Source organism: Eubacterium limosum (genome assembly GCF_000807675.2).
Classification (GTDB): Bacteria; Bacillota; Clostridia; order Eubacteriales; family Eubacteriaceae; genus Eubacterium; species Eubacterium limosum.
The window spans coordinates 4,201,421-4,259,091 of record NZ_CP019962.1 but is presented as its reverse complement, the minus strand read 5'-3'; the positions used below and the strand labels follow the sequence as shown (position 1 = coordinate 4,259,091).

Below are 57,671 nucleotides of genomic sequence, written 5' to 3'. Positions count from 1 at the left end.
GTTTGTTAGACCAAAAGGGCCTGACTTACAAGGATGTCGACATTTACGGCAATAATGAGATGAAACAGGTACTGGCCGAAAAGACCGGACAGCACACGGTTCCCTTTATTTTTGTCGATGAAAAGTTTATCGGCGGCTATACCGAGCTGGCCGAGCTTGATAATCAGGGAGACTTTGATAAAATGCTCGCATAAGCGGGATAAGATAAATAATTAAAAGGAAGAAGAGGAAATATGGCATTTTCGTTTAAAGTAGTAGAAGAAGTTGGAGTATTATCCGAAGGAGCAAGCGGCTGGCAGAAGGAATTAAACCTGGTCAGCTGGAATGACCGCGAACCCAAATACGATATTCGTGAATGGGACGCAAACCATGAAAAAATGCGTAAGGGCGTAACCCTGACCATCGATGAAGTGGTCGAGCTGCGTAACATTTTGAATGAGTTAGAGCTTTAAATTTATTAGAAAAACGAATAAAAAAGAGAAAAAAACGGACTCGAGAGGGTCCGTTTTTTACGTTGCTTTTAAGTAGAAAAAGTTCGCAGACTGTTGGTAGTCTGCGAACTTTTTTTAATTATTCATTTAAGAAAATGATTTGTTTTTCAACTGCGTGATTTATTATAACATTCCCTCATGAAAAATGCACCCATTTTTTGAATTTTTTAAATAATTTTCTTTAAAATCACTTTTATGTTTTTATTCTAACGATAAATCCTGATTTTCTTTATTTTTCACTTTTTTACAGACTGGTCAAAATCTGGTCAGTTTTCATCTATATATAATAAGGTAAAATCTGCATCACACGAATTTTAATTTACAAAAGTTATTTTTACAATCTGGTCAATGATCTGGTCATAATTCTTTATAACGTACACGCTTGCGATTTTTCCGGTATTGTACTCGCAGACTACCAACAGTCCACGAATAAAAGTGAGGTCAGTTATGAGTGCGGGATACGCCATCACGACGTACAAAATACAGCTGAATTACAAGCATTTAGACTGGTTTAAGCAAACCCAGTCCCTCTTTGACGCTGTCCTGGCATTCTACTACAAGCTGCTCGAGAAGCAGCCCGAAGCCCTCAGCCTCACCAATCAGAATTTACTGCGCCATTTAGAGCTGCAGACCATAAAACAAAGAGATGGCACCCCGCCCGAAACGCCCCTGCCCTTTGAGAAAATCCCCCTGTACTTTAGGCGCGCCGCCATCAACGCGGCCATCAGCATGTATAGAAGCTATGTGGGCAAGCTCAAGGCGTGGCAGGAAGGCACGATAAAAAGCGGAAAGCCCAGCCCGCCAAAGCGTCTGCATATGTCCATGCTCTACTACAAAGGCATGTACAAAGACTTTGACGAGAAAAGTATACTGCTTAAGCTCTACACCGGCAAAACCTGGGCCTGGGTCAAGCACCGTTATACGGGCAGACCCTTCCCCAAAGACGCCGAGCTCATGAGCCCGACCATTGTCATCAAGAAGAAAAAAGTCATGCTCCACATCCCCGTCAAGGAGATCGTAAAGGACAGCCGGACCGCCAAGGAGCGCGTGCGGCAAAACGAAAAGTTTGTCGCCGTGGCCTTAACCGGTTCCGACAGCCTCGCGGTTTGTACCACCATCGAAGCAGACGGTCGCGCCACCGCCCCATATTTCATTAAAGGCGGAAAAGAACTGGCCCACCGTAGGAAGCAGCTTCTAGGGTATACCAAACGCGGCATTGTTGGGAACAAGGCCCCCAGGTTTATGACGCACACTGTAGGGAACGCTGCCCTCAGCGTTCCGCAAGAGCAACGACCAAACAAAAAATACTACGACAAAATTACCCGCCTGACCGATCATTACGCCCATGAGGTAAGCCGAAAGATTGTCGACTACGCCCTCAAACAGGGCGCCAAACTCATCGTCCTGCCCGAGCTCAAAGAAAGCTTCGACCAGGCGAAAAAGCCCTACCTGGGCAAAACCCCTTATGACTTTATCGGAAGGCGCATTGTCCGCTACGTCCAGTACAAAGCCTGGCAGAAAGGCCTGGTCGCCATGACCAGCAAGCCCTACTACGTCAGCACCCGATGCTACCACTGCGATGCCCCCATCGCTAGGCATAACACCGAGTACCAGAACCCCAGCGTCAACTTCTACGGCGGAAAGAACTTCATTTGTAAAGAAGGCCACCGGGGGAGTACGGCGCTGAACAGTGCGAGGAATCTGGGAAAAGGGTTTTATGAGCGGTTTTATGCGGGCGCTGCATGATAAGAAGAATAATAAATAGATTATAAATTTAATCTTTAAATCCTGTGGAGAAATTCATGGGTGTGCTTTTCGTCTATAGGGCCAAAAGTACAGGCTTAGCACCACCTGTTTTTATTTCGCGTCGCATTGTGTTTTCTTTACATATAAATGAAAGAAAACACAATGCGATGAAAGTAAAGATTAAAGGATCAGCTTATGATCGTGAGTGCTACGAGTTTTAAATAAAAATATAGATTTAACTAAGAAAAAAAATTAGGGAGTTAAAACTATGAATCACATTGATCTGGATCATAAAACAATATTGATCACAGGTGCTGCGGGTTTTATCGGCTCGAATTTAGTGACAGAGCTGCTTCGTACAGTTCCATCTATATCCATTATCGGTATTGACAATATGAATGATTACTATGATGTGAGCATAAAAGCGTGGCGATTGGAGCAGATTGAAGCATTAGGTGGCAGATGGACTTTTGTAAGAGGAAATATTGCAGATAAGGAAATAATTGTTAATCTGTTTGAAAAATACAAACCAGAAATTGTGGTAAACTTTGCCGCCCAAGCGGGCGTACGCTACAGCATTACAAATCCAGACGTGTATATCGAGAGTAACCTGATTGGATTTTACAACATCCTTGAGGCATGCCGTCATTATCCAGTGGAACATCTGGTCTATGCTTCATCTTCATCCGTTTATGGTGTAAACCAAAAAGTTCCTTACAGTACAGAAGATAAAGTGGATAACCCAGTGTCGCTCTATGCTGCAACAAAGAAATCCAATGAGTTGATGGCACATGCGTACTCAAAGCTCTATAACATTCCGTCTACAGGACTTCGATTTTTTACCGTTTACGGCCCCGCCGGCAGACCAGATATGGCTTATTTCAGCTTCACAAATAAACTGAGAGCCGGGGAAAGCATCAAGATATTCAACTATGGAAATTGCCTGAGAGACTTTACTTATGTGGATGATATTGTCGAGGGTGTAAAAAGAGTGATTCAGGGTGCGCCAGATAAAAAAAACGGTGAAGATGGTCTGCCAATTCCGCCGTATGCTGTCTATAATATCGGAAATTCAAAACCTGAAAATCTTTTAGATTTTGTACAAATTTTGTCCGAAGAATTGGTGAAAGCAGAAGTATTACCAGATGATTATAACTTTGAAAATCATAAAGAGCTTGTGGCAATGCAGCCCGGTGATGTGCCAGTTACATACGCGGATACGAGTGAATTAGAGAGCACTTTTGAATTCAAACCGAATACCGATTTGCGTACTGGTCTGAGAAGATTCGCAGAATGGTACAAAGTCTTTTATAAAGTATGACGAACAAACAAAGAAATAAAAGGAACAGATAGAATATGAAAAAGAAAATTGCGGTTGCTGGAACAGGGTATGTGGGGCTCTCAATCGCCACACTGCTGGCACAACATAATGAAGTCACTGCCGTTGATATTATTCCAGAAAAGGTAGATCAGATTAATGCGGGTATAAGCCCAATTCATGATGATTATATTGAAAAATTTTTAAAAGAAGAAAAGCTTAATCTGACAGCGACTCTGGATGGAGAAAACGCCTATAAAAATGCTGAAATTGTGGTTGTTGCGGCTCCAACGAATTATGACAGCAAAAAAAACTTTTTTGATACTTCTGCTGTCGAAGCAGTGATTGAAATGGTCTTGAGCGTGAATCCTGAGGCAATGATGGTCATTAAGTCCACCATTCCCGTTGGTTATACAGAAAGCATCCGAGATAAGTGCAGAACTAAAAATATCATCTTTAGCCCAGAGTTCCTCAGGGAATCAAAGGCACTGTACGATAATCTTTACCCATCACGTATTATTGTAGGCTGCGATGAAGAGAGTAAAGAAAAAGCCGAGTCCTTCGCCCAGCTGCTAGCAGAAGGTGCGATAAAAGATAATATTGATGTATTATTCATGGGATTTACAGAAGCAGAAGCAGTCAAACTCTTTGCCAATACCTATCTGGCTTTACGGGTCTCATATTTCAATGAGCTTGATACCTACGCAGAAATGAAGGGATTAGATACCAAAAAGATTATTGAAGGTATTTGCCTGGATCCGCGAATTGGCACACATTATAACAATCCATCTTTCGGATACGGTGGCTATTGTCTGCCGAAAGACACAAAGCAGCTTCTCGCAAACTATCAGGATGTTCCGCAGAACATGATCTCTGCAATTGTAGAAAGCAATCGAACCCGGAAAGATTTTATTGCAGACCGGGTTTTAGAGATCGCCGGAGCTTATGAAGCGAATGACAATTGGAACAGAGGTAAAGAGAAAGAAGTCATCGTGGGCATTTATCGCCTGACCATGAAAAGCAATTCAGACAATTTCCGCCAGAGTTCTATTCAGGGAATCATGAAACGTATTAAGGCAAAAGGCGCTACTGTAATAATTTATGAACCGGTTCTTAAAGATGGAGAAACTTTCTTTGGTTCAATCGTAATCAATGATTTAGAGGCTTTTAAAACCAAAAGTTCCTGCATCCTTGCGAACCGCTATGATCCTTGTCTGGATGATGTGGTCGAAAAAGTCTATACGAGAGATCAATTCAAAAGAGACTAAATTGTGATTTTGTATGGAACTGCTATCTTTTATTTTGCTATCAAGATAACGGTGTAAAACTTAGAGAAAAAGTGATAGCAATATTTAACAGATACAACCAAGAAAAAATTTGTTTTATACGGGTTTCGAGAGTCTGGGTCAAGTTCCGATCATGAAATTTTCTATGGATTATACATTAGATTCGAGAATCAAAGAGATTAAGATGACTTCTTGAATACGCTGAATTGACACACAATATAGAGTGGAAAAGTGAATGGAGGAAATTAACAAATTGACCAGGCTCGGTGTAAATGCTATCGGTGGGCTAATGGTCATTTTTTGTTCTTCATGAGCGTAAGAAACGATATAAATATCTGTATAAAAGTTAGCACAGATTTCAAATACAAGCAAGAATAAAAATAAGCAAACTAACAGCGAACAAGAGGATTGAATATGTTTAATTCAGGAAGTTATCAGTTTGAAAATTTGAAAATAAAATTTATCGATAATTATATAATAGGGACAACCAAGAGAAAGCTTTGATTTTACAAGGGTTTTGGAAGTCTAGGTCATATCCGATTTTGTTTTTTCTGGATTGTGAAGTGGATTTTGAGAACCTGAGAGGTTAAGATGGCTTCTTGGGTACTCTGGATTGATCTGCGATTAGAGTGATAGAAAAATATTGAACGGAGGAAATGGCCAGATTCACCGCAGGATTGTGGTGGATTATTGGTCGTTTTTTTGACCAAAACAATTATGAATAAAATCTAAAATTTTGAGATAAAGTACATCATAGAATTTTTAATGATAAAGAATAAAAAATAAATTGAGACAAAATAAAAAGCGAGGGAAATTAAAATGTTCAATCCAACGAATCATGAGTTTGAGAAATTTGAAAATAAAGTTTGGTTAAGCAGTCCGACTATGCATGGTTCAGAACTTGAATATATGACGGATGCATATCAGACAAACTGGATGTCCACTGTAGGCGCTAATATTAATGAGATAGAAAGACTTACCTGTGAAAAAATAGGCTGTAAATACGCAGTAGCTTTATCAGCAGGGACAGCTGCTTTACATATGGCAGTTAAGTTAGCAGGTGTAAAACCGTCGCAAAAAATTCTATCGAGTGATATGACGTTCGATGCAACGATTAACCCTGTTGTATATGAAGGTGGAGAACCTGTCTTTATTGATACGGAATATGATACTTGGAATATGGATCCAGTTGCGTTGAAAAAAGCGTTCGAATTATATCCAGATGCTAAAGTTGTTGTAGTAGCACATCTTTACGGTACACCTGGAAAGATTGATGAAATAAAAAAGATTTGTGACTTACATGGAGCAACAATTATCGAAGATGCAGCGGAGTCTTTTGGTGCTACATATAAAGGAAAACAGACAGGAGCTTTTGGAAACTATAATGCTATCAGTTTTAATGGAAATAAGATTATTACTGGAAGTGCAGGAGGTATGTTCTTAACTGATAGCTTAGAGGATGCTAATAAGATTCGTAAGTGGTCTACTCAGTCAAGAGAGAATGCACCATGGTATCAGCATGAAGAGCTAGGATATAACTATAGAATGAGTAATGTGATTGCTGGAGTTGTTAGAGGTCAGTTACCTTATCTTGATGAGCATATTGCACAGAAAAAAGCTATCTATGAAAGATATAAAGAAGGATTAAAAGACTTACCTGTATCCATGAATCCTTTTGATGCTGAGAAGAGCGTACCAAACTACTGGCTGTCTTGTATGATCATCAATCCTGAAGCAATGTGTAAACAGGTAAGGGGAGAGCAAGAAGTTCTTTATACTCCAGAAGCTGGAAAGAGCTGTCCTACAGAAATTCTAGATGCTATCGCAAGTATCAATGCAGAAGGTAGACCAATTTGGAAACCGATGCATATGCAGCCAATCTATCGTATGAATGGATTTGTAACTAGAGAAGGTGACGGCAGAGCAAAAACGAATGCATACATATCAGGTGGTTTAGTTGGTGCGGATGGAAATCCTTTAGATGTCGGAATGGACATCTTCCATAGAGGATTATGTTTACCAAGTGACAATAAGATGACAGCAGAACAGCAGGATAGAATTATAGAAGTGATTAGAGCTTGTTTTGAATAAATGGTATTTAGGAGAGAATACGGTGTCTAAAAAGAAAATAATCGGGATAATTGCTGGAGGAACTGTGGCTGTTACAGCAGTTGCCGCACATATATTAAAAAGGCGAGCAAATAAACTTGTATATAAAGCAAACGCTATGAATTCAATTTCCACCAGAAAAATGGGGTTCTATGAAAAATATGTAAAACGTGCTATGGATGTAGTATGTGCAGGAAGTGCAATCATCGTGTTTAGTCCTTTATATGTAATTGTTGCTTTATTGGTGAAATTTAAGTTAGGGTCCCCAGTATTGTTCACTCAGGATAGGCCAGGACTCATTGAATCAGATGGTAAAGAAACAATTTTCAAGATGTATAAATTTCGCACAATGACTGATGAAAAGGATGAAGATGGCAATCTGCTTCCAGATGCTGTCAGATTAACTAAATTTGGGGCGTGGCTGCGTTCGACATCACTGGATGAGCTGCCAGAAGCTTTTAATATAGTAAATGGAACAATGTCCATCATAGGGCCTAGACCGCAATTAGTACGGGATATGACGTTTATGACAGATGAGCAGAGAATGCGTCATACGGCTAAACCAGGTCTCAGTGGATTGGCTCAAGTAAATGGGAGAAATGCAATTACTTGGGAAGAGAAATTACAATTGGATTTAAAATACTTAGAAAGAATCAGTTTTACTGGTGATGTCAAAATAATTTTGGATACTGTTAAAAAGGCTTTTTTAAAGCAAGAGGGTATTGTTCAAGAGGATATGCCCACAGCTGAAGATTTTGGAGATTATTTATTAAGAACAGAACAAATTGATAACGAATTATATGCCGATAGGCAGCAATCAGCTAAACAATTATTAAATAGAAGCAATGAAATAATAGGAAGTGAAGAAAATCTACAAATGATTAAGGATGAAGCGACATCTAAAAAGTACAGTGTTTTAATGTCTTTATATAAAAAAGAAAATCCAGAGTATTTAAAAATAGCATTAGACAGCATGATAAATCAAACTGTAAAGCCAGATGAGATTATTTTAGTTGAAGATGGACCGCTTACGGATGAACTATATACGGTTTTAAATGAGTACAATCAATATCTCCATAGAATAAAAAATGAAACTAATTTAGGATTAGGCCTTGCATTAAATGTTGGATTAAAAGAATGTAGAAATGAATTAGTAGCTAGAATGGATACGGATGATTGCTCTAAACCTGATCGTTGTGAAAAACAGATGAAAAGATTTGAAGAAAAACCATATTTGTCTATTGTTGGTTCACATGTTGATGAATTTGTTGGCGATATATCAAATATTGTTTCAAAACGGACAGTTCCGACAACCTCAAAAGAAATATATAACTTTGCAAAAAAGAGATCTGCGTTTAATCATCCAGCAGTAATGTATCGCAAGAGCAAGGTTCTTGAACAGGGCGGATATGCAGACTTAAAGAGAAATCAGGATGTTGATTTATTTGGTAGAATGCTATATTCAGGCGATAAAGCAGAAAATATTGACGAATCTCTTTTGTGGTTTAGAAGCTCAGATGAGCTTGCGAAGAGAAGGAAAAGTTGGCAGAATACTTGGAGTTATATTGCAACAATACGTAAATTCTGGAAAATGGGATACTCTTCATTTTTTGATTATGCGTTTGTTGGAATTGCCCAGACAGGAATGTACGTGATGCCAATAAAAGTTCAGAACTTATTGTATAAAAAATATTTGAGGAATTGATAGGATGAATAAAAATTTATTTTTAGTTTTTAGTAAGAAACTTTATTTTTATAGGATCTGTATAGATAAAAATAATAAGTGCGAACAAATTTTTAATAGTAATAGGATATTGTTTTTTGTTGCACACGTATTTAGAAAAATCGGATTAAATGTACCGTTTTTCTTACTAGGATCCTGGAAAAATAATATATCCAATTGTAAATGCATAGTTATAACAGACTATGCATATTTTCCTGGTGTAAAAAAGATTATAGAAAAGAAAAACCCTAATTGTAAAGTCTTGTTTTACTATATGAATCGTATTGACAAATTAAAACAACAGTATTTGTCAATAGATGAAATTATTCATGCGTTTGGGACAAATAATATTTATACATATGACAACAATGATGCACAAAGATATAAAATAAATTATAGAGGTTTAATGTATAAGCCATTTAATATCAACATATCAAATAATGAATACGTTTCGGATTTTATCTATATTGGTAGAAATAAATCTAGAGGAAATGACATTTTTGTATTATACGAACAATTGAAATCCAAATATATTTGTAATTTCAAGATTTTGGATTATGACGGGGAAATTGGAACAAAAAAGTTTATTGATTATAAAGATTATCTAATGGAATTGTATGATTCTAAGGTTATTGTAGATTTTGATCCGGATTTTCATGAATCGATTAATTTACGTGTGTTAGAAGCACTTTTTTATGATAAAAAATTAATAACAAATAACATCGCAATAAAAGCATTAAATATATATGAATTGATTAAGGAGAATATAATGATTGTTGATTTTAATAATGTTGATATGAGGGAAATAGAATTATTTATCAAAAAAAGTATTACAAATATTCCATATTCTGTAAAGGAAAACTATGAATTTGAAAATTGGCTAGGTGAATTATGCAAAATGTGAATGAATCAGTAACAATAATCATCCCATCACATAGCAATTATATGGATGTATGTAAAATCTTTTTAAAACTATTAGAGAAAAACTGGCTAAACTGCAGATTTAATGTAATTATTTCAGTTTTTGGAGAAAAGCCAGAAGATTTTAATAAATCTGACAATGTTAAATTATTGTATTGGGGTAAAAAATCAAATTTGGTGCAATGTATTATATCTGCTGCAAAAACAGTTGAAAATAATTATTATATGAGTATTCTGGCAGATTCTTTGATTTCGGACAAAATAGATGAAGAACAGATTCAATTATTTATAAAAGAATTACATGAAAATGATATTGAATACTGTAATCTATATCCGAGAAAATCCTCCTATACTAATAGAGACTTAATAAGAAATATATATTGTGATGAAAGATACGGAGTAAATTTCGCAGCATTTGCTTTTGATAATAAGTTTATTTCAAATACACTATCTAAATTTACAAGTGATATGCAATTTGAAGAGTATTTTTTAAACCAAAGTCATTACGGAAAACAAGGGCATTGTATTCCTAATTATTACGTTTTACAAAAGAATATTTTTTCGTTTAAGCATGGAGTGTATCAAGGTAAGTGGCTAAGAGATAGTTACAAATTTTTAAAAGAAGAAAAACTTTTGGACTTAACAAATCGCGAATGTATTTCCTTGAAAAGATATTTGTTTTTTCGTGCAGTTGCTATTATAGAATCAGTAATTCCGGCAAGAATGCTTATCAAATTAAAGCTGGTATTGATTAAATTAGGATTTAAGTTTGCAAGTGATAAATAATAAGTGAGGAATTTAAATTATGAAAGGTGTTTTTTTTGCTGAGGGATTAGAGTTAGATAAAGCAAAACAATATGGTATTGAAAAAAAAGTTATAAGTCAAATTAAATATTTAAGAAAAATTGGGAATTTGAGCGTTTTAAGTATTAATCCAGAAAGAAGCTTGTTAGATGATATATTATTCATATGTCCGTTGATTAAAAGCAGAAGAGAAATTGAAAGATATAAACTATTAGATTACATTGACTCAAATACTGATTACATTTATATAAGAAGACCCACTCTTACGAACGCTTTTTATCAATTATTAAGTAAGATTAAAAAAGAATATAAGGATATTGTAATAATACTTGAAATACCAACGTATCCATTTCATAAAGAGTATCAAGGGCTGTCAAAAATTTTAATAGTTAAAAGTATTATTTGTGAAAAGAAAATGAATCGTGTGATAGATAAAATAATGACATATTCAAATGATAAACAAATTTGGGGTATTGATTGCATTAATGCTTCAAATTGCGTTGAATATGATATGATTGAGAGCAGAAGTTTATCATATCAAGTTATTCCTAACTATATAAGGCTAACATTTGTTGCAAATCTTATGTACTGGCACGGCGTTGATAGAATTGTCAAAGGAATTTTGAATTATCATGGCGACTACGTGGTCGTTCTTAATGTTGTTGGAGCTGGACAAGAACTTAAAAATTTAAAAATATTAGCAGATAACGATCGAAGAATTATATTTCATGGACCTAAATCAGGGGATGAACTTACAAAAATCTTTAATGAAACTGATATAGCGGTAGATGCATTAGGAAGACATAGATCAGGAATATTATATAATAGCTCATTAAAAAGTAAAGAATATGTTGCAAGAGGTATACCAGTTGTTTCAGCGGTAAAAACTGAATTAGATAGTCTAACAGATTTTCCTTATTATTTAAAATTACCTGCAGATGATTCGGATATAGAGATAGATGCTATAATTAAATTTTATGAAAAAATTTATTTAAATAAAAACGCTCAGATGATTACTTTGAATATTAGAAATTATACAAAAAAACTATTCGATTATGAATTTGGTTTTGAAAGACCAGTTAAAAAATATTTAAATAAAAAAAGGTGCGTTAAATAATGGAAAATACTAAGAAAAGAAACAGTTATTTGGATATGTTGAAAGGACTTCTGATATTAATTGTTGTTCTTAGACACATTTTCCAAATTGCAGCGCAAAATAGTGATACAGATTATTTGTGTAATCTTATGGCGATTATAGAGATGCCATTGTTTATTGCTATTTCAGGCTATTTTTGTTTGCCTAAATTAAATTGTTATGATACTGAATTTAGTGTTATAAATAAGATGAAAAAAATCTCTAAGGGTTATATTATACCTTTTTTAAGTTTCTATATTATTTTTAGACTGTTTTTTTATCAACAATATGATGGCATAAATTCAATATATGGTGTTTTTTTTAATATATCACAGAGTTTGTGGTATTTATTTGCGATTTGGATGTTAAATTTATTTTCTATAATTGCATATGTGATTTCAAGAAAAATAAGGAACATGATAGTGTTTAGACTTATGCTGTTTTGTGTAATATATTTTGTTTTGGTTGGACTATTACTATTTATAGGGATAGTTGTCAATATTAATTTTTTAGGCTGTAAATTAATAGTATATTATAGTGTTTATTATATAGCAGGGTATTTATTTATGAATTATCAGGATCAAATTTTGTTAATATATAATAAAATTAATAATAGTTTACTATTAATTTCTATGTGTGTTTACTTTTTTGGTGGATATATGTTTAAAATAATGGCTATGCCAGATAATACGTTGTCCATTGCAATTAGGTTTATACTAGCGCTAACTGGAATTATTTTTTTCTTAAATTTCGCACATTATATTCATATAAAAAAAAGATTTAAGTTGTTAGAAAAAATAGGAATATTTACTTTAGAAATATACTATGTACATTCATTTTTAATGAATGCATTTGATATCAATAAAGCATTTGTTTTATTCTCGATGAACGGAATTGTTAATTCTATAATGTTAACATTATGTGTAGGTATATTGTGTCCTTTGATAATAGCAATTGTAAGACAAAGTAAATTAGCTAATTTGATTATTTTTGGCAGAGATACATACAAATTTAGATAGAGCTGGGAGACAGGAGATATGTGTTTTTTTATAATATTTGATTTTTCACTAGTCTTATTTATTGTTATTTCATATCATGTATGGAAAAAAATCGTTAATCCCATATCGATTATCAATGTGATTTTTCTGGTTTGGATGATTGTTGGTAGAATAGGATATCTTGATCAGTACATACCTTCATTTGACTCATCATATTTTATACAAATAAATATTATAATTATAGATGTAGCTATAATTCTGGGATATGGATTAAAGGAAATTAAGATTAGCCGAAAAAATAATAAAAGTATTAAATTTGATTCGTGCAGAATGTTTGTTTGGTTAAGACGTATTTCCTTTCTGATAAGTATCGCAATACTATTTAATATGATTATATGTGTAATAACAGGTAGACTACTATTAACTAATGTTCGGAATATTAGTTATAGTATCGCTTTTGGCGGGACAGACTATACACAGATTTATTTTAACAGTGTTATTTATTATATTTATCAATATTTTGTAAGAGGTTTTGCTTTTTTTGATTTAACATTTAGCTTTGCATTGTTATTAAAGACGCATCAGAGGTTACCAATGTTATCAGTTTTAAATTTTATTTTATATATCATTATTATGCAAAGCAGGATTGAATTTTTAAAAATTGTTGTTTTTATGCTGATATTTTTAGGATATTCAAAAATAAAGCTTTCTAAAACGCAAAAAAAAATTTTAAAAAGAGCTATTGTAATTATTGGAGTAGCCGTATTGATGATATTTAGTTTTAGATCTAGTAATAGTGAGAAAAGTGTAATACAAAATACCATAGATAGTTTTGTTGTCGATTTCTCAGGATCGAATTATATGTTTTCTCAATTCTTTGAACAATACAATGCCGGACAGAGATTAATTGATTCTCCAATAATTTTGAAGTATTTGGGTGGTTTTGGACTTTTAATTGAATACGTACTTTCAGTGTTTGGAATGAAATTTAATCACGATGTTGTAAGTACATATTTAGGGCAAGGTTATAATATAGGTTCTTCAACACACTACAATGCGTTTTACACAATATACTTCGAATTTATGAACTCTGGAGGGTATTTAGGATGTTTTATATTTTCATTAGTTTTTGGTATTCTGATAGGATATTCATTTAAACGAATGAACGAAAAAGACAATACAAAAAGAACGTATACTGCTTCCTTTTTGACATTTATTATTGCTATGGGCACATATAATTACATAATTGCAGGAATAAATGCATTAGTAATTATTTCATGTTTACTTATCGCTGATAATAATAGAAAACAGAATAAGGTTTGAGAAAGATAGGGTATTAAATTGCATAAAAGAGTAGAATGGATAGACATTACAAAAGGAATACTAATTGCATTAATTGTTTTAGGACATGTTATTTCAGATAATGCTAATCACCTACAAACATGGATATATTCCTTTCATGTTTGTGGCTTCTTTATAATTAATGGGTTGCTAAAAGCAAAATATAAATTTGAAGATAATAATTATTCTTTAAAAGATGTCGTAATAAAGCAAAAAAGTATATATATCTTATATCTAGTATTCAGCCTTATTTTTTTTGCTAGAGTATTACTCCAAGCGAGATTAGGAATGTATAATGCTAATGAAATTAAAACCTTTGTTTTACATATTATTTCTTTTAATGGAGAAGGTGTGTTATGGTTTCTTCCTGTATTTTCGATAACTGAAATTGTTTTATATATAGTCGTAAAATATAGGCGTATTGTACTTCCAATCTATATTACTGCATTAGCAGTTGCTATTTACTTTGCTGTTTCAATAGAATGGAATAATATTCTTCAAATTGATAGTTATCCTATATTATTTGGGGTACTGCTAATAAGGTGTTCTATTGCGAGTTCTTTTTCAATAATTGGTTACTATTTTGAAAAAAGCAATTTATTTAATTCAAAAATTATATATATAGGTATTGGCTCGGTACTGGCATTTATCAATGGAAATGTAGATTTAAATAACCTTCGCTTTGGAAACATAGTTTTGTACTATATTTTCTCTATATTAGGCACTTTTTTTATTATTGGCATATCAAAATTTATTGAGAAAAAAGCTCTATACATGAAAAAAATACTAACTCTTTGGGGACGCAATTCTTTGATAATTATGCTCACGCATGCAATACTACTAATCTATCAAACATACAATATTATTTTTGTGAAATTCGTGAATAATGAGTTCTTGAGAATACTTTTTGTTTTTTTTATGACTATGATAACAGAGACCTATTTGATTATAGTATTCAACAAGATAATATTTTATTTGGAAGGAAAATATGTTAAAAATCAAAGGACAATCTATAAAAAGTAATTTTATATACAATACAATTTACCAGGTACTAGCAATAATTGTACCATTGATTACTACACCATATTTGTCGAGAGTATTGGGGGCGGACAAAATAGGTGTGTTCTCTTATGCGTTTTCAATCGTATACTATTTTGGCTTATTTGCAATGTTAGGTGTCAATAATTATGGAAATAGAAGCATAGCTGCAGTCAGAAACGATGAGGAAAAAAGATCCAAAACATTTTGGAGTATATACTTATTCCAATTGTGCTGTGGAAGTTTCATGATAGTTCTATATTCGATATACGTTTTGTTTTTCAGTGATGAAAAATTAGTTAGTTGGATTATGATACTTTACATAATTGCCTCGACGTTTGACATAAATTGGTTCTTTTTTGGAATGGAGCAATTTAAGTTGACAACAATTAGAAATGCGTTTGTAAAGATTTTTACTGTAATAGGAATCTTTACTTTAGTGAAAAAACCATCGGATATTTATTTGTATGCGTTGATATATGTGTTAAGTCAATTACTTTCGCAAATTATTCTTTGGACAGTTATACGAAACTACATAGAAAAATGCAAAGTTTGTTTGCAGGATATCATGCAACATATTAAACCGAACATAGTTTTATTTATACCTGTTTTAGCCGTAAGCTTATATAAGATAATGGATAAAATAATGCTCGGTTCTATGGTTTCAAAAACAGAAGTAGGATACTATGAAAGTAGTGAACGAGTTATTCAGGTTCCGATAGCATTGATTAATTCACTGGGAACGGTTATGCTACCAAGAATATCTTATTTACTTGCCAATAATGAAAAAAGTGAGAGTGAGAAGTACCTAAGAAAATCACTAATTTTTGCTTCGTTTTTATCGGCATCTATGGGATTTGGTATTATGTCAGTTGCTAAAGAGTTTGTACCAATTTTTTATGGAGAGGGATTTGAAAAATGTATTCTAATATTTCAGGTGTTAATTCCGAGTTGTTTTTTTCTTGCTATTGCCAATGTGATTAGAACACAATACTTAATACCCTATAAATTAGATATGGTATACACCATTTCAATTGTAATTGGAGCAGTTGTTAATTTTTTTATTAATCTAATGTTAATATCAAAGTTGCAATCTGTTGGTGCTGGAATAGGTACGCTCTGTGCGGAAGCTTCCGTTTGTGTAATACAATGTTTTTTTGTGAGAAAAAAAATAAATTTAATAAAATATATTTTTGATATCATACCATATTTTAGTGCAGGAATTATTATGTATATAGTAATCTATAATTTTACGTTATACAATAATTCAAGAATATTCGTATTAGTTGTAAAAGTTGTGGTTGGTGTTTTAATATATATGGCTGTATTATGGGTTATTCAGATGATAAAAAAAATAATTAAAAAGAAAGTTGAGTGATAAAGTATCCCATAATGGAATTTGAGGTTTACGGGGAGAAGATGGAGGCTATTCATGTGCTTTCAGGATATACTCATAATATCATTAATCTTTCGGATACCCAGGACTTGGTTACTGTTATGTGGGCCAATGAGCAGTTTGACCCGGAACATTCAGATACATTTTTGAGCCAGTGGATGTACAGGAATGAATACAAAAATAAGAACAGTTTATTCAAATGTTAAATGACAGGAGAATGGAAAATTAAAGATACTCATCATCGTCGGCACTCTCCCGGAAATTATTCATTTCTCATCAACAATTAATAAGTGCAGAAAATATTTTGGTTGTGTTCTTGCTCATACAGGCTAGAATTATGATTATAATCTGAATGGTGTGTGTTTCCATGATCAGAAACTTGCTGATCCGGAAGTTTATATGGATGCAGTGGAAGATGATCTTAGAGCAATAGTTAGCAATATCATCAACTGCTCTTACAAGCTGCTGATTTTGTGAGACACCAATTCCTGTCTGTCAGCTATAGCAGCGAAGCGTCTTCATATTACGATTTTTCATATGAAAGCCGGAAATCGTTGTGAGGATGAGTGCCTGCCGGAAGAAACAAATCGCCGGATCGTGGATATAATTTCTGATGTAAGTCTTGCGTATTCCGAACATGCAAGCCATTATCTAGCAGAATGCGGACTGCCAAAGGAGTGCACTTATGTGACCGGCTCACCCATGGCAGAGGTGCTTCATGAGAACTTGGAGGCAATTGAAAGATCTGGAAGAACTGGTAAGTACGAAAGTGGTGAAAATTATTCAAAGCTATACAAATGTTATTAATAAATTCGTATGGCGTAAAGAGGATTAATATAGTCAAAAAAATAAAGCAATACAAAAAACAAATAGATGGTTTCCGGGACACATCCCCAATCAACCGGCATGCGGGCGCATTCGCGCTCAGCATGCCGGTTTTATCTTTTTGTCAAAAGCATTCAGAAAGGCGGTGATTCCCTTGGTGCCTGCACCAGGATGATGGGGTTGGAAATGTATGGACGGTCATGTTGGAATGAAATAATAATAAAAAGGAGTATTTAAAACAAAAAATGAAATCGATAACAGAATTAAAATACGAATCCCTTCCCATGGGCTTCGACAATGGGCAGGTCAGGCTGACAGATGAGAACATCGGCAAGATTTTGCGGTTTTCGGGCGCGCCGCTGGGGCTTTTGCGGTGCTGTGAGGCAAAGGGAAGCGGCACGGTGGTGCTGTATGGGGATGGACAGGCCTTTATCATCCCGGTGGAGACCAGCTATTTTCTGGACTGTATCGGGGAGTATCTGGATATGAACATGGCAAGACGGCGAAAGACTACCATGGGGCTGGTGGGCAAGAAAAGCAACAACGTCATTTTTCTGGGGGCGGGGCTTGAGTATATTCCTGTCAGGGTGGATGTGCCTTGGGTGAGCGCAAAACAGTTCAGCTATCTTAACTGGCACGCGGTATACAGGGGGCATGACCGCAGGGCCAGAGCGCTGGTCACAGCTCCGGGCCTTGTGATCCCTTATCGGCAGAGGCCTGGCAGAGTGCAGGAAAAGCTGGACGAGGGCTGGCGCGTCCGAGAAATGTTTATCGAGCGGCACTGGCCGGTTTACGGAGAATGGCTGCACTGTAAAAACTGCGGGATTCAAAGTGTATGCCTTGAGTGGCATCATCAAGCAGCGTCTCCCAACGAAGCTTTTTCGGTTTTACCGGAAGCGCATAAAATAAATAATTGTTCCTCAGAAATACAGAGGTTTACAATGGTTTAAAAAAACGATAATTTTTAAACTTTAAAGAGAAAAATATTGCCATAAAAAGGCATAAAACGCGGCGTTTTATGTTTTTTTACTGCTTATCATCCCCTGGAGGCGAGATGCTCTTTCTCAAAAAAACACTATAATTAAACCTAACGTCAGCGCTGGCGAAAGTAACCGAAAGGAAATGGTATGAACGAAGATTTAAAAAGAAATGTGTTTTATGAAGAGCCCTGGTATGATTTAAAGCAGATGTCTGAGGGCTGCAAAGAATGCGCTTACCGGGCAGATGAAACACACTGTGGGTTGTACTGCCGCTTTTTAGACGTGCAGGGGCAATGCCGATGCTTTCACAAGGAGGGAGAGCCCTTTGTGAGCCGCAAAATCGAGCGGGAAATGAGCGATATTGAAAAGCGTCTGCTCAGGGCACAGACGCCAGATTTCAAGGAGGTGCGAATGATCTGGCTGAACAATATTTGGCTCATCGAGGATCCGCTGCTCTACAATGTACACGACATGGGGAATGTTTTTGGCTTTGAGTTCCATGAAACAGAAATGTTTCTGCTTAAACATATCAAAAAGCAGGATTTTCTCCAGATGCTGGTGCCTCGGCGGGATAATGGCCCCCGAGACTTTTACATGACGGCTGACGGCGTGCGGCGGATGGCCCTTGTGGGCTTTGAAAAGGCTGAAGCCGAGGAGCGGATGCGTTTCTTTAGCAATGATTGGAAGTGGATCAGCCGGACTTATTTTAAATGGATGCCGCAGATGGCAAAGCGTTTTTTCGGCGGCCTGTCTTTATTGAATGTATAATAACCGGAGGTAGAACAAGATGAACAACCCCATTTTAGCAACTTTGGAACAGTGTTTTGGAAGTGATTCTCATAAACTGCGAGTATATACCGATCTTTACGAGGAGGGCAGTCAGAGCTATTTTGTCCTGAAAGAAATCGGCAGTTACATGGGCTGTAAAAACTATCACAGATTTTTGAAAAAACTGCCGGCGTCAGCGGTACAGAAACGATTGATTAAGAATAGCGGCGGGCGTATGCACAAAATGCTGCTGATCAGTGAGGAGGGGGTTTGGGCTCTGTTAAAACACCATGATCATAAGGCGGCCACAGGGTTTAGGCGATACCTTGAAACCTGTGTGATCCCCGTGATACGGCGTGAGATTGACACAGCCCGGATCATGCTGCCTGAAAGTGAAAACACCCACAAGGATCAGGAGGAAAAAGAGAATATGGAGGAGGCCATCCGGATGCTCTCAAGCGCTCTGGCTTTCCAGGTCATTAAAAATCAGGAGCTTGAAACGCGGCTCGAAATAGTGGAAGAGCGCCTTTTGCAAACAGCAGCTGCCTGAGGGGCCTCATGAACTTTTTTTCGGAGCTGGAGGCTTTCATCGAATGGCAATCCGATCTGCCTGCAGACCGAAAGCTTTCGGAGGGAGCCGTGGCGCTTTGGATTTACCTGCTTTACCGGTGCAACTGCTGCGCGCTGCCGTCCATTGATGGACGGTGGCTGTGGCGGGTGGAGTTCTTTGTGCGGCCAGAGGGCATCGAGCACTTCTTTGGGCGGAGCGAACGCAATATCCGCCGCTACCGCAAGGAGCTGGTAGACGCCGGGCGGCTGAAATATCAGAAGGCGGTTAAAAACCGGCGCAAGGGACTTTATACCCTGGTTCCCTTTGCCGATAACGTGGCGCCCACACGCCTGAAGAATCTGGCGGATGAAACAGTGTCGGTTTTTGGCCTTGTGGATAAGTACGCCGGATAGGGTAAAGCGGCCAGATATGACCGCAATGTGGACAAAAAGAGCCATATTGCGGCAACATGGCGGACACAGGTGTCCGCCATTAGTAATATTATAAATAATATTATATATTAATCTTTATTAATTCAGGAGGTGCGTTTGTACACAAATCGATACGGAGCAGGAAGACCCTGCACAGGGCGGATAAGACCCTACACAGTGGAAGCGGCCTGCCGGGTGCGCAAGGTGCTGCCGGCCAGGAGCCGCGAGGAGGCTGAGGATTTCTTTTACGAGGAAGCTGGCGCGGTGGAGGATCATTTCCCCGAGGCTGTTTTGGAGATTGTATCCATTTGCGAGGGCGAGTAAAGGAGGGTGTGTTTGAGTAAAAAATACGCAGAGATCGGTGTGTTGGTCACAAGGGCTCAGGCGGGAAGCAAGGCGGCAGCGGAAACGCTGCTGCTGACCTTTAAACCGCTGATTTTAGCCACCATTAGCGAGTATGTTTACGATAAAGCCCAGCTGGAAGATGCCTATCAGGAGGCCTGCGTCCTTTTTATGGAGCGTTTAAAGGATTTTAAATCAGAGCAGCCCGGTTATTTTCCAGCCTATATCAAAAAACAGCTCTTTTACGCCTTTGTCCAGAGCGCCAAAAAACGACCGGGAACCTCGGTTCAGGCGGCGTTTTCGCTGGATGTAGAAACAGCGGAGGGCGCGAGCCTGGCAGAAGCGCTGCCGGCTGAGGAGAGCGCAGAGACCGATGAAAGACGGTGCGCGAGGGAAAAAAGAGAAGACCGCCACCGGGCTTTTTTAAAGCTGCGGGTGGCACAGCTGCCAAAGGCCCAGAAGGAGTGCATTGAAGCCCACTATTACAGGGGGCAGACCTACCGGGCCATCGCAAGGGACCGCGGCGTCAGCGAGCAGTGTGTGGCGAAGACCCTGAATAAAGCCATGAAGGGCCTGCGCAAAGCCTATGGTGTTTAGAAAACTTAAATAAAACTTAAATCCGGGTTGGGTGTTTTGGAAATTTGCCATATTGTAAGGTGTAAGGCAGCGCTGCCGGAATCTAACACAGGAGGAAAACAACATGGCAACCATTCAGAAAAGCGTGGAATCGGTGGGAATGAAGATCACCGTCAATTATGGAGAGAGGGATGGAAAAATCGTCAAAGGAAGCAAAACCTACGGCGATGTCAAGACTAGTGTAACGGACGATGCCTTTTTAGGCACTGCCAAAGCCATTACCGGCATGCAGGAGCCTATCAGGGAAAAGCAGGTAAAGGTGACAGCAGAGGATTTGGTGGAAGTGGCGTAGTGGACTTCCACAATTAAAAATTAATGGGCGAGGAACCATACCCGCTTCGGCTTGACCATAAGGCGTCAAGCCTCGGGGGCAGACCCCGTGGGCGTGGTTCCCTAAAGCCTAAAGGTAGGGCACGACGTCCTCGTCGTGCCGCAAGCAGGCATCAAAATTAAAAATAAGAAGGAGATTAAAAAATGCCAACAACCAGCAAGGATTTATCCATTTATTTTCAGCGTACAGACGGGAAGGAATATAAAATGACCATTCCGGATTACAAAGAGGGGATTACAGACACGGAGATCAGGACAGGGGCACAGGCCATTGTTGATTTGGGCGCTTTTGAGCCTGAGGGCTTCGCTCTGGCCAAGGTAACCGGAGCTGTGCGCGTCGATACCACTAAAACCGATGTGGTCATTGAGGATGCGGAATAAAAAGGGGGCGAAAGCCCCTTTTCAGAGTGTCCAAAAACTTTATCATAAAGAGACAAAGTTTAAAAAGAGGCTTGTCTAGTTGAAAGGTGAAAGTGGATAGTTCAGGTGCAAATCTGCTCCTGGCAGATTTGATTGAATGCGGCCCGTGGCCGCATTTTTAATGGCTTTGGCGGCAGCCAAAGGGGTCATGAACCTTCCAACTTCAACTTTCCACCTTCCACACAGGGAGAGGAGGGGGATTATATGAAAAAATTTTATAAACGTATTTTTATCACACTGGCCGCCGTGCTGGTCGTTGTTACCAGCGCGGTGTTTTTCGCAAATTTTCAGGGCATGCCAAAGTCGGCGCCAGAGGTATCAGCGCCGGCGGAGCCGGTAAATCCAGTACCCCGGCCTGCGGAGGAGATGGGCGCAGATACACCATCTGCGCCGGAAATTCCAGCGCCGCCCGAAGACCTGGAGCCTCGCGCGTCCACACATTTTCTGATGTCGGAATATGCCTGCGATTGCGCGGGCTGCTGCGATGGCTGGCCTGTGGACATGAATCCAGAGCTGCTTGAAAAAATAGAGGCGTTGCGTTGCACTTTCGATTGTCCGGTCATCATTACCTCGGGTGTGCGCTGCGTGGCGCGGAACGAGGAGGTAGGCGGTGTAAGCTGGTCCTTTCATAAACGTGGCTACGCGGCAGACCTGTACTGCCCGGGCGTGGCGGTGGGCGATCTGACGCTGGCGGCCAAAGAGCTGGGCATGAATGTGCTGCCCTACTACAGCCAGGGATACCTGCACGTTGAGGTCAACGGCTAGGCAGCTTTACTTTTCCGGTGCGGCGCAGTCGGCTGATCCTGAGCTCAGCAGCATTTCAAGCCCATGATCCAGCGCGGGCAGGATAGCGGCCAGGTTTTCGCGGACGGCCTTTGGGCTGCCGGGCAGGTTGATGATGAGGGTGCGCCCGCGGATACCGGCGGCGCTCCGGCTCAGCATGGCCTTTGGCGTGATCTTCAGGCTTTCATAGCGCATGGCTTCCGGAATGCCCGGCGTCAGCCGGTCACAGACCGAGATGGTGGCCTCGGGGGTAACATCTCGGGGTGAAAAGCCTGTGCCGCCTGTGGTCAGAATGAGATTGACCGGGTCGATGGCGTCGCACAGAGACTTTAAATTACTTTCAATAATGTGTTTTTCGTCGGGCAGGATGGCGGTGTGCACCACCTCGTACAGGTCTTTGTCCAGCATTCCGGCAATGACCGGGCCGCTTTTATCCTCACGTTCTCCGCGTGAGCCTTTATCGCTGAGGGTTAGAATGGCTACAGTAAACATGGTGTCCTCCTTAAAGTTCAAAGGTTGTGAATTCGTTGTCGAGCAGATCGATGTACAGCAGTTTTTTGCGCAGGATTTCCCCTTTTCCGGTTAGAATTTTCAGGGCCTCACTGACCTCCACCGCGGCGGCCAAAGCGGGCGTAAACGCTGGATTTCCACCGCTCTGGGGCTTGTAGGCTTCGTCGCCCTCCTTTACCTTATAGAGCAGCGAAAGGGTATCGTCTCCCGGGAAAATGGTGGTAACCTGGGCGTTGAAGCCGCCAATGGCGCCGTGTACCAGAGGCTTTTCCAGCTTTTTACAGGCTTTTTGGAGCGCGAGGCGCGCCGGGATGTTGTCCAGAGCGTCGATGACAACGTCGCTGTCGGCAATAAATTCCTCAGCGTTGCTCTCGTTTAGAAAGACATCGTATACGGTGACGGTAACGCCGCTGTTAATGGCATGAACTCTGGCGGCAGCTGCTTCAGCCTTTGGGCAGCCGATGTTTTCCTCGGTGCACAGGAGCTGGCGGTTCAGGTTGGAGACATCGAAAATATCGCCGTCAACCAGAATGAGCCCATCGATGCCAATGCGGGCCAGCGCCTCGATAATATAGCCTCCCAGGCCGCCGCAGCCCACCACGCTGACGGTGCTGCGCTGGATAATGGCAAAATTATCCGGCGAAAAGGCCGGAAAGTTGCGGTCGTATCTTTTGGTAAAAAGGTTCATCAGAAGGCCTCCTCAATGCTTGATATGCCCATTATAGCACGGTTTATAACGAAAAACCAAGATTTCCTGCATAAAATTACTTTTGATGGATTGACAGACACACTTTAACATGATAGAATTTAAAAATCGAAACTGCAATGTTAAAGGCTGTGACCAGAAAGAAGTAGGAATGCTTAAGTCTCCCAGAGAGCTGCCGGTTGGTGTGAGGCGGCGAGAACGGCGTTTTGAATACATTTTGTGAGCTGTGTACCGAAAGGGTTTTCCGAGTAGGCTGCAACGGGAGCGCCCGTTAAAGCGCAAGGGTATAAGCGTATGTATGCCGTACCCTGTGAGCGTGTCCGCTGTGAAGCGGCGCGAAATTGAGGTGGTACCGCGGGTATATTAGCTCCCGTCCTCTGTCTGGAGGACGGGATTTTTTTATTTGGCATTTTCCTGTCCGACGGATGTTTCTGTCGCGTTTTGGTAAAGCGGGTTATCCGCAAATTAAAAGGAGAGGATTATGGTTTAAAATGACAGAAAAGATTGTTTTACTCGTGGCGTTTTTTGCCAGTATGGTGATCGTTGGTTTCTACTGCCGGAAGCATTCCACCGATGTCAATGGGTTTGTGTTGGGAGGCCGCTCCGTCGGTCCGTGGTTAACGGCTTTTTCTTACGGGACTTCTTATTTTTCCGCCGTTATCTTTGTGGGCTATGCCGGACAGTTCGGCTGGAAATTTGGGATCGCGTCCACCTGGATTGGCCTGGGGAACGCGGTTTTAGGCTCGCTGCTGGCCTGGGTAGTGCTCGGGCGGCGCACCCGTATCATGACCCAGTATCTGGATACCGCCACCATGCCGGAATTTTTCGGCAAGCGCTTTGAATCAAATAAGCTGAAAATCGGGGCGTCCATCATTACCTTTGTGTTTTTAATCCCCTATACTGCCTCGCTTTATAACGGGCTCTCCCGTCTTTTCGGCATGGCCTTCAATATTGACTATACCGTCTGTATTGTCGTCATGGCAGTGCTGACAGGGATTTATGTGATTGCCGGGGGATATATGGCCACAGCCATCAATGATTTTATCCAGGGGATCATTATGATCTTTGGGATCATCGCCGTAGTGGCGGTGGTTCTCAGCAATAACGGCGGCTTTATGGAGGCGCTCAATACCCTGTCCCATGTCAATGACCCGGCGGTCTCCAGCCAGGCCGGGGCTTTCACGTCCTTCTTTGGCCCAGACCCCTTGTCGCTGTTGGGGGTTATTATCCTGACCTCCCTGGGAACCTGGGGGCTGCCGCAGATGGTCGGTAAGTTCTATGCGATCAAGGATGAGCACTCCATCAATAAGGGCATGGTTATTTCTACCTTTTTCGCCATTATTGTCGCTGGCGGTTCCTACTTTTTAGGCGGTTTTGGCCGTCTGTTCTCTGACCGGATCGACATTGCGACCGGAGGCTATGACGCTATTATCCCAACCATGCTGGAGGATCTGCCGTCCCTGCTTATTGGGATTGTGGTGATCCTGGTTCTGTCGGCGTCCATGTCCACACTGTCTTCGCTGGTCATGGCGTCCAGCTCGACCCTGGCCCTTGACCTGATCAAGGACAACCTGATTAAGAACATGGATGAAAAGAAGCAGGTCTTTACGATTCGCTGCCTGATTGTGGTCTTTATCCTGATTTCAGTGATTATTGCCATTGTGCAGTACAAGAGCTCGGTCACCTTTATTGCCCAGCTTATGGGCATATCCTGGGGTGCCTTAGCCGGTGCGTTTCTGGCGCCGTTCCTTTACGGCCTGTACTGGAAGCGGACAACCAAAGCAGCGGTCTGGGTTTCCTTTATTTTCAGCACGGCGCTCATGATCTGCAATATGCTCTTCCGCACGGCTTTCCCGCCGATTTTGCAGTCACCCATCAACGCGGGCGCCTTTGCCATGATCATGGGCCTGATCTTTGTGCCGGTGATCAGTCTTCTGACCAAAGCGCCCAGAAAGCGCCTGGTGGACGACGCCTTTGCATCCTACGATACCAAGGTCATTGTATCGGTTAAGGAAGATCTGGGAGAATAAAACCGTATTTAAGACACCCTTTGCCTTTTGGCAGAGGGTGTTTTTTATGTCTGAGGCGGTTCCTTATGCGTTTTTTAAAAAACTGAAAAGGTTTGACAAGCGGGCTTTTTGTCACTATACTGAGTACAGGTAAATGATTACAGGAGGAAAAACAATGGCCGATAACGCTAAAGACAGGACCTTTGAAACGGCTGAACTGCCGGAATACCGGGTGGAGGCCTACGTGGCTGAGGTACCCGTTCCCGAATATATGGAAAGCTGCGTGGATATTCCCACCTTTTTGGGTTATTGCGAGGCTTGTCCAAACTATGAAAAAACATGGGCCTGCCCGCCCTTTGATTTTTCGGTTCAGGATTTCTGGCTGGGCTACCGGAGCTTTTACATGAGCGGCAAGAAAATTGTCTTTGATACCCGGGAGCTTGGGCGGAAATATGCGGTAGAAGATTTTAAAAAGATTTCGGGGCAGATCCTTAAAAAAGAGAGCCACGCTCTCGAGGCTGAGCTCATAAAGCTTGAGACACAGTATCCGGGCAGTGTGGCGCTGTCGATGGGCAGCTGCGATGTCTGTGGAGAAGCAGGTTGCAGCAGACCTCTGGGAGAGCCCTGTAGGAGACCGGAAAGAATGCGTCATTCAGTAGAATCTGTAGGCGGCAATGTGGGGCTGTCGGTTAAGAAATACCTGAAACAGGAAATACAGTGGATGTCTGAAGAGAGGCTGCCCGATTATTTTATACTGATGGGCGGGCTTTTGAAGAAATAAAAAAAGGGCTGCGAAGCCCTTTTGACGGTCAAAGAAGTGGCGCGGTGCGAGACTGCGCCTTTTATCCAGATAAGAAAAAAGGTGCAGACGCTGCGGTAAACGGCCCAAAGTTGTGCTGCATTACCGGAACAGCCGGACACTGGAGAGATAAAGCGTCAGCTTTGGTGAAGAAGATAAAGGTGCGAGGATAATTCCCGCAGGACGCTTTTTTCTTTCTTAGGGAAAAGGCTTCATCTCTCATGTTTTTGTGCATTTAAAAAAGGGCAGAGAAGCCCTTTTTTAAGTGTCTGATATTTTCAGTCGAAGCCGTTTTAGCTTGTAACGCTGATATTTAACGTGCGTGTGTAGGTGGTTTCGTAGGTTTTCACCTGGCTGCCCTGCTGATAGTTGACAGAGACCTTCTGGGATACGGTAATCTGGGTAACGCCGGGGCTGACCGCGATAATTTGAATCTGATTGCCGTTTTGGGAAACCGAGGCGGAGGAGCCGCTTGCGGAAACCACTGTGGCCGGGTTGTTGGGGCCATTGGCAGTAACCGTGATGGATTTTCCAGACTGCATGTTGAGGGTGCCCCCAACAGCGCCGCCATTTACCAGGAATGTGATCTCAACCCCGGGAGCGGTGGTGTGTACCGGACAGGTCTGGGATTCGGGCGGAACCATGACGGACGCCTCGGAGGAGGCGATGTAGTCCGAATCTACCGGCGTGATCCCCTGGGGGAAATTCCGGTTGACCTTTTGCAGGCGCACCACGCTCTGCACCGAGCTGGCCGGGCAGTAGGGAGTCGCGTAGCTGTTTGTGGTGACATCCAGCGTAACCAGTGTATGGCAGTCGTCCTTTTCGGTAGGGGCGGTGCCGTCGATAAACATTTCATTAAATACCATGGACCCTCTGGGATCTTTGGCCGATAAATCGGTCGCCAGCTTGCCGGAGACGCGGTCAATGGCCGCGGTGACAATGCCGCCGGGGTTATCCGGGAAAGCAGACGGCTCAAGGCTTTCGTGAATATCGTTCATCACGGCCTCAAACATGGACGCAGGACCGGGCTTGCTGCCGCCAAAGATACCGATATTCAGATAATAGGTGCCTTCGTTGGTTTCCACGACATTTTCATCATAGCCATACCATACCGCCATGGAGTAATAGGGTGTGTAGCCGCAGAACCACGCGTGGCGGTTTTCATCGGTGGTACCGGTTTTTCCGGCCACAGGCTGGCCGTCCACATAAATATTGGTGGTTCCGCCGTTTACAACCCCTTTCAGGGCGTCGGTCATCAGATAGGCGGTCTGGGGCTTAAAGACCTGCTCGGAGCTGTCTGATTTTTCAAGCAGGGTTTTTCCGCTTCGGTCTACGACTTTTGTGTAGAAAGATGGTGTTTTGTGAACGCCCATATTTGGGAAGGTAGAATAAGCGCTGGCCATAGCCAGTGAGGACTGCCCGTGGGTATAGCCCCCGAGAGCCAGAGCCGCTGGCGTCATGTCATTGGCGTCGCCGTCCTGTACAATATCCAAGCCAAGGCGGGTACCGTAGAGAGCAGACTGGGTGAGCCCGGTCGCCACATTGGCCTGGACGGCAATGGTGTTCACCGAGCTGGTGATCCCCTCGCGCACGGTTGTCAGGCCCTCAAAGGTGCCGCTGGAGTTGTTTGGGCGCCAGCCCTGATAGGCGATTGGCACATCGGCGAAAACAGTGCCGAGGGTGATGGCTCCGGTGTCAATCCCGGGACCATAGGCAGTCAGGGGCTTGGTTGAGGAGCCGGACTGGAATTTTCGGGTGGCCCGGTTCAGGGACAGGTTGGTCTTTTCTTCCCGGCCGCCCACAATACCGGCTACATTGCCAGTACTGTTGTCAATGACGGTCATGCCGACCTCAGGGATATAGTTTGTTTCCACGCCTGTATCGGCTGTCTTAGCCTCAGAGGCCGCCGCTGCCGATCCAGACTGGGAAGGGTAGAGATCCTCGTTCAGAGATTCTGCTTCCATGGCGCTCTGGACCTTTGGGTCGACGGTGGCGTAGATGGTGAGCCCGCCGCCGAGCAGCATATCCGTCGCCTCATTTTCGGTGTAGCGGTATTTTGTCTGGAGGTCATTTACGACCTGTTCATAGACGGCGTCGGTAAAATAGGAGTAGGTGTTGTCTGGTTCATTATAGATAAGCCCTACCTGATTACTGGAAAGCTCCGCGCTGGCCTCGTCGTACTGAGCCTGGTCAATATAACCCAGCTCCAGCATCTTATCGACGACCAGAAGCGAGCGTTCCATGTTATTGGGGTTCAGGGTATAGCGGCCGTCTGGCTCAGTGGCAAAAACTTCATTGCCCTGCTCGTCGGTCGTATAGACATAAGGGTCATAATAGGACGGCGAGTTTGCAATGGAGGCCAGTATGGCCCCCTGGGCCACATTCAGGTCTGAGACACTTTTGCCAAAATAAATTTCAGAAGCGGCCTGAACGCCCCATGCGTGGGAAAGATTAATCTTATTCAGGTAGGCCTCCAGAATCTGGTCTTTGGTATAGACCCGTTCCAGCTTGGTGGCCAGCACCATTTCCTGAAATTTACGGGTGACGGTTTTTTCTGAGGTCAGGTGCGTGAGCTTTATGAGCTGCTGAGTAATGGTACTGCCGCCCGGCCCGTCCAGGCTCCCGCCCGAAAAAAGCACGCCGACTATGGCCCGGCCAAAGCGTTTGTAATCCACACCGTGGTGGCTGCGGAAACGCTGGTCCTCAATGGCGACAAAGGCATTCTGCACATGGTCTGGAATGGTGTCGATGGAGACGATCTCCCGCCGCTCAGCACCCTGGAGGTCCTGGTAGAAATTGCCATTGACATCCATGATGCGGGCGTTTTCGATGTAATTAAAGTTGTCGGTGTCAAGGGGTGGCGTCTGGGCATAGAGCACACCAAAGGCAGCGCCGCCGCTTGCGAGCGCTAAAACCAAAAGGACGATAAAAATCAAGCCGACCTTTTGGGGAATGGTCCGGTCATTCCAGCTGCGCTTCTTTTTTTTAGGACTTTTGGAAACAGGTTTCTCCGTTTTTCTGCCGTTTGGGGCGGCATCCTTGCGGAGCGGTGTTTTCGGTTTTGAACTTTGTTGATTCTGGGGTTCATTTTCAGGGGGTGTTTTATCTTCTAACATTATAAAACCTCCTACTTACTTAAGTTTCTGACCGTACTATTATATCTGTAAACGAAAAAAATAGCAATGAAATCGACAATGGAGAATTCCGGGGTAGAATAGATGAAGTAAATTACCGACCTTTTTTTAAGGCATTCGTGTTATAATAAACTCGCTGTCTGTGCAGACTGTCTGCGGCAGCAGCGGCGATTACTATATATTAAGGAAGTATTTATGACTGAAGTAAAGGCAGAAGGGGTGCGCCGGAGCATCCTGGACGAACTGAATAAACTGATTGGCTACACCATGGAGAACCAGGTACTGCTGGATGAGGACGTGCTTGCAGTGCTGGTCCGGCTCACGAAGACCCTGGGACGGGAAATTCTGGTGATGACCAACGACAAAAGCAAAATTGAATATGTGGGGATTGGCGACGCGTCCAAGGTGCCTCTGGACCACTCCAAGGTTCAGGAAAACCGGAAAAGCCTGAACCGCATCCGGGTTATCCATACCCATCCCGGCGGAAACCCGCATCTGTCAGAGGAGGATTTTTCAGCATCGGATAATTTATCGGTGGAATGTATGGTGGCCGTGGGCGTGGGGGAAGACAGGCCCGTACTGTTCGGTATTGGCGCGCCAGTGGTCAAAGATGGACAGGTGGTCTACGGCATGGGCATCTGTGAGTCTCTGGCGCAGCTGAATCGCTTCCCGCTGGAAAACTATGTGCTGGCCGCTAACCGCGCTCTGCGGCGGGACCCGAGTGCGGGCTTCGACATTGAGGACGAGAGGGAGCGCGCGCTTCTCATCGGAGTAGAGGTGAGCGGCAGCCGCGGCGGTATCGACCTTGAGGAATCCATGGAGGAGCTGGCCCGGCTGGTCGAAACGGCTGAAGGCGACGTGGCAGAGGTGGTGACCCAGCACCGGCCCCAGATCGATCCGGTCTTTTACGTTGGCCGGGGAAAGCTTCTGGAAATTCTGAAAATAATCCAGAATAAGGATATTAACCTGATTGTGGCCAACGATGAGCTCAGCGCCAACCAGATCGGCAATATTGAGGGCATCACAGGGGTTAAAACTATTGACCGCACCACCATCATTCTCGATATTTTCGCCCGCCAGGCAAAAACCCGGGAGGGTAAGCTCCAGGTGGAGCTGGCCCAGCAGAAGTACCGTCTCAGCCATCTGAAGGGACTGGGGATTGTGCTGTCCCGTACTGGCGGGGGCATCGGCACCCGCGGCCCGGGTGAAAAGAAGCTGGAAACGGACAGACGCCATATCCGCAGGCAGATCGACGAGCTGGAGCGCAAAAACGCCAAAATTAACCAGACCAATGAGCTGAATGCCAAGGGACGCAAGAAAAACAATATTCGTACCGTTTCCCTGATTGGCTATACCAACTCGGGCAAGAGCACGCTGTTTAATGTGCTCACAGAAAGCGACGCGGTCATTAAGGATGGGCTGTTCATCACCCTGGACTCCACCATCCGAAAGGTACGCCCCGAAGCCGGGGATTACCTGGTGTCCGATACGGTAGGCTTTATCGAAAAGCTTCCCCATGAGCTGATCAAGGCTTTTAAAACGACCCTGAAAGAGGTGGAAACCGCCGATCTGCTTCTGCATGTGGTGGACGCCTCCAACCCCAATTATAAAAGCCAGATCGAGGTGGTCAATCAGGTGCTGCGGGATATCGGGTCAGGCCATAAGAAGGTGCTGATGGTTTATAACAAGATGGACAGGCTGTTGCCTGAAGAGCGGGAGCGCTTTGAGAACAGAGCCGCCCGGGCTGGCGACGCCATCTGCATTTCCGCAAGGGAGAAATGGCATATCGGGGCGCTGACAGAAATAATTGACGGTGATCTCAGGGGCATGTCGCTTGAAAAGACCTATTGTATTCCTTATGAGGATAGCCGCGCCATGGCCGTGCTCCATGAAAAGAGTACGGTTCTGGATACCCGGTACGACGAGGGCGGCACACGGGTCCGGGTTTCCATCAATGGAGACTTTCCAGCGCATCAATATGAAAAGTATGAAGTAGAAGCTGAGTAACAGGAGGATAGAATGGAACAGCAGGATTATCTGACAGTGCTCACCCCTTTTGAGACAGAGCTTGAGATTAAAAAATCCCGTTTTATCGGGCGAGTTTATCCCATTCAGGATGAAACTGAGGCGGATACGATTCTCGCCGGGGTAAAAAAAGAGCATTACAAGGCCACCCACGTTTGCTCTGCCTGGGTTCTGAACACGGTTCCGGCCCGCCAGAAGGCAAGCGACGACGGCGAGCCCTCGGGAACGGCCGGGAAGCCGATTCTGGAGGTCATTAACAAGCGCGCGGTTAAAAATGTACTGGTGCTGGTCATCCGCTATTTTGGCGGGATCAAGCTGGGCGCTGGCGGTCTTATCCGGGCCTACAGCGGGACAGCGGCCGAAGTTCTGAACCAGTGCGAGGTGGTCAAGAAGCAGTTTTCTGACATTATTAAAGTTGAGATCGACTATACGAGCTACGGCGGACTGATGAATGTACTGGCCGCCGCAGGCTATAAGCCAGCCGCCGAAAGCTTTGGCGAAAAGGTGGGTCTGGACTTTGAAATCGAGGTAAAGAAAACCGAGGGTTTCCTGGCGCTGATCCGGGAAACCACCAACGGGCGTTTTGATTACGCGGTTGTGGAACAGCGCTACGTGGACATACCTTTTTTAAATTAAGCGTTGATGAACCGAAACGTGTATGATACAATTAGTAGTCGGAACAAGAATTTATATAAAGCATTGCAGTAAAGGCGTATAACGCGCTTTGTTGCAGTGATGATTGAACTTTAAACGGAGGAATAATATGTCAGGACATTCAAAATGGGCCAATATTAAAAACAGAAAAGGGAAACAGGATGCTGCCAAGGGTAAGGTTTTTACTAAAATGGCAAAATACATCGCTGTCGCTGCGCGTGAAGGCGGATCAGACCCTGAAATGAACGCGAAACTGCGCGACGCCGTGGCAAAGGCAAAGGCTGCCAACATGCCGAATGATAACATTGACCGCGCCATTAAAAAGGGTGCCGGTGAGCTTCAGGGCGCTGTGTATGAAGAAATTACCTATGAAGGCTACGGCCCATCAGGTGTTGCGGTTATTGTGCAGTGTCTGACTGACAATAAAAACAGAACCGCGGGCGATGTGCGCCACGCTTTTGATAAAAACGGCGGAAACCTTGGAACCAGCGGCTGTGTAAGCTTTATGTTTACCAAAAAAGGCCGTATCATGATCGAAAAGAGCGACGCCATCGACGAGGATGAACTGATGATGGTTGCCCTGGACGCAGGTGCGGAGGATATGGAAACTTCAGATGAAGGTTACGAAATCTCCACCACCCCAGAGGATTTCGCGGCGGTTATGGACGCCTTGAGAGATAACGGCATCGAGGTGTTATCCGGCGAGGTTGCCATGATCCCATCTACCGAAACCTCATTAAGCGAAGAGGACGCTAAAAAAATGGAAAAAATGCTGGATATGTTTGACGATAACGATGATATCCAGGAAGTATGGCACAACTGGAACGAAGAATAAATACCCGCGGGCCGATTTGGAGGTACCCAGATGAGTAAAAAGAAAAAAAAGCCGGTAAAAGAGCCAAAGGTTAAGAAACAGGGAAAGGGTAAGGACTTTCTGGTCTTTATCATCATTGCTTTCGTCATGGTCTTTTTAACCTCATCCTTTATTGTGGAGGATGTTTATAATTATGCAGACCGTATTGTCATGACACCGGAAGGTGTGAAGGAAGTATATGCGGCCAGTATAGGCCAGTCAACCTTTGTGGAAGAAGTGAAGGAAAAAAACAATTCGAGCACGACCACACAGAAAGCACAGCCGACAGCAGAGCCGACGGTAACGCCTGAGCCGACTACAGCAGCGACGCCGGAGGCCACCCCAGAGGAAAATCCGACGCCGACCCCGGCAGAGAACGAGTAAAAATAAAGGTTGTTTAAGAGAAGTAAGGACTTTCACCGGTTCTTACTTTTTTATGCTTTACAAGACGTTAAAGTCTGATATAATCTAATCATCTTAAGATATAAAGACGCCCGGCCCTTATGAAAAAAACGCGTTTGCGCGTACTGCGTTTACAGCTTACAGGCCGGAGGATCGATAAAGAAAAGAGGACTAAAATGAAGGTGGTAACGCCACAGGAAATGGCACAAATGGACCAGAAAACAATTGCTTCCGGTATCAGTGGAATTGATTTGATGGAAAAAGCCGGTACAGAGTGTACCCGGGTGATTGAAAGCACGCTGAAGGAGGATATGCTGATCTGTGTGATCTGCGGTCCAGGCAATAACGGCGGCGATGGCCAGGTCATTGCCCGACAGCTCAGCGAAAAGGGATTTTCGGTTCAGGTGTTCTTTACCGAATCGGCGGATAAGATGTCTCCGGACAGCCAGACCAACTACAGCCGTCTTCAGGAGACCCGTGCAGTCGTCCAGTTTTTGTCGCATGAGGCTGGCCTTGAAGGTTTTGAGGCCTCTCTGGCCGGAGCAGATCTGGTGGTGGACGCTGTTTTTGGAACAGGACTTAAGGACCGCCCGCTGGGAGAATGGTATGAGAAGCTGTTGAACGCCGTTAACGCGTGTGGAAAACGCATTGTCGCCATTGATATTCCTTCCGGCCTGCGGGGGGATAACGGGCTGACATTGGATGCTGCCGTGGAGGCAGATCAGACCATTATTATCCAGAACTATAAGGTGGGCTGTCTGCTGAACGATGGTCCGGACTATGTGGGCGAGCCGGTGCTTGTGGACATCGGAATTGACGAAAACTGCATCGAAAACAACAAATATTTTGTGCAGAAGCAAAACCTGCTCTGTCCGGTAAAGCGTAAAAAGAATTCCCATAAATACGATTATGGCTCAGTGGTGATTATCGCAGGCTCAAAAGGGATGATTGGCGCAGGACTTTTGGCCACCGAAGGCGCCCTGAAGAGCGGCGCGGGCCTGGTTACCAGCTATGTCCCGCTGGAGGTTTATCTGCCGGTGGCGGCGCGCTCTCCGGTTGAGGTTATGATCAAAACCTACGACTGTAATATTACCGGAGAAGATATTGAGCACGACCGCAAGCGCGTGGTGCTCATAGGACCGGGGATTGGCCGTAAAAAGAATTACAGCATTATTTTAAACGACCTGCTGTACAATACCACAGTCCCGGTAGTCATCGACGCCGATGGGCTTTTCCACCTGTCCAGAAATCTGGACGTACTCAGGGAGTCCAAAACACCAGTTATCCTGACGCCCCATTTTGGCGAATTCTCGACGCTTACCGGCGTAGACCGGGAAGACATTCTGGAAGATCCCATTGGCTATGGCCGCCGTTTTGCAGAGGAATACCAGGTAGTGCTGGTGCTTAAGGGCTACAGATCCATGATATTCAGCCCAGAGGGCGAGGTCTTTTTTAATTCAACCAGCAACCCGGGAATGGCGACCGCCGGTTCCGGCGATGTGCTGGCCGGGATGATCGCAGGCTTTGCGGGACAGAGCGTGGACCTGCTTGAGGCGGCGAAGGCTGGCGTTTTTTATCACGGCGCCGCTGGCGATTACTACGCTGAACGTTATGGTGAAAGCACCCTGACAGCGAGAAATATCATTGATTCGTTTAAATATGTACTCAATTAGGAGGGTTAATGAATAAGACATATAAAATAATGACTTTTGGCTGCCAGATGAACGAAAATGATTCTGAAAAGATTTCTGGCCTGCTGAAAAATATGGGTTATACGCCCGAGGAAGATGTCCATAAGGCAGGAGTCGTTATCCTGAACACCTGCAGTGTGCGTGAAAACGCGGATGTGCGCGTGTTTGGAAATCTGGGCACCTTTAAATCCGTTAAAAAAGTAAATCCCGATCTTGTGCTGGCAGTGTGCGGCTGTATGATGCAGCAGCCTGAGATCGTTAAAAAAATAAAAGAAAAATATCCCCAGGTCGATCTGGTTTTCGGGACACACAATATTCACCAGTTTCCGCAGATGCTGGGAAATTATCTGCAAAGAGGCGAGCGGATTTTTGAAATATGGGATGACAGCAGTGAGATTATTGAGGATCTGCCAGTGGACCGGAAATACCCTTTTAAAAGCTTTGTGACCATTATGAACGGGTGCAATAATTTCTGCACCTACTGTATCGTTCCTTATACCAGAGGCCGTGAGGTCAGCCGCCAGCCGGAAAAGATCATTGAAGAGGTGACCCGCCTGGCCGACGAGGGTGGTCTTGAGGTCACGCTTTTAGGGCAGAATGTAAACTCTTACGGTAACGACCTGAAAACAGGGTACCATTTTGCCGACCTGCTCAGGGATTTGAACCAAATCGAGAAAATTAAGCGCATCCGTTTTATGACCTCGCATCCAAAGGATCTGACCGACGAGGTCATTGAGGCCATCGCCCAGTGTGACAAAGTCTGCCCGGCGATTCATCTGGCCATCCAGTCCGGGAGCACCCGGGTATTAAAGGCCATGAACCGCCGCTATACCAAGGAACAGATCATTGATCTGGTGGACAGGGTACGGAGCAGAATACCAGATGTGGCCATCACAACCGATATTATCGTGGGCTTTCCGGGAGAAACCGAGGAGGATTTTCAGGATACACTGGAGGTGATGCGGGCCTGTAAATTTGACTCCGCCTTTTCTTTCATCTATTCCATAAGAACCGGCACCCCGGCCGCTACCATGGAGAACCAGATTCCGGATGAAATCAAACATGACCGGCTAAACCGCCTGCTGGACGTCCTGCGCGATATCAGCTTTGGCCTGAACAGTAAGTATGAGGGCAGAGTGCTTCCCGTACTGGTGGAAGAACCCAGCAAAAATAATACGGACCGTCTCAGCGGCCGTACCGAAACCGGTAAGCTGGTCAATTTTGAGGGCAGTTTTGACCATATTGGCCAGATTGTGAACGTCAAAATTACAAAGGTGGGCAGTTTTAGTCTGACAGGAGTAGAAATTTAATACAATGGAGAATTGAAAATTGAATAAAATGCGGCCATTGGCCGCGTTTGATCAAATCCGTAAAGCAGATGTGGACATTAATTTTCCGTTTTTCATTTTCCATTTTCAATTAATTTAGAAAGGGGTGATCATTTGGGCCTGACACCAATGATGCAGCAGTATTTGGAAACCCACGAGAAGGTAAAGGACGCGATTTTATTTTTTCGGCTCGGGGATTTTTATGAAATGTTTTTTGACGATGCCTTAAAGGCTTCGAAGGAGCTTGAGATCGCCTTAACCGGAAGAGACTGCGGACTGGACGAGCGCGCCCCCATGTGCGGGGTGCCCTACCACGCGGCCGAAAGCTATATTACCAAACTGGTCGAAAAAGGCTATAAGGTAGCCATCTGCGAACAGATGGAGGACCCCTCGGTGGCAAAGGGGATCGTCAAGCGTGAGATTATCCGAGTGATTTCCCCGGGCACCATCGCTGAGGGAAAGCTGCTGGAATCAAAAAAGAATAATTATCTGATGTCTCTGTACCAGGAAAAAAACACCATCGGCCTGGCCTATCTGGATATTTCCACCGGAGACTTTTTTGTCACGGAAATTTCAGGAAAAAATACGCTGGCGCTGCTGATGGATGAGGTGGGAAAAATCGGCCCGTCAGAGATTTTAGTCAATCCCACGCTTTTTAAGGACACCGGGACCATTAAAACGCTGGAAGAAAAATTTGGGATTATGACCAATCTATATCCGGCCAGATATTTTGAGTTCAAGGCTTCAGAGTCAAGGCTCAAGGAGCAGTTTGACGTTTATTCTTTGACAGCTCTGGATCTGGAGCGGCGGGAGCACAGCGTGCGGGCTGCCGGCGCACTCCTGCGCTATATTGACGAGACCCAGAAGCGGGTGCTCACGCATATTAACCATGTATCCTACTATAAGAATGATGAATACATGATTCTGGACCTGTCCACAAGACGCAACCTGGAGCTGACCGAGACCATACGCTCTGGGGAGAAGAAGGGAAGCCTGCTCTGGGTTTTGGATAAGACGGTCACCGCCATGGGCGGACGAATGCTGCGCCGGTGGCTGGAAGCGCCGCTGCTTGAAAAAAAGGCGATTGAAGCCCGGCAGGATATGGTGGAGGAGCTGTACCGCCACCCGGGAGCCCTTAAAGATTTAAAGGGCGTTTTGGGAAAGGTATATGACCTTGAGCGTATCTGTGGGAAAATATCCTTCGGAACCTGTAACCCCAAGGATATGCTGTCGCTTAAGCAGTCTGTTTCTGCCCTGCCGCTGCTGCAGGCGTTTTTCGCTGGCATCGACGCTCCAGTGTTCAGAAAGCGCTACGGAGAGGCCGATTTGTTAACCGATATTTACGAGCTCATCGAGACAAGCATTGACGACAACGCGCCCTTTGCCTTAAAGGATGGCAAGGTCATCAAACGCGGCTACAATGAGGAGATTGACGGCTACCGCGAGGCGAGCGAAAAAGGGAAGGACTGGATTCGTGACCTGGAGCTTAAGGAACGGCAGCGCACGGGCATCAAATCACTGAAGGTCAAGTACAACCGTGTGTTTGGCTATTTCATTGAAATTACCAAGACCAATCTGGACCAGACCCCCGATGATTATATCCGTAAACAGACCCTGGCCAACGCAGAGCGCTTTTTCACCCCGGAGCTCAAGGAAATGGAAACCAAGATTCTGGGCTCAGAGGAGCGGCTGGCGCAGCTGGAATATGAGATTTTCCAGGACGTCCGGGAAAAAATCATCGGGCAGATCGCCAGAATTCAGAAACGGGCCAGAGACGTGGCCGAAATTGATGCCCTGTATTCTCTGGCGCAGGTTGCAATAGCGGGCAATTATGTAAAACCAGAGATCACAAACGGACCGGAGCTGGAAATTGAAAATGGCCGGCACCCTGTGGTCGAGGAGATCATCGGCATCAATCATTTTGTGACCAACGGCTGCCATTTTGACGGCAAGGACCTCCGGATGATGCTGATCACCGGGCCGAATATGGCCGGAAAATCCACCTATATCCGCCAGATAGCAGTCATTGCCCTTATGGCCCAGATTGGTTCCTTTATCCCGGCAGACAGTGGAAAAATCGGCATTGTCGACCGTATTTTCACCCGTGTCGGAGCCTCTGATGATCTGGCGACCGGGCAGAGCACCTTTATGGTCGAGATGACAGAGGTCTCCAATATTCTCAAAAACGCCACCCGGGACAGTCTGGTCATTCTGGATGAAATCGGCCGGGGGACCAGCACCTTTGACGGCATCAGCATTGCCTGGGCGGTGGTGGAATACCTCTGGGATGAGCAGATTATCGGGGCCAAAACGCTTTTTGCCACACACTATCATGAACTCACAGAGCTCGAGCATCTGAAGCCTGGCATCAAAAACTTTAGTATCGGCGTCAGGGAAACCCCGGAGGGAGTGGTCTTTTTAAGAAAGATCAAGCCCGGCAGCGCAGACCAGAGCTATGGGATCGAGGTTGCCAAGCTCGCAGGGTTCCCGCCGGCGGTTACAAACCGCGCCAGGGAAATCTTGAATATCCTGGATCAGGGTGAGGACACTTACCGCGAGGGAATGATCGCGGCCGAAAAACCGTCCTTTGAGAGCGCGCAGATAAATTTCTTTGATAGGATTCCTGCCATGTCGGAGGAGGAAAAAGCAGTGCTCAACAGTATAAAAGACCTGCCCATCAACGAGATGACCCCAATGGAGGCCATGAATCAGCTTTACGGCCTGCAGAGCAAGCTGAAAGATAACTAAGGGCGCGCAGCCAAGAGGTGAAACATGAAAATAAAAATGCTCAATAATGAAACCATCAATAAGATTGCGGCCGGAGAAGTCATCGTCAGGCCTGTATCGGTTATTAAGGAGCTGGTGGAGAACGCCATCGACGCTGAGTCCACCCGCGTTTCCGTGGCGGTGGAGAAGGGCGGAAAAACCAGCATCTGCGTGACGGACAATGGTGTTGGAATTGCCTATAATGAGGTGCCTCTGGCCTTTAAACGCCATGCGACCAGCAAAATATTAAAGATTGAGGATCTCGAAAGCATTGATACCCTCGGCTTCAGGGGCGAGGCGCTCTCCAGCATTTCGGCCATTGCGCGGGTCCGGATCACCACGAAAACCGCGGAGGAGGAAATCGGCAGCCAAAGCCTTTTTGAGGGCGGGGCTTTCGTTAACCAGCGTGTCTGCACTTATGACCGCGGAACTGAGATCATGGTGACAGACCTCTTTTATAACACGCCTGCCCGCCAGAAGCATCTGCAAAAGGATAAAAACGAGGAAAAGCTGATCCGGGATATTTTGGAAAAGCTTTCGCTTTCACATCCAGAGATAAGCTTTACCTATGTCAGCGACGGACGTGAGGTATTTAAAACGCTGGGCACAGGAAATCTGAAGGATGTGATCGAGAGCCTGTATGGACGGGATTTTTTTAAAGGCCTTCGGGAGCTGAATGTGGAAAATTCTCCCATGCGCTTGAGGGGCTACATCAGCGACCTTACCCTGACACGTTCTACCAGAGAAGAGCAGATTTTCTTTATCAATAACCGTTTTGTGAAAAACAAAAGTCTTTCGCGGGCCTTTGAGGACGCATATGAGGGTTATATGATGGTGCACAAGCATCCAGTCGGTATTGTGTTTATGGACCTGCCCGGCCGAATGCTGGATGTCAATATTCATCCGGCAAAAACGGAAATCCAGATTCTCAATGAAAGTCTGGTATCCATTTTGTTCAAGCAGGGGATACGGGATTGTCTGAAAGCACAGAATCTGGTGGTGGATGTGAGCGAGGTGACCGCAGCGCCGGAAGTGCCCGAGGAGGCAGCCCGGCCAAAGATTGTGGAGGAGCCAGTCAGCTTTCTGTCGGGAGAGAGTAAAAACTTTACCCCAGTCGACGAAATAAGCAAGAGACAGGAAGATCGACCGCCCGCGCCTCAGCTGTCCAAAACCGAAGCAGTCCTGCAGGAAGCCGTGAAGGCGGAAACTGAGGCGCATCGGCAGAAAGTGCCGGCGGCTGAAAAAATGGAAGCGCATATCCCTGAGCCTGACGCTCCTGAGCCGCGCCCGGTGTTTACCGAGGCCCGGCCCATAGCGGAAGAGATGCCAAGGGTTGCCGAGCCTGCGCCAGAATACCCGCGCCGAAAGGGGCCGGATTTCAAAAACGCAAAAATTATCGGTCAGCTTTTCTCGACCTATATTTTGCTTGAAAAGGGCGATGAGATTATCATGCTTGACCAGCATGCAGCCCATGAGGCCTTTTTATACCAGGAACTGAAGGAGCGCTTTGACCAGAAATCCGATTTTCCGGCCCAGAGCCTCATGGTCCCCCAGCCTGTGGAGATCTCCGTGCGTGAGGCTGACCATTTTGATGAGCTGCAGCCTGAGCTCATGCGCTATGGCTTTGACTGTGACCTTTTTGGCGAAAATACACTCATGGTCCGCAGTGTACCCATTATTTTGGGAGAACCCCAGGATGTATCACTTTTAAAGGCCTTCATTGAGGGCCGGGTCTATGAGGACGTTTCGGACCCCAGAAATCTTATTGAGCGCATTATTACCATGTCCTGCAAAGGGGCTGTGAAAGGGCATCAGGAGCTGTCGCGGGAAGAGATTGAAACGCTGCTTGACGGAATGAGCCGTCTGGATAATCCTTATACCTGCCCCCATGGCCGGCCGATTATCCTGAAGCTGCGTGAATATGAGCTTAAAAAATTATTTAAACGGGTGGTGTAAATGACAAAACCAAAGATTGCCGTGCTGGTGGGACCCACCGCCTGCGGAAAAACAGACACAGCTGTTGAGCTGGCCAAAAAGCTTGACGGTGAAATCATCTCTGCGGATTCGATGCAGATTTACCGTCAGATGACCATTGGTACCGCTAAACCTACCCAGGGGGAAATGCAGGGTATTCCACATCATCTCATCGACTGTGTGGACCCGGATGAGGAATACAGTGTCGCGCGGTTTAAAGAGGAAGCCCTCGGGAAAATCGAAGACATTTTAATCCGCGGCAGACAGCCGATCGTGGCAGGAGGAACAGGACTATACATCAATGGGCTTACGCTGCCCTGGGGTTTTCGCGAAAAAGATACAGATGAAAAGGTGCGGGAGCGTCTGGCCCGGGAGGTAGAGGAGATGGGCAGGGAGGCGTTTTATGAACGCCTGAAAGCTGTCGATCCCGTCACAGCAGCGGCCCTGCACCCCAACAATGTCAAGCGCATGATCCGCGCCTATGAAATTTACGAGGTAACCGGAAAACCTAAATCCTGTCTGGACATGGAGGCTGCCAAAGAGGAACTGCCCTACGATTATGTATTGATGGGAATATCCATGGAACGTCCGCTGCTCTACGAGCGCATCAACCGCCGGATCGACATCATGGTGAGAGATGGGCTGGTAGGCGAGGTGAGATCCCTTTTAGACCAGGGCTATACCGAGGACCTTCTTTCCATGAAAGCCATTGGCTATAAAGAGATTTTTCCTTATCTTAAGGGAGAAATGTCCCTTGATGAAGCTCTGTATGTCCTGAAACGGGATACCCGCCACTTTGCCAAACGCCAGCTGACGTGGTTTAGAAAGGATCAGCGTATCCGCTGGTTTGAGGTGGAAAATTACGACACAAAGGCGGATATGGCAGAGGACATGAGCGTTTATTTTTCAGCACATTAAAACACAGTTCGCTTATTTTTAAGGAATGTTTGATATCCTTAACTCAGGGTATATGAAATGATACAATGATGAAAGGAGTGAACAGTGATGAAAAAACTGAGAACAATATATCTGGCCGGCGGATGCTTCTGGAGCCTGGAAAAATTCATGGAAAATATTACCGGCGTGGTGGAAACCCGTGTCGGCTATGCCAACGGCAGCAAGGAAAAACCTACATATAAAGAGGTCTGCACTGGCCGTACTGGCTTTGCGGAAACCGTGAAGGTCGTCTATGACCCTGGCGTTATCAGCCTAGAGGCTTTGCTGATTGCTTTTTACAATGTCATAGATCCCACCAGTGTTAACCGACAGGGTCCTGATGTGGGCTCACAATACCGCAGCGGCATCTATTATACCGATTCAGAGGATTTACCTGTTATTGAGCATGTGACAACCATGACCTTCCGCAGACTCGGAGGCCGCAAGCCCCTCGCGACAGAAATCAAACCACTCAAAAACTTTTATGACGCCGAGGAATACCACCAGAAATATCTGGATAAAAATCCCGGAGGCTACTGCCATATTCCAGAATGGAAAATGGGATATTCACAAGATCGGGAGCTTCGGGCTTCCTGAAAAATACAGAAAGACAGTGAGGACCTGGTCCTCACTGTCTTTTTTTAGTGCCAGTCTTTTTTGGAAATTTAAATAGTAGTGGCAGCCTTTCAGAAATGATATAATATGAACATTCTACATAAGTGAGGTGGGGGATTTGAAAGATATTCTTATAAACGGTGCCCGCGAGGGGAATTTAAAAAATATTACAGTGCGCATTCCAAGAAACCAGCTTGTTGTTTTAACCGGCCTGTCCGGTTCGGGCAAATCGACTCTGGCGATGGATGTTCTTTATCAGGAATGTCAGCGCCAGTATCTGGAGGCCATGAGCTATCAGGGGATCACCAAGCCAGAGGTAGATTCGGTTTACCATACCTCGCCGGCCATACAGATATCCCAGGAGGATTATCATAAAAACCCCCGGTCAACGGTCGGTACGCTGACGGATATTTATACCGACCTGCGCATGGTCTACGAAAAGCTGAGTATCCGGAAATGTCCGGCCTGCGGCCGGCGCATCTGCTCCGCGGATTGCAGGGAGGAGCTTGTCAAAAAGGCAGATGGCTTTACGGTATACATGTACTGTGGATGTTGTGGTCATAAGATGGAGAAGCTCACCCGTTCGCATTTTTCACACAATACAGCGGAAGGCGCCTGTGAGACGTGCCAGGGCCTTGGCACAAGCCTCGAAATAAACAGCGCTGAGGTTGTTCATGAAACACTTTCACTGGAAAAGGGCGCGGTGGATTTTTGGGAAAAGCGATATAAGGCGTATCAAATCAGTGTTTTTAATCAGGCCTGTGCCCATTATGGCATGCCTGTACCAGGCAGGGACACACCGGTTTGCGCTTTCACAGAGCTGCAAAAAAATCTGTTGCTCAATGGCGTTGAGGATAAAATGCTCAAAGAAAGATTTCCCGATATTACACCGCCGAAAACAGTGGCTGAGGGGCGTTTTGAGGGTGTCTATCCCATTTTATGGCGGCGGGTTTCTGAAAAAGGCGCGCTGTCAGAGAAAAACGAGAAATACTTCAATACCCGGATCTGCCCGGAATGCGGCGGTGAGCGGCTAAATACGCTGAGCCGGAGCGTAACCGTCAATGAGACGCGGCTGCCGGAGCTTTCTGTCCTTTCTCTGGAGTCACTCAATAGCTGGATTACCGCGTTGGAAAGCAGTTTGGAGGGCGAAAAGGGCAGGATGACAGCGCCCTATCTGTTAGATCTGAAAACAAAGCTGCGCCGGATCATCAATGTGGGGCTTGGCTATTTAACCCTGGACCGACAGGCCATGACACTGTCCGGCGGAGAGGCACAGCGGATTAAGCTTGCCGCGGCTCTGGATGCCGAAATTACTGGCATTATCTATATTTTGGACGAGCCCACCGTCGGACTGCACGCAAAGGATACCGAGGGGATCATCCGCGTTTTGCAGGCTCTGAGGGATCAGGGCAATACAGTCATTGTCATTGAGCATGATCCTGATGTGATAGCAGCAGCGGATCATATCATTGATATGGGCCCCGGGGCAGGCATGCACGGCGGAATGATCGTGGGTCAGGGAACCCTGGCGGAAATCCGAAATCAGCCCTCCTCGGTAACCGGACAGTATCTGAAAAATGAAAGCCCTGAAATCAACCGGAGCCCCAGAAGCTTTACGGAGAAGATGATGGTGCAGGACGCAAGACTGCACAATATAAAAGGTATTGATGTATGTTTTCCCATCAACACACTGACCGCTGTTACCGGTGTTTCAGGTTCTGGAAAGTCTACGCTGGTGTTTGATATCCTGGCTGAAAAGGGGGCCGGAGGTACCGGACAGGTCTCTGGCCTTGAAAAATTTGATACAGTTATCAAGGTTGAGCAATCCGCCATCGCCCGGATGAAACGCTCGAATGTGGCCACCTATTCCGGCGCTTATGACGAAATCCGAAAAATTTTTGGAAACCTGGAGGCGGCCAAGAGGAGGGGATTGACCGCAAAGCACTTCTCCTTTAACAGCAGGGGCGGCCGGTGTGAAAACTGCGAAGGGCTGGGCCGTATTGTCAGCAATATGCTTTTCTTTGAGAATGTTGAGACAGTCTGCCCGGTTTGCGGCGGCAGGCAGTTTAATGAAGAAGTGTTGAGCGTCAGGTTCAAAGGCTGTTCCATTCATGAGATTTTAAAACAGCCAGTCGAGAAAGCACTGGAGACCTTTGGAGAGAACAAAAAGCTGGAGCGGATCTTAGGGCTGCTGCAGGATGTGGGCTTAGGCTATCTGGAGCTTGGGCAGACGCTCACCACCCTTTCAGGTGGTGAGGGGCAGCGTTTAAAGCTGGCCAGAGAGCTCATGCAAAATCGGGGAAAACGCAGCCTGTATCTGATTGATGAACCGACCACAGGGCTTCATCCCCTTGATATAGAGCATTTCCTTGTGCTTTTAAACCATATGGTGGACAATGGCGGTACCGTCATTGTTGTGGAGCATAACGCCCAGCTTATAAGGCAGGCTGACTGGATTATCGATCTGGGTCCCGAAGGCGGCGACAGAGGAGGAAAGGTTATTTTTGAGGGGACGCCTGCTCAGATTATAAAGAGCGGAAACACTGTCACGGGGGCTTTTCTTTGCCCTGGAAGCCAGTCTTTTACCGATTGCTGACATTTTCTGTCAATACCTTGTTTATTTTTTATTTTATGTTAAGATAGTATAAAGAAAATGAAAAATCATATAAAGATTGCATAAAAATAACGTAAAAATGACGGAGGAATGGAATGAAAATTGTCGTTGTGGGAAATGGTAAAGTCGGCACCACACTGACGGTTCAGCTAGCAAGAGAAGGACACGATATTATTATCGTCGACAACGATGAACGGGTCATTGAGAATGTTGTCAATGCCTATGATGTGATGGGGATCTGCGGAAACGGCGGTTCCTACGATGTATTGCAGCAGGCGGGGGTGGCAACGGCCGATCTTTTTATAGCCGTAACCTCTGGCGATGAGATGAATATTTTAAGCTGCATGCTGGCAAAAAAAATGGGCGCGAAGCACACCATCGCGAGGGTCCGTAATCCTCAGTACACAAAGCTGCTGGTTTACATGCGGGATGAGCTGGGCCTCAGCATGTCCATTAATCCGGAATTTGAGGCGGCCAATGAAATTTTTCGTGTTTTAAGGCTGCCGCAGGCCCTGGAGGTCGATTCTTTTTCAAAGGGCCGAGTTGATTTGGTCGCGGTGAGGATTCAGCCAAACTCAAAGTTGAACGGAAAGGCCATTGCTGGGCTTTCGAGTTTTTTTAAGGCTAATATCCTGATCTGCGCGGTTGAGCGCAAAGGCGAAGTGATCATACCGGACGGTGATTTTGTCATGCAGTGCGGGGATAAGATTTTTATTTCGGCCACTTCCAAGGAGCTGGACCTCTTTTTTAAGGAAACGGGCATTATCAGCCATAAAATCCGTAAGGTTATGATCATCGGCGGGGGGAAAATCGCTTATTATCTGGCCAGACAGCTGATAAGTCTGAAGGTTAATGTCAAGATTGTCGAGCTGAATAAACAGAGGAGCCGGGAGCTGAGTGAGCTTTTGCCAAAAGCGACCGTGGTTTATGGCGATGGAACGGATCAGGCGGTTTTAACCGAGGAGGGAATCCGCAACGTGGACGCCTGTGTGGCGCTGACCGATAACGACGAGGAAAATATCATCCTTTCGATGTACGCAGGCACCCAGAAGGTCGAAAAGATTATTACCAAGGTTAACCGGATTCCGCTGCTCAAGATCATGCAGGACGTGGGGATCGAGAGTGTTATCTCACCTAAAATGCTGACGGCCAACCACATTGTCCGCTATGTAAGGGCCATGGAGACCACTGAGGATAACAGTATCCGCACCTTGTATAAAATTGTCGACGGACAGGCCGAGGCCATCGAATTCCCGGTAACACGGGATTCGGGCTTTGTGGGACGCCCTTTGCGCGAGCTCAATATCCGTAAAAACAACCTGATTGCCTGTATTATCCGAAAGGGACGCATTATTTTCCCGAACGGCGATGCCGTCATGGAAACGGGGGATAATGTGGTTGTGGTTACCACAACCCAGAGCCTGAAGCATCTGAAGGACATACTGGACAGCAGGGAATAGGACGGCAATATGAATTATCGAATGGTTTTTTACGTCATTGGGAATATGATGAAGAGTGAGGCGGCGCTGATGCTGCTGGCGATTATTGTGGCGCTTGTCTATGGAGAGACCGACACCATTGTCTGGTTTGTTATTCCCATGTTTATACTGATATCCCTGGGCTTTATACTCAGCAACAAAATGCCGGAATACCGGAATTTCTATGCCCGTGAGGGGTTTGTGGTAGTGGCGCTTTCATGGCTTGTCATGTCCTTTTTCGGTGGGCTGCCGTTCTTTTTAAGCGGCCAGATCCCTTCGCTGGTAGACAGCTTTTTTGAATCAGTTTCGGGTTTTACCACCACAGGCTCCACCATTTTGACGAACATAGAGGCCCTGCCCAACAGCATGCTGTTCTGGCGCAGCTTTACCCACTGGATCGGCGGTATGGGGATATTGGTTTTTGTCCTGACCATTATGCCGAAAACAGAAGGGAATTCCATCTATCTCATGCGGGCGGAAATGCCTGGTACCTCTGTGGAAAAGCTGGTTTCCAAGGTGCGTCCGACGGTAAGAATTCTGTATGGCATTTATCTGGGAATGACAATCCTGCTGATCCTTTTGCTGGTTGTCGGGGGCATGCCGCTGTTCGACAGCATCATCAACGCTATGGGGACAGCCGGTACAGGCGGATATTCTTTAAAGAATGACAGCATTGCCTATTATAACAGCGCTTATATTGATGTGGTCCTGACAATTTTTATGCTCATGTTCGCTGTAAATTTTAATCTTTACCATCTGGTGTTTATTAAAAAGGGAAAAGAATTCTTTAAAAGCGAGGAGCTTCGCTGGTTTATTGGCATTGTGGCAGTGGCCATTGCGCTGATTACCATTGACCTTCTGCCGCAGTATGGAAACCGTGTTTTGGAGACGCTGAGGTATTCATCCTTTCAGGTTGCCTCTATTATCACAACGACGGGCTTCGCCACGACCAATTTTGACTTATGGCCGAGCTTTTCAAAATATATTCTGCTCTTTCTGATGTTTATCGGCGCCTGCGCCGGTTCTACAGGCGGTGGGATCAAGGTTTCGCGCTGGTTGATTATTGCTAAAACAGCGGCCAATGAGCTTAAAAAAATGATCCGTCCCCGCCAGGTCACAACGGTCAAATTTGAGGACAAGCCCCTGGGAGCACAGGTGGTTGCCAGTGTTTACACCTATCTGGCGGTTTATATTCTGATCTTTGCAGCTTCGCTGCTGGTGCTTTCCCTTGACCAGTATGACTTTCTGACGAACTTTTCAGCGGTAGCGACCTGTATTAATAATGTCGGCCCAGGCTTTAACGCCATTGGGCCCATTGAGAATTTTTCGAATTTTTCAGTGGTATCCAAGCTGGTGCTCTGTTTTAACATGCTGGCCGGACGCCTGGAAATTTTTCCGATTTTAATGCTGTTTGCGCCGCACACATGGAAAAACTAAAAAACAAATAAAAAGCATGGACTTGGGGGAGTCCATGCTTTTTTTAATCTTTAAGGGAAAGTAGTATGCTAAATTTAAGTTATTCGAAAACGACAATGGCTTCTCCGTTTTTAACACGGAGGGCAACGGTTTCGAGAATTCTGAAATGATGATTCAAGTCAACCAGCTCAAGATAGGAAGCTGCCATATCCTGGCCAACGGCCAGATCCATGTACTGTGCTTCGGAGCAGACCAGAAGGGCTTTGCCTGCCAGTGTGTTGCTCTTGAATACACGTCCACCTAACAGCTCGCGAATACGGTCAATTTCCATCATTCCGGTACCTGGCTGGATACGCTGCAGCTGGTAGTACAGGTCTGGACCCATAGCCAGAGAATAACGGCCGATGATGCCTTTTTCGTCTAAAAGGGCAGCAGCGGCAGCAATGTTTGAAAAGGCATTTTCGCCGGTGCCCCAGTCTTCACGCTTCATTGTGGTAACGCCCTGGGCGTTTAAAAGACCTTCGAGACCTAAGGCTTTATTGCCAAAAAAGATCATTTTATCTTCAGCTTTAGCTAAAGCCTGTGCGGCTCTGGCGACAGCGGACAGATCAATGGGAGTACCCATTCTCTGGCTGGCTTCCAGATCGCGCCATAAAATCATAAAATCGGCGTAGAGCTGCGGCAGTTCAATAAATTTTCTGCCGGTAGTGCGCACAAAGTCATCTTCAAATTCTTCTTCTTTTGTCTGGGCATCAACATTAACGCCCTGGATTCCGGCGCCTAAAGGGCCGTAAAGAGGCAAAAAGCGGCGGCCGACAATACATTTCTTGGCGGCTTCCACTACGGTGCTGTCAATCTGTTCCCAAAGGTCATCGCCGAAGGGAGCAGTCGTTCTTGCTAAATAATCCATGTAAAACGCCTCCTACTCAATGAGACTGCCGATGGTAGCACCTTCAGGGGACTGAGCGTCGCTGCTTCCAGTTGCGATGCCTAAATCTTCCATCATTTCATGTACTTCTTCGGCACCATCTTCAAAAAGCTTTGCTTCTTCAGGGTCTAAGTAACGCATCAGAGTGGTTAATTCTCCAATGTGGGCTTTTTCTTCGTCGCGAATATCGGCCAGTACTTTCTTGGCAACGACATTGTCGGTTGCCTGTACATGGGCGTCATATAAATAAATGGCTTCCAGTTCTCCTGCGAGATCAAGACGGATGGCCTGTGCCAATTCCTTCTTGGTCATTTTTCTTTCTACGTTTCCTGCAAACGGATCTCCAAATGCTGGCATAATCTGTTCACTCCTTTCAATTTATCTGCAATGATATATACCCTCTCTTATTTAAGAATAACCATTTATCAAAAAAGTTTTTTGTGTTATAATCAGGTTGTTGTTAATTTGAAAATTCCAACGGCTCTGACAGCCTTTGGAATTTTTTAATGCTGGAGTGAAGGGAGAATCTATGGAAGAGACAAAACAAATAAGCACAGGATACCTGATCAAGAGGTTTGCGCCCTATTTTAAGAAGTACCGATGGGTACTGGCGCTGGACCTTTTCTGCGCAGCGCTGACGACGATCTGTGAGCTGGTATTGCCGCTGATTGTGCGCTTTATTACCGACAAGGGTATGAATGACATGGCCAGCCTGTCCGTGAAGCTCATTCTTTACGTGGGGCTTTTTTATCTGATTTTGAGGCTGATTGACGCGGCTGCCAACTATTTCATGGCAAACATTGGCCATGTGATGGGCGCGAGGATCGAGACGGATATGCGGCGGGATTTGTTTGAGCATCTTCAAAAGCTCTCCTTTTCCTATTACAGCAATACAAAAGTGGGCCAGATTATGGCCAGGATTACCAGCGATTTGTTCGACGTGACAGAGTTTGCCCACCACTGTCCCGAAGAATTTTTTATCGCTGCCCTGAAAATCACCGTATCATTCATCATTTTAGCCAATGTGAATGTCACGCTCACCCTGATTATCTTTGCGGTCATTCCCATTATGCTGCTGTGCTCCATCTGGTTTAATAAACGGATGCGCCGGGCTTTTAAAATGGGCCGTGTGGTCACTGGCGATATCAACGCGCAGGTAGAGGACAGCCTGCTGGGGGTACGGGTCGTTAAATCCTTTGCCAACGAAGCCATTGAAGAAGAAAAGTTTAATGAGGGCAACGCAGGATTTCTGAACATTAAAAAAATGATGTACCGTTATATGGCCGGGTTTCAGACCATGACCCGTCTGTTTGACGGTGTTATGTATATTGTGGTCGTTGTTGCCGGCTCATTGTTTATGATTGACGGAAAGATCACGCCGGGTGACTTGATGGCTTACCTGCTCTACGTCACGACACTGCTCACCTCGATCCGCCGGGTCGTTGAGTTTACCGAGCAGTTTCAGCGGGGCATGACAGGTATCGAGCGTTTTATCGAAATTATGGACGAGCCTTTGGAAATTGTGGACACGCCGGGCGCCAAAAAGTTGAAAAATGTTAAAGGCGATATCCGATTTGACCATGTCGGTTTTATGTATTCCGATGATCATACCGAGGTGCTGTCCAACATTGACCTGCATGTGGAGCCGGGAAAAAACATTGCCCTGATCGGCCCCTCTGGCAGCGGCAAGAGTACGCTTTGTAACCTGATCCCCCGTTTTTACGATGTGACCTCTGGCCGGATTCTCATTGACGGGCAGGATATTAAGGATTTAACCCTGCATTCGCTGCGTTCTGAAATCGGCATGGTACAGCAGGAGGTCTACCTCTTTGCCGGCTCGGTCTTTGAGAATATTGCGTACGGTCTGCCCGGGGCGGACAAAGACGCGGTTGAGACGGCGGCAAAACAGGCGGGCGCCCACGATTTTATCATGGGCCTGCCAGAGGGCTACGATACCTATGTTGGTGAGCGTGGTGTTAAACTTTCCGGCGGTCAAAAACAGCGTATCAGCATCGCACGGGTCTTTTTAAAAAATCCGCCGATCCTGATTCTTGATGAGGCCACCTCAGCACTGGATAATGAAAGTGAGCGGATTGTGCAGCAATCCCTTGAGAAACTGACCGTCGGCCGTACCACCTTTACCATCGCCCACCGCCTGACCACCATTCGCAACGCCGATATTATTCTGGTGCTCACAGAGGATGGCATTGTAGAGCAGGGAACCCACAGGGAGCTGATGTCAAGGGGCGGTATTTATCACGACCTTTATCAGCTTTATACAGAAGACAGCGATCTTAATGAAGAATTTTAAAAGGGACTACACAAAAAACTAAAAATATGTTAGACTGAACTGAGAGTTTGGTTCAGAGTACAAGAATGAAGGAAAATATGGAGAACACGAAAAACGCTTATTTAAAAGAAGAATTTAATATTTCAGAGGATGTTATCTGTTTTGTGGATAAGGTGGAGGCAGAGATAAAGCCGCGCCTTACGGAGCTTGATGAAAAGGCAGAGTACCATCAGTATAAGGTGATCAAGGCAATGCAGCGCGCAAACCTGAGCGACCGCCACTTCCATCCGGCAACGGGCTATGGCTATGACGATGTAGGCCGTGAGGTGGTGGAGACTATTTACGCCGATATCTTTGGAGCGGAGGACGCGCTGGTGAGACCCCATATTTCATCGGGCACCCACGCCATTTCGCTTTGCCTTTACGGTGTTCTGCGGCCTGGGGATGAGCTTTTATCCATTACGGGAAGCCCCTATGATACCCTGCGCACTGTTATCGGTATTGAGGATGCGGACGCTGGAAATGGTACCCTTAAGGATTTTGGGGTAAACTACAAGCAGATTGAGCTGACAGAGGATGGAAAAATCGACGAGGAAAAAGTTCTGTCCAGTATCCATGAAAACACAAAAATGATTTATATGCAGCGTTCAACCGGATACAGCTGGCGCAAGGCCCTTAAGATTTCGGATATGGAGGAAATTATCGCGAAGATAAAGGCCATTAAGCCGGATGTGGTGGTGTTTGTGGATAACTGCTACGGCGAATTTCTCGATTATAAAGAGCCTGTGGCCGTGGGCGCAGATCTCATGGCCGGATCGCTCATCAAAAACCCGGGCGGCGGCCTGGCCCCGACTGGCGGCTACGTTGCGGGAAAAGAAAAATATGTCTATATGGCGGCCTGCCGCCTGGCGGCGCCGGGTGTCGCCAAGGAAACAGGCGCTACGCTGGACATTAACCGCACCCTGCTCCAGGGGCTTTTTCTGGCCCCGACAGTAGTCGCGCAGGCCATAAAAACCGCTGTGCTGATGGCAGCGGTCTATGATAAGCTTGGCTTTGGGGTCTGCCCGGGGGTAGAAGATTACCGCAGCGATATTATCCAGAGCATCAAGCTTTGTGAGCCTGAGGCTGTTAAGGTATTCTGCCGCGCGGTCCAGGAGGCAGCGCCGGTGGACTCCTTTGTGACGCCAGAACCCTGGGATATGCCAGGCTATAACTGCCCGATTATCATGGCAGCCGGCGCTTTTATTCAGGGCTCGTCCATTGAGCTCAGCGCTGACGCCCCCATGCGCGAACCATACATCGCTTATTTTCAGGGCGGGCTCACCCATTATCATGGAAAGCTCGGTCTGCTGCTTACCCTGCAGCGCTTGATGGAAGCAGGAATTATTAAAAATTTACAGGAGGTCGGATATGATCAATAAAGATAAAATAGAACGCATTAATTTTTTAGCCAGAAAGAAAAAGGCCGAAGGCCTGACCACAGAAGAACTGGAAGAACAACAGAGCCTGCGCGCCGAATATCTGGAAGCGGTTCGGGCAAATTTGAAAAGCCAGCTGGACAGCATTGAAATCATGAGCCCGGATTATGAAGAAAGCTATACCGAGGAAGATAAGACCCATATCGCAGAGATGAATGAAAAACTGGCGGTTGAATATGAGGACGCTAAACGTAAAGAGAGAATGTCCGTTACCGAAGCGGGCAACCCAAGAAAGCCCCAAGGCGAAGCGGGCAAAATGATGATTGAGCGCATGAATGAAAGCCATGCTGAAATGACCGCCTGGGCGCTCGATAAACTGGACTTAAAGCCCACCGATAAGGTGCTGGACGTTGGCTGCGGCGGCGGTGCTGCACTGAAACGTCTCTCAGGACGTATTGACGGCGGTAAGCTCTACGGTATTGACTATTCAGAAGTATCGGTTGAGGCCTCAAAGGAACTGAATAAGGCAGATATTGAAAGCGGAAAAATGGAAATCCACCAGGGCTCTGTCTCTAAAATGCCCTTTGAAGATAATCTGTTTGACGCCATCATTACAGTAGAGAGCTACTACTTCTGGCCAGACCTTGAGGAAGATATGCGTGAGGTGTTCCGTGTCCTTAAAGAGGGCGGCACCTTTATGCTGATTGCAGAAATGTACTTAAATGACGATCTGGATGAACACCACATTGAAATGGCCAAGAAATTTGAACTGCGCAACCTGACAGTCGATGAGTTTAAGGCACTTTTTGAAAAGGTAGGCTATAAAGAAACAAAGATCCATTTAAAGGATGGAAAATACTGGATTTGTGTAGAAGGCAAAAAGTAAGAAAAGCGGCGTTCGCCGCTTTTTTTATTTTAATTTAATCATGTCCAGGTCCTCTGGAACATAAATTTTTCCTTTAAAATATTTCTTTCCCTCGGCCTTATAGCGTTTCTTTCGGTTTAGCAGGTTTTTTTCCTCGGTATGCCAGAGAACCAGATTGGCAATTTTCATCTCCTCGGCCAGTTCACAGGCCTCCCGGACCGTGCTGTGGTGCTTCTCATAGGGGTCAAAAATATCCCGTTCGCTGTAAAGACAGAAGGCTTCGCTGAGCAGCCAGTCTGTATCCAGAACGTATTTTTTGCAGAGAGGATTGAAAGGTTCGTCGCCAAGGCAGGTCAGCTTTTGCCCGGTTTTCAGCATAGTGGTAAAGCCGAACTGCTTAAGCTTGGTGGAGTGGATATCAAAAAAGGTGACATAATAATCAAGGATTTTTTCAGTCTGTCCGTCCTGAACCGGGATCAGAAGGATACGGCTGCCAAAGAGGGCTGTGAGCTTTTTCTGAAGGGTCAGGTCGCAGATGGTCACCACGGTTTTAATCAGCTCATCGTGACAGTAAATTTTGAAAGTGCCCTTATATTTTTGCTCCAGCATCATCGAGGCGATTTGCCGTATGAGCCAAACCACGCCGAGTACATGGTCGGTATGTCCGTGAGTGATAAAAAGATGGTGAATATGCGCGGGGTTGACCGATGCTTTTTTCAACTGCCTGAGAATACCGTTTCCGCCTCCGGCGTCCACCATAAAATATTCTTTTCCGTTTTTAATCGCAAAGCAGGTATTATAATACTCGGTCACCATGGCATTTCCAGTGCCGAGGACAATCAGTTTTTCTGTTTTCATAGCGTCACTTCCTTTTAAATTTTCCTTAACCAGTTTATCATAGAAGCTTTTTTTCATCAATTGGGACTTTACCTTACTCTCAACAAAAGGTAAAATAGGGTTAGACAAAACTTGTAATAAGGAGGTTCATTTATGAGCAAAGATAAAGAAAGTAAAGCAAAAGAACTCCAGAAATCTCTGACTAAAAAGTTTGAGCTTGCGTGGCACGCGCTGGAAAACGGTGAAAAAACAATGGTCGATGATTTTTGTGAAAGCTATAAAGAGTATCTGACCGTTTCAAAAACTGAGCGCTTGTGCGCGGCCTATACCGTGCTTCTGGCAGAAGAAAAGGGTTTTAAACCTCTGGAGTATTACCAGGCTAAGGGCAAGGTAGTACCCGGCGACAAAATTTATGTTATTTTCAGAAAGAAAACTGTTCTGCTGTTTGTTGTGGGCGAGGAGTCTCTGGAAAATGGTATGTCTATTATTGGCGCGCACATTGATGCGCCAAGGCTTGATTTAAAACCGGCGCCTCTGTATGAAGAATCCGATATGGCTTATTTTAAAACCCATTATTATGGCGGAATTAAAAAATATCAGTGGGTGACCATGCCGCTGGCGCTTCACGGCACCGTCGTCAAAAAAGATGGTGAGATCATCAATATTTCTTTGGGAGAAAAGGATGAAGAGCCTGTTTTCTGTATCACGGATTTACTGCCTCATCTTTCACAGGAGCAGAATCAGAAAAAGATGGCTGATGGGATCAAGGGTGAAGGCCTGAACCTCATCATCGGCAGTATTCCGTATGAGGACAAGGATATAGGGGATGCGGTAAAACTGAATATCCTCAGGCAGCTCAATGAAACCTATGGCATTATTGAAGAAGACTTTGCCAGCGCAGAGCTGGAGGTTGTACCTGCCGGCGCCGCGAGAGATGTGGGCTTTGACCGCAGCTTTGTGGGAAGTTATGGACAGGATGACCGTGTGTGCGCCTTTACAGCGACCATGGCAATTTTAAGCCAGGATGAAAAGAAACCGCCTAAACGTACCCTGTGCACGATTCTGGCCGACAAGGAAGAGATCGGCAGCTATGGCAGTACGGGGATGCAGTCGAAATTCTTTGAAAATGAAATGGCAGAGCTTATCGATCTGACCGAGGACCATAAGCCTGAGCTGACCTTAAGACGCTGCCTTAAAAACTCGGAATTTTTATCTGCGGACGTTACAGCAGCCTATGACCCGAACTTTTCCGGAACGCATGATCTGTACAACGCGCCTTTTGCGGGCAAGGGACTGGTTATCTCCAAATATGGAGGCTCCAGAGGGAAGTCTGGCTCCAACGATGCGCACGCTGAGTTTTTAGGAAAGCTGCGTGAATGCTTTAACGCGGCTGACGTCACCTGGCAGATGGGCGAGCTTGGCCGTGTCGATCTTGGCGGCGGCGGTACCATCGCCTATATGCTGGCAGAATACGGCATGGACGTGGTAGACTGCGGCCCGGCGCTGTTAAGCATGCACTCTCCCTTTGAGCTTTGTTCAAAAGCGGATGTCTATATGACTTATAAGGGTTATAAAGCATTCTTCGACCATTGCTGAGACGCGTAAATCTTGAAAGTCAAAGTTTCCGCTGGTAAGTGGAAATTTTGGCTTTTATTATTTCCTTAAAACAAGAAATCTTTATTACACTACTGATAAAATTTCTTCTTGTCTTTAGTATGGTAAAGATGTTAAAATAGATTACATGTAACGTAAAGTTAAAAAAAGAAGCAAGAGGTGTGTGAATTGGAATTAAAGGAAAAACAAAAAACGTTCCGGGGCGGAATCCATCCGCCTTACAGGAAAAAGAGAACGGCATCCGTCTCGGTTAAAGTTGCAGCCGAACCTAAGGTTGTAACGATTCCAATGTCCCTTCATATCGGTGCGCCTTGTACACCGGTTGTGAAAAAGGGAGATATGGTTTACCTCGGCCAGAAAGTTGGAGAAGCAAACGGTTTTGTTTCAGCACCTGTGCACTCAAGCGTATCCGGTACGGTTATCGCGGTAGAGGAGCGGGCGCATCCCAACGGAGAGATGATCATGTCTGTGGTCATTGAGTCCGACGGTAAAAACACGGTTGCCCCTTCGATCAAGCCTTACGGCAACTTCAGAAAGTATGAGCCTAAGCAGATTATCGACATTATCCGCGATGCTGGAATTGTCGGTATGGGGGGCGCTACCTTCCCAACGCATGTTAAGCTGAGCATTCCGCCGGACAAAACGGTGGACAGTGTGATTCTTAACGGCGCGGAATGTGAACCCTACCTGACCGCGGATCATCATCTGATGCTGGCCCGGCCAAAGCGTATCGTCCAGGGATTAAGAATCGCCATGCGGGCAGTCGGGGTTGATAAGGGCTATATCGGCGTGGAAAGCAACAAGCCAAACGCCATCGAAAAGCTCAGAAAAGCCATCACTGAAAAGGATAATATTGAGGTAGTGGTTTTAGAAACAAAGTATCCGCAGGGGGCTGAAAAACAGCTGATTAAGGCGGTTACGGACCGTGAGGTACCATCCGGCGGCTTACCGGCCGACGCGGGGGTGGTAGTGATGAATGTGGGCACAGCCTGCCAGATTGCCATCACGTTTGAAACCGGTTTACCTCTGCACAAACGACTGCTGACCTGTACGGGAAATGCGGTGAAAAATGCCCGGACAATGGAGGTTAAGGTGGGAACGCCGTATCAGGAGGTTATTGACCAGTGCGGCGGCTTTGCCAAAAAACCATACAAAGTCATATCCGGCGGCCCAATGATGGGCGTAACCCTGTTCAGCACGGATGTCCCAGTGATGAAGGGAACATCGGGGATTCTGTGCCTGACAAAGGGTGCGGCCTATATTCCCGAGCCTTCCAACTGTATCCGCTGTGGAAAATGCGCGGAGGCATGCCCGATTCATCTGCAGCCCCTTTACCTGGCCGCCTACTCAGAAAAGGAACGCTGGGAAAAGTGCGAGGAATACCATGCCCTCGACTGCATCGAATGCGGCAGCTGCTCATTTATCTGTCCTGCCAAGC

50 protein-coding genes, 1 pseudogene and 1 other annotated feature (2 of these 52 running past the window's edge) are annotated in these 57,671 nt (G+C 45.2%); of the genes and pseudogenes, 45 read left to right on the top strand and 6 right to left on the bottom strand.

The annotated features are described in order from the left end of the window. From B2M23_RS20055 to B2M23_RS19935, 25 genes and pseudogenes are all read left to right on the top strand, one after another. Positions 1 to 194 carry the 3' portion of a glutaredoxin domain-containing protein gene (locus tag B2M23_RS20055; RefSeq protein ID WP_224168834.1) on the top strand. The gene continues 61 nt to the left of window position 1, outside the view, so 194 of the gene's 255 nt are visible here — the last part of the coding sequence; its start codon lies off the left edge, out of view; its stop codon occupies positions 192 to 194. 39 nt (positions 195 to 233) lie between these two features. Then, a complete protein-coding gene (locus B2M23_RS20050) occupies positions 234 to 452 on the top strand; it encodes a YdbC family protein (RefSeq protein WP_038351289.1) in 219 nt (72 codons plus the stop codon). Positions 453 to 938: 486 nt separating this feature from the next. Continuing rightward, entirely contained in the window at positions 939 to 2,237 is a 1,299-nt protein-coding gene (locus B2M23_RS20045; RefSeq protein WP_038351290.1) for a hypothetical protein, read from the top strand. Between the two features lie 268 nt (positions 2,238 to 2,505). Continuing rightward, on the top strand, positions 2,506 to 3,558 hold the full coding sequence (locus B2M23_RS20040; RefSeq protein ID WP_038351291.1) for an NAD-dependent epimerase/dehydratase family protein: 1,053 nt from the start codon (positions 2,506 to 2,508) through the stop codon (positions 3,556 to 3,558). A gap of 35 nt (positions 3,559 to 3,593) precedes the next feature. Continuing rightward, complete coding sequence (locus tag B2M23_RS20035; RefSeq protein ID WP_038351292.1) at positions 3,594 to 4,823, top strand: nucleotide sugar dehydrogenase; 1,230 nt, start codon at positions 3,594 to 3,596, stop codon at positions 4,821 to 4,823. Positions 4,824 to 5,660: 837 nt separating this feature from the next. After that, the gene (locus B2M23_RS20030) at positions 5,661 to 6,932 is read left to right on the top strand and encodes a DegT/DnrJ/EryC1/StrS family aminotransferase (protein ID WP_038351293.1); all 1,272 of its coding nucleotides are present in this window, start codon (positions 5,661 to 5,663) and stop codon (positions 6,930 to 6,932) included. Between the two features lie 22 nt (positions 6,933 to 6,954). Continuing rightward, a complete protein-coding gene (locus B2M23_RS21705) occupies positions 6,955 to 8,655 on the top strand; it encodes a sugar transferase (RefSeq protein ID WP_038351294.1) in 1,701 nt (566 codons plus the stop codon). A 4-nt stretch (positions 8,656 to 8,659) separates the two neighbouring features. Further along, positions 8,660 to 9,577: a WaaS/CpsH family glycosyltransferase gene (locus B2M23_RS20020; RefSeq protein WP_038351295.1), complete on the top strand. Its 918-nt coding sequence runs from the start codon at positions 8,660 to 8,662 to the stop codon at positions 9,575 to 9,577. Continuing rightward, positions 9,574 to 10,380 carry a hypothetical protein gene (locus tag B2M23_RS20015; protein ID WP_146209126.1) on the top strand — a complete coding sequence of 269 codons (807 nt, stop codon included), beginning with the start codon at positions 9,574 to 9,576 and terminating at the stop codon, positions 10,378 to 10,380. Before B2M23_RS20020 ends, B2M23_RS20015 begins: the two co-directional genes overlap by 4 nt. Positions 10,381 to 10,399: 19 nt before the next feature. Further along, positions 10,400 to 11,515, top strand: coding sequence for a glycosyltransferase family protein (locus tag B2M23_RS20010; RefSeq protein ID WP_038351297.1), 1,116 nt, complete (start codon positions 10,400 to 10,402; stop codon positions 11,513 to 11,515). Continuing rightward, positions 11,515 to 12,552, top strand: a complete 1,038-nt coding sequence (locus B2M23_RS20005; RefSeq protein WP_038351298.1) for an acyltransferase family protein — start codon at positions 11,515 to 11,517, stop codon at positions 12,550 to 12,552. Before B2M23_RS20010 ends, B2M23_RS20005 begins: the two co-directional genes overlap by 1 nt. A gap of 18 nt (positions 12,553 to 12,570) precedes the next feature. Then, positions 12,571 to 13,854, top strand: a complete 1,284-nt coding sequence (locus B2M23_RS20000) for an O-antigen polymerase (RefSeq protein WP_038351299.1) — start codon at positions 12,571 to 12,573, stop codon at positions 13,852 to 13,854. Between the two features lie 18 nt (positions 13,855 to 13,872). Next, positions 13,873 to 14,895, top strand: coding sequence for an acyltransferase family protein (locus tag B2M23_RS19995; RefSeq protein ID WP_038351300.1), 1,023 nt, complete (start codon positions 13,873 to 13,875; stop codon positions 14,893 to 14,895). Next, on the top strand, positions 14,861 to 16,288 hold the full coding sequence (locus tag B2M23_RS19990) for a flippase (RefSeq protein ID WP_038351301.1): 1,428 nt from the start codon (positions 14,861 to 14,863) through the stop codon (positions 16,286 to 16,288). The genes B2M23_RS19995 and B2M23_RS19990 overlap by 35 nt, the downstream gene beginning before the upstream one ends. 14 nt (positions 16,289 to 16,302) lie before the next feature. Beyond that, positions 16,303 to 16,512 carry a polysaccharide biosynthesis C-terminal domain-containing protein gene (locus B2M23_RS21875; RefSeq protein WP_479723702.1) on the top strand — a complete coding sequence of 70 codons (210 nt, stop codon included), beginning with the start codon at positions 16,303 to 16,305 and terminating at the stop codon, positions 16,510 to 16,512. Positions 16,513 to 16,537: 25 nt separating this feature from the next. Continuing rightward, positions 16,538 to 17,053 (top strand): annotated as a pseudogene (locus B2M23_RS21870) (UDP-N-acetylglucosamine 2-epimerase); the annotation flags it as partial. Positions 17,054 to 17,376: 323 nt separating this feature from the next. Continuing rightward, the gene (locus tag B2M23_RS19975) at positions 17,377 to 18,081 is read left to right on the top strand and encodes a hypothetical protein (RefSeq protein WP_038351303.1); all 705 of its coding nucleotides are present in this window, start codon (positions 17,377 to 17,379) and stop codon (positions 18,079 to 18,081) included. Between the two features lie 177 nt (positions 18,082 to 18,258). Continuing rightward, entirely contained in the window at positions 18,259 to 18,879 is a 621-nt protein-coding gene (locus tag B2M23_RS19970; RefSeq protein WP_038351304.1) for a hypothetical protein, read from the top strand. A 19-nt stretch (positions 18,880 to 18,898) separates the two neighbouring features. Further along, complete coding sequence (locus B2M23_RS19965) at positions 18,899 to 19,429, top strand: BRO-N domain-containing protein (RefSeq protein WP_038351305.1); 531 nt, start codon at positions 18,899 to 18,901, stop codon at positions 19,427 to 19,429. Positions 19,430 to 19,437: 8 nt separating this feature from the next. Beyond that, a complete protein-coding gene (locus B2M23_RS19960; RefSeq protein WP_038351306.1) occupies positions 19,438 to 19,842 on the top strand; it encodes a hypothetical protein in 405 nt (134 codons plus the stop codon). A gap of 135 nt (positions 19,843 to 19,977) precedes the next feature. Then, positions 19,978 to 20,184 (top strand): hypothetical protein, encoded by a 207-nt coding sequence (locus tag B2M23_RS19955; RefSeq protein ID WP_038351307.1) that lies wholly within the window; start codon positions 19,978 to 19,980, stop codon positions 20,182 to 20,184. A 12-nt stretch (positions 20,185 to 20,196) separates the two neighbouring features. Beyond that, complete coding sequence (locus B2M23_RS19950) at positions 20,197 to 20,799, top strand: RNA polymerase sigma factor (protein ID WP_038351308.1); 603 nt, start codon at positions 20,197 to 20,199, stop codon at positions 20,797 to 20,799. Positions 20,800 to 20,902: 103 nt separating this feature from the next. Beyond that, positions 20,903 to 21,130, top strand: a complete 228-nt coding sequence (locus B2M23_RS19945; RefSeq protein ID WP_038351309.1) for a DUF1659 domain-containing protein — start codon at positions 20,903 to 20,905, stop codon at positions 21,128 to 21,130. Positions 21,131 to 21,312: 182 nt separating this feature from the next. After that, on the top strand, positions 21,313 to 21,549 hold the full coding sequence (locus tag B2M23_RS19940; RefSeq protein ID WP_038351310.1) for a DUF2922 domain-containing protein: 237 nt from the start codon (positions 21,313 to 21,315) through the stop codon (positions 21,547 to 21,549). Positions 21,550 to 21,792: 243 nt separating this feature from the next. Then, on the top strand, positions 21,793 to 22,353 hold the full coding sequence (locus B2M23_RS19935; RefSeq protein WP_052237103.1) for a YcbK family protein: 561 nt from the start codon (positions 21,793 to 21,795) through the stop codon (positions 22,351 to 22,353). A 6-nt stretch (positions 22,354 to 22,359) separates the two neighbouring features. On the opposite strand, the gene B2M23_RS19930 is transcribed toward B2M23_RS19935, so the two are convergent. Then, entirely contained in the window at positions 22,360 to 22,863 is a 504-nt protein-coding gene (locus B2M23_RS19930) for a MogA/MoaB family molybdenum cofactor biosynthesis protein (protein WP_038351311.1), read from the bottom strand. 10 nt (positions 22,864 to 22,873) lie between these two features. Next, positions 22,874 to 23,569 carry a HesA/MoeB/ThiF family protein gene (locus B2M23_RS19925; protein ID WP_038351312.1) on the bottom strand — a complete coding sequence of 232 codons (696 nt, stop codon included), beginning with the start codon at positions 23,567 to 23,569 and terminating at the stop codon, positions 22,874 to 22,876. Positions 23,570 to 23,709: 140 nt separating this feature from the next. Further along, positions 23,710 to 23,968: a binding site (T-box leader), on the top strand. A gap of 110 nt (positions 23,969 to 24,078) precedes the next feature. Here B2M23_RS19925 and B2M23_RS19920 point away from each other — a divergent pair. Further along, positions 24,079 to 25,617, top strand: a complete 1,539-nt coding sequence (locus B2M23_RS19920; protein ID WP_038351313.1) for a sodium:solute symporter family protein — start codon at positions 24,079 to 24,081, stop codon at positions 25,615 to 25,617. A gap of 154 nt (positions 25,618 to 25,771) precedes the next feature. Beyond that, positions 25,772 to 26,377, top strand: a complete 606-nt coding sequence (locus B2M23_RS19915) for a DUF2284 domain-containing protein (protein WP_052237104.1) — start codon at positions 25,772 to 25,774, stop codon at positions 26,375 to 26,377. Positions 26,378 to 26,688: 311 nt separating this feature from the next. Here B2M23_RS19915 and B2M23_RS19910 read toward each other — a convergent pair whose 3' ends face one another. Then, positions 26,689 to 29,511 carry a transglycosylase domain-containing protein gene (locus B2M23_RS19910; RefSeq protein WP_052237105.1) on the bottom strand — a complete coding sequence of 941 codons (2,823 nt, stop codon included), beginning with the start codon at positions 29,509 to 29,511 and terminating at the stop codon, positions 26,689 to 26,691. Positions 29,512 to 29,724: 213 nt separating this feature from the next. Between B2M23_RS19910 and hflX the strand changes: the two genes are divergently transcribed. The 13 genes from hflX to B2M23_RS19845 all read left to right on the top strand — a co-directional run bounded on the left by hflX (position 29,725) and on the right by B2M23_RS19845 (position 48,302). Continuing rightward, a complete protein-coding gene (gene hflX / locus B2M23_RS19905) occupies positions 29,725 to 31,536 on the top strand; it encodes a GTPase HflX (protein ID WP_038351314.1) in 1,812 nt (603 codons plus the stop codon). Positions 31,537 to 31,548: 12 nt separating this feature from the next. After that, positions 31,549 to 32,190 carry a YigZ family protein gene (locus tag B2M23_RS19900; protein ID WP_052237106.1) on the top strand — a complete coding sequence of 214 codons (642 nt, stop codon included), beginning with the start codon at positions 31,549 to 31,551 and terminating at the stop codon, positions 32,188 to 32,190. Between the two features lie 127 nt (positions 32,191 to 32,317). After that, on the top strand, positions 32,318 to 33,043 hold the full coding sequence (locus B2M23_RS19895; protein WP_038351315.1) for a YebC/PmpR family DNA-binding transcriptional regulator: 726 nt from the start codon (positions 32,318 to 32,320) through the stop codon (positions 33,041 to 33,043). Positions 33,044 to 33,073: 30 nt separating this feature from the next. Further along, positions 33,074 to 33,445: a hypothetical protein gene (locus B2M23_RS19890; RefSeq protein ID WP_013380963.1), complete on the top strand. Its 372-nt coding sequence runs from the start codon at positions 33,074 to 33,076 to the stop codon at positions 33,443 to 33,445. A gap of 194 nt (positions 33,446 to 33,639) precedes the next feature. Then, the gene (locus B2M23_RS19885; RefSeq protein WP_038351316.1) at positions 33,640 to 35,136 is read left to right on the top strand and encodes a bifunctional ADP-dependent NAD(P)H-hydrate dehydratase/NAD(P)H-hydrate epimerase; all 1,497 of its coding nucleotides are present in this window, start codon (positions 33,640 to 33,642) and stop codon (positions 35,134 to 35,136) included. 8 nt (positions 35,137 to 35,144) lie between these two features. Beyond that, a complete protein-coding gene (miaB, locus tag B2M23_RS19880) occupies positions 35,145 to 36,464 on the top strand; it encodes a tRNA (N6-isopentenyl adenosine(37)-C2)-methylthiotransferase MiaB (protein WP_038351317.1) in 1,320 nt (439 codons plus the stop codon). Between the two features lie 147 nt (positions 36,465 to 36,611). Continuing rightward, the gene (mutS, locus tag B2M23_RS19875) at positions 36,612 to 39,230 is read left to right on the top strand and encodes a DNA mismatch repair protein MutS (protein ID WP_423240882.1); all 2,619 of its coding nucleotides are present in this window, start codon (positions 36,612 to 36,614) and stop codon (positions 39,228 to 39,230) included. A gap of 24 nt (positions 39,231 to 39,254) precedes the next feature. Continuing rightward, positions 39,255 to 41,204 carry a DNA mismatch repair endonuclease MutL gene (gene mutL / locus B2M23_RS19870; protein WP_038351319.1) on the top strand — a complete coding sequence of 650 codons (1,950 nt, stop codon included), beginning with the start codon at positions 39,255 to 39,257 and terminating at the stop codon, positions 41,202 to 41,204. Then, complete coding sequence (miaA, locus tag B2M23_RS19865) at positions 41,205 to 42,140, top strand: tRNA (adenosine(37)-N6)-dimethylallyltransferase MiaA (RefSeq protein ID WP_038351320.1); 936 nt, start codon at positions 41,205 to 41,207, stop codon at positions 42,138 to 42,140. It begins immediately after the preceding gene. Between the two features lie 96 nt (positions 42,141 to 42,236). Next, positions 42,237 to 42,755, top strand: coding sequence for a peptide-methionine (S)-S-oxide reductase MsrA (msrA, locus tag B2M23_RS19860; RefSeq protein WP_341455951.1), 519 nt, complete (start codon positions 42,237 to 42,239; stop codon positions 42,753 to 42,755). 136 nt (positions 42,756 to 42,891) lie between these two features. Then, positions 42,892 to 45,369 carry an ATP-binding cassette domain-containing protein gene (locus tag B2M23_RS19855; RefSeq protein WP_038351322.1) on the top strand — a complete coding sequence of 826 codons (2,478 nt, stop codon included), beginning with the start codon at positions 42,892 to 42,894 and terminating at the stop codon, positions 45,367 to 45,369. A gap of 113 nt (positions 45,370 to 45,482) precedes the next feature. Then, positions 45,483 to 46,847: a Trk system potassium transporter TrkA gene (gene trkA, locus B2M23_RS19850; protein WP_038351323.1), complete on the top strand. Its 1,365-nt coding sequence runs from the start codon at positions 45,483 to 45,485 to the stop codon at positions 46,845 to 46,847. 9 nt (positions 46,848 to 46,856) lie between these two features. Then, positions 46,857 to 48,302, top strand: coding sequence for a TrkH family potassium uptake protein (locus B2M23_RS19845; protein ID WP_038351324.1), 1,446 nt, complete (start codon positions 46,857 to 46,859; stop codon positions 48,300 to 48,302). 79 nt (positions 48,303 to 48,381) lie between these two features. Here the strand turns inward: B2M23_RS19845 and B2M23_RS19840 are convergent, their stop codons facing one another. Together B2M23_RS19840 and B2M23_RS19835 are read right to left on the bottom strand one after the other, a co-directional pair. Beyond that, on the bottom strand, positions 48,382 to 49,191 hold the full coding sequence (locus B2M23_RS19840) for a family 1 encapsulin nanocompartment shell protein (protein ID WP_038351325.1): 810 nt from the start codon (positions 49,189 to 49,191) through the stop codon (positions 48,382 to 48,384). 12 nt (positions 49,192 to 49,203) lie between these two features. Beyond that, positions 49,204 to 49,566: a demethoxyubiquinone hydroxylase family protein gene (locus B2M23_RS19835; protein ID WP_038351326.1), complete on the bottom strand. Its 363-nt coding sequence runs from the start codon at positions 49,564 to 49,566 to the stop codon at positions 49,204 to 49,206. Between the two features lie 172 nt (positions 49,567 to 49,738). Here B2M23_RS19835 and B2M23_RS19830 point away from each other — a divergent pair, with 172 nt between their 5' ends. The 3 genes from B2M23_RS19830 to B2M23_RS19820 all read left to right on the top strand — a co-directional run bounded on the left by B2M23_RS19830 (position 49,739) and on the right by B2M23_RS19820 (position 53,803). Next, positions 49,739 to 51,520: an ABC transporter ATP-binding protein gene (locus B2M23_RS19830; protein WP_038351327.1), complete on the top strand. Its 1,782-nt coding sequence runs from the start codon at positions 49,739 to 49,741 to the stop codon at positions 51,518 to 51,520. A 77-nt stretch (positions 51,521 to 51,597) separates the two neighbouring features. Continuing rightward, positions 51,598 to 52,920 carry a methionine gamma-lyase family protein gene (locus B2M23_RS19825; RefSeq protein ID WP_038351740.1) on the top strand — a complete coding sequence of 441 codons (1,323 nt, stop codon included), beginning with the start codon at positions 51,598 to 51,600 and terminating at the stop codon, positions 52,918 to 52,920. Then, positions 52,910 to 53,803 carry a methyltransferase domain-containing protein gene (locus tag B2M23_RS19820; protein ID WP_081571317.1) on the top strand — a complete coding sequence of 298 codons (894 nt, stop codon included), beginning with the start codon at positions 52,910 to 52,912 and terminating at the stop codon, positions 53,801 to 53,803. The genes B2M23_RS19825 and B2M23_RS19820 overlap by 11 nt, the downstream gene beginning before the upstream one ends. A gap of 24 nt (positions 53,804 to 53,827) precedes the next feature. On the opposite strand, the gene B2M23_RS19815 is transcribed toward B2M23_RS19820, so the two are convergent. Then, positions 53,828 to 54,640, bottom strand: a complete 813-nt coding sequence (locus B2M23_RS19815; RefSeq protein ID WP_038351742.1) for an MBL fold metallo-hydrolase — start codon at positions 54,638 to 54,640, stop codon at positions 53,828 to 53,830. 132 nt (positions 54,641 to 54,772) lie between these two features. Between B2M23_RS19815 and B2M23_RS19810 the strand changes: the two genes are divergently transcribed. Then, complete coding sequence (locus tag B2M23_RS19810; RefSeq protein ID WP_038351328.1) at positions 54,773 to 56,215, top strand: aminopeptidase; 1,443 nt, start codon at positions 54,773 to 54,775, stop codon at positions 56,213 to 56,215. 186 nt (positions 56,216 to 56,401) lie between these two features. Further along, positions 56,402 to 57,671, top strand: the 5' portion of a protein-coding gene (gene rsxC, locus B2M23_RS19805) for an electron transport complex subunit RsxC (RefSeq protein ID WP_038351329.1). The gene runs 71 nt beyond the window's last position; the window shows 1,270 of its 1,341 coding nt (coding positions 1–1,270); it begins with the start codon at positions 56,402 to 56,404; its stop codon lies off the right edge, out of view.

Excerpts from the sequence above, each read along its gene's own strand:
- B2M23_RS19915 (WP_052237104.1), top strand. The coding sequence starts at position 25,772 with ATGGCCGATAACGCTAAAGACAGGACCTTTGAAACGGCTGAACTGCCG.
- B2M23_RS20010 (WP_038351297.1), top strand. The coding sequence starts at position 10,400 with ATGAAAGGTGTTTTTTTTGCTGAGGGATTAGAGTTAGATAAAGCAAAA.
- B2M23_RS19825 (WP_038351740.1), top strand. The coding sequence starts at position 51,598 with ATGGAGAACACGAAAAACGCTTATTTAAAAGAAGAATTTAATATTTCA.
- B2M23_RS19890 (WP_013380963.1), top strand. The coding sequence starts at position 33,074 with ATGAGTAAAAAGAAAAAAAAGCCGGTAAAAGAGCCAAAGGTTAAGAAA.
- B2M23_RS19945 (WP_038351309.1), top strand. The coding sequence starts at position 20,903 with ATGGCAACCATTCAGAAAAGCGTGGAATCGGTGGGAATGAAGATCACC.
- B2M23_RS19815 (WP_038351742.1), bottom strand. The coding sequence starts at position 54,640 with ATGAAAACAGAAAAACTGATTGTCCTCGGCACTGGAAATGCCATGGTG.
- trkA (WP_038351323.1), top strand. The coding sequence starts at position 45,483 with ATGAAAATTGTCGTTGTGGGAAATGGTAAAGTCGGCACCACACTGACG.
- B2M23_RS19970 (WP_038351304.1), top strand. The coding sequence starts at position 18,259 with ATGAACGAAGATTTAAAAAGAAATGTGTTTTATGAAGAGCCCTGGTAT.
- B2M23_RS19810 (WP_038351328.1), top strand. The coding sequence starts at position 54,773 with ATGAGCAAAGATAAAGAAAGTAAAGCAAAAGAACTCCAGAAATCTCTG.
- B2M23_RS20045 (WP_038351290.1), top strand. The coding sequence starts at position 939 with ATGAGTGCGGGATACGCCATCACGACGTACAAAATACAGCTGAATTAC.
- hflX (WP_038351314.1), top strand. The coding sequence starts at position 29,725 with ATGACTGAAGTAAAGGCAGAAGGGGTGCGCCGGAGCATCCTGGACGAA.
- B2M23_RS19830 (WP_038351327.1), top strand. The coding sequence starts at position 49,739 with ATGGAAGAGACAAAACAAATAAGCACAGGATACCTGATCAAGAGGTTT.
- B2M23_RS19885 (WP_038351316.1), top strand. The coding sequence starts at position 33,640 with ATGAAGGTGGTAACGCCACAGGAAATGGCACAAATGGACCAGAAAACA.
- B2M23_RS20020 (WP_038351295.1), top strand. The coding sequence starts at position 8,660 with ATGAATAAAAATTTATTTTTAGTTTTTAGTAAGAAACTTTATTTTTAT.
- B2M23_RS20000 (WP_038351299.1), top strand. The coding sequence starts at position 12,571 with ATGTGTTTTTTTATAATATTTGATTTTTCACTAGTCTTATTTATTGTT.
- miaA (WP_038351320.1), top strand. The coding sequence starts at position 41,205 with ATGACAAAACCAAAGATTGCCGTGCTGGTGGGACCCACCGCCTGCGGA.
- B2M23_RS19895 (WP_038351315.1), top strand. The coding sequence starts at position 32,318 with ATGTCAGGACATTCAAAATGGGCCAATATTAAAAACAGAAAAGGGAAA.
- B2M23_RS20050 (WP_038351289.1), top strand. The coding sequence starts at position 234 with ATGGCATTTTCGTTTAAAGTAGTAGAAGAAGTTGGAGTATTATCCGAA.
- B2M23_RS19975 (WP_038351303.1), top strand. The coding sequence starts at position 17,377 with ATGAAATCGATAACAGAATTAAAATACGAATCCCTTCCCATGGGCTTC.
- miaB (WP_038351317.1), top strand. The coding sequence starts at position 35,145 with ATGAATAAGACATATAAAATAATGACTTTTGGCTGCCAGATGAACGAA.
- B2M23_RS19845 (WP_038351324.1), top strand. The coding sequence starts at position 46,857 with ATGAATTATCGAATGGTTTTTTACGTCATTGGGAATATGATGAAGAGT.
- B2M23_RS19835 (WP_038351326.1), bottom strand. The coding sequence starts at position 49,566 with ATGCCAGCATTTGGAGATCCGTTTGCAGGAAACGTAGAAAGAAAAATG.
- B2M23_RS19920 (WP_038351313.1), top strand. The coding sequence starts at position 24,079 with ATGACAGAAAAGATTGTTTTACTCGTGGCGTTTTTTGCCAGTATGGTG.
- B2M23_RS19910 (WP_052237105.1), bottom strand. The coding sequence starts at position 29,511 with ATGTTAGAAGATAAAACACCCCCTGAAAATGAACCCCAGAATCAACAA.
- mutS (WP_423240882.1), top strand. The coding sequence starts at position 36,612 with ATGATGCAGCAGTATTTGGAAACCCACGAGAAGGTAAAGGACGCGATT.
- B2M23_RS19820 (WP_081571317.1), top strand. The coding sequence starts at position 52,910 with ATGATCAATAAAGATAAAATAGAACGCATTAATTTTTTAGCCAGAAAG.
- B2M23_RS19965 (WP_038351305.1), top strand. The coding sequence starts at position 18,899 with ATGAACAACCCCATTTTAGCAACTTTGGAACAGTGTTTTGGAAGTGAT.
- B2M23_RS19935 (WP_052237103.1), top strand. The coding sequence starts at position 21,793 with ATGAAAAAATTTTATAAACGTATTTTTATCACACTGGCCGCCGTGCTG.
- B2M23_RS20005 (WP_038351298.1), top strand. The coding sequence starts at position 11,515 with ATGGAAAATACTAAGAAAAGAAACAGTTATTTGGATATGTTGAAAGGA.
- B2M23_RS20040 (WP_038351291.1), top strand. The coding sequence starts at position 2,506 with ATGAATCACATTGATCTGGATCATAAAACAATATTGATCACAGGTGCT.
- B2M23_RS19925 (WP_038351312.1), bottom strand. The coding sequence starts at position 23,569 with ATGAACCTTTTTACCAAAAGATACGACCGCAACTTTCCGGCCTTTTCG.
- B2M23_RS19960 (WP_038351306.1), top strand. The coding sequence starts at position 19,438 with ATGAACTTTTTTTCGGAGCTGGAGGCTTTCATCGAATGGCAATCCGAT.
- mutL (WP_038351319.1), top strand. The coding sequence starts at position 39,255 with ATGAAAATAAAAATGCTCAATAATGAAACCATCAATAAGATTGCGGCC.
- B2M23_RS19840 (WP_038351325.1), bottom strand. The coding sequence starts at position 49,191 with ATGGATTATTTAGCAAGAACGACTGCTCCCTTCGGCGATGACCTTTGG.
- B2M23_RS19940 (WP_038351310.1), top strand. The coding sequence starts at position 21,313 with ATGCCAACAACCAGCAAGGATTTATCCATTTATTTTCAGCGTACAGAC.
- B2M23_RS21875 (WP_479723702.1), top strand. The coding sequence starts at position 16,303 with ATGGAATTTGAGGTTTACGGGGAGAAGATGGAGGCTATTCATGTGCTT.
- B2M23_RS19990 (WP_038351301.1), top strand. The coding sequence starts at position 14,861 with ATGTTAAAAATCAAAGGACAATCTATAAAAAGTAATTTTATATACAAT.
- B2M23_RS20035 (WP_038351292.1), top strand. The coding sequence starts at position 3,594 with ATGAAAAAGAAAATTGCGGTTGCTGGAACAGGGTATGTGGGGCTCTCA.
- B2M23_RS19930 (WP_038351311.1), bottom strand. The coding sequence starts at position 22,863 with ATGTTTACTGTAGCCATTCTAACCCTCAGCGATAAAGGCTCACGCGGA.
- B2M23_RS20030 (WP_038351293.1), top strand. The coding sequence starts at position 5,661 with ATGTTCAATCCAACGAATCATGAGTTTGAGAAATTTGAAAATAAAGTT.
- B2M23_RS19900 (WP_052237106.1), top strand. The coding sequence starts at position 31,549 with ATGGAACAGCAGGATTATCTGACAGTGCTCACCCCTTTTGAGACAGAG.